Source organism: Bradyrhizobium sp. USDA 4011 (assembly GCF_054063415.1).
In genome coordinates this window covers 6,799,139-6,855,679 of sequence record NZ_JBSSGG010000001.1, presented here as the reverse complement: position 1 = coordinate 6,855,679, position 56,541 = coordinate 6,799,139, and the positions used below count along the sequence as shown (strand labels likewise).

Here is a 56,541-nt window from a genome sequence, read left to right as displayed (position 1 = left end):
GGTCGAGTTCGCATCGGCCACGATCACGGTCGCTTCACGGTCGGCCCTGGAGCGGATCTCCTGCGCCTTCTGGTCGCCCTGGGCACGGAACTCGGCGGCTTCGCGCTGACGCTCGGACTTCATCCGGTCGTACACCGCCTGGCTGTTCTGCTCCGGCAGGTCGGCGCGGCGGATGCGGACGTCGACGACCTCGATGCCGTAGCCGTCGGCCTCCTTGTCGAGCTGCTCCCGAATCCGGGCCATCAGCTTCTCGCGCTCGTCACGCACCACCGTGATGAAGGTGACCTCGCCGAGCACGCGGCGCAGCGCCGCATTCAAGAGCGTGGTCAGCTGCAGGTTGGCGGCCTGGATCGAGCCGACGCTGGTGTAGTAGCGCAGCGCATTCTTGATGCGGTAGCGCGCGAAGGCGTCGACCACCAGCCGCTTCTGGTCGGCGGCGATCACCTCCTGCGACGGGTTTTCGAGATCGAGGATGCGCTTGTCGACGTTGATCACCGAATTCCACGGCGCCTTGAAGTGCAGGCCGGGATCGGTGACGACCTCGACCGGCTCGCCGAACCGCAGGACGATGGTCTGCTCGGTCTGCTGCACGGTGAACACCGAGCTGTAGCCGACGGCGAGCACGATGAAGAGGACGATCAGGGACACAATGCCGGTGACAGGGGACCTCATCGGGTGGCTCCCTGCGGCTGGCCGGTCGTGGCCGGTGCTGCCGGCGGACGCCGCGGCGTCAGTTCGCCGAGCGGAAGGTAGGGCACGATGTTCTGGCCCTGGCCGCCGTCATAGACCAGCTTCTCGGAGCTACCGAGCACGCGTTCCATGGTCTCCAGATAGATGCGCTCGCGCGTCACTTCGGGTGCCTTCTTGTACTCTTCATAGACTTTCAGGAAGCGTGCGCTCTGGCCCTTGGCCTCGGCGACCGCCTGCTCCTTGTAGCCTTCCGCGGCTTGCAGGATCTGCGCGGAACGACCACGCGCTTCCGGCACGATCCGGTTGGCGTAGGTCTGCGCCTCGTTCTGCTTGCGCTCGAGGTCGGAGCGCGCCGCCTGCACGTCGCGGAATGCGTCGATCACCTGCGCCGGCGGATCGACCTTCTGCATCTGCACCTGCGCGATCTGGATGCCCGCGCTGTAGGAATCGAGCGTCTTCTGCATCAGCTCCTGGACGCTCTGCTCGGTGACGTTGCGCGCCCCGGTCAGGATCGGCTGGATCTGCGAGCGGCCGATCACCTCACGCATCGCGCTTTCGGCGACCGCCTTCACGGTGCCTTCGGGATTCTGGATGTTGAACAAATAGGCGCCGGCCCCGCCCGGCTTGATACGCCAGAGCACGGTGAAGTCGACGTCGACGATGTTCTCGTCGCCGGTCAGCATCAGGCTCTCTTCCGGCACGTCGCGCATGGTGCGGCCGCGCCGTGCGGGATCGTCGATCAGGGTCATGCCGATCGAGATCGTGTTGACGCGCAGCGCCTTCGGCAGCAGCACCGTCTCGATCGGATACGGCAGGTGATAGCGCAGGCCCGGCTGCGCATCGCGGACGTATTTGCCGAAGCGCAGCACGACGCCGAGCTCTTCGGACTGGACGCGGAAGATCCCGGTGGCGAACCAGATCGCCAGCGCGGCGACCAGCACCAGTGCGATGCCCATGCCGCTGAAATGACCGCCGGGCAGCCACTGCTGCAGCCGGTCCTGGCCGCGCCGCAGCAGATCCTCAAGATCCGGCGGCCTTGGCCCGGCCGACTGCGGACCCGAGCCCCATGGCCCTTTCGGACCCGAGCCCCATGGCCCCCCGCCTTGATTTTTCCACGGCATCAAACATCTCCTCGACAAGTCCGGACGGGACGCCCGGCCTCGAATGTCCGGCCCGGTTATAGGGGACCGCTCAGGCCCTTACAACGCAAGCTTCCTGGCCGGACGAGCTATGCGCCGGGCCACAATTGTCAATGCAAACATTGGTTAACCCCGGCCGCGCCGACGATATGTCACATAGGAGAAGTCGGCGCTGTCGTCCGGACCTGCCGGATTTCGCACGCGCGCGACCTCGTCCCACTCCTTTGCGTCGATTTTGTCGAACCGTGTGTCGCCGTCCGGCCGGGCGTGAACCTCGGTGATCTCGAGCCGATCGGCCGTGCCCATCCACTGCGCATAGATCTCCGCGCCACCGATGACGGCAATTTCAGTGGCGAAACGCCGCAGCGCGTCACCAAGCGCAATTGCGCGGGCATTTTCGAACGACGACGTGACGATGGCGCCGCGCGCGCGGTAGTTCGGATCGCGCGTCACCACGATGTTGGTGCGACCCGGCAGCGGCCTGCGCAGGGATTCGAAGGTCTTGCGTCCCATCACGACGGGCCGGTTGATGGTGATGGCCTTGAAGCGCTGCTGATCGGTCTTCAGCCGCCACGGAATTGCGTTGGCATTTCCGATCACGCCGTTCTCGGCAACCGCGACGACGAGCACGATCTCCATCAGCGGGCTCCTTCCGCGAGCGCCGACAGCGCCTCGCCGGAGACGCGGCAAATCGTCCATTCGTCCATCAGCTCGGCGCCGAGCGACTTGTAGAATGCGATCGACGGCGCGTTCCAGTCGAGCACCGCCCATTGCAAGCGCGACCAGCCATTGGCGAGGCATTGCTTCGCCAGATGCACCAAGAGCGCCTTGCCGATGCCCTTGCCGCGCAGCGCCGGACGCACGAAGAGATCCTCGAGATAGATGCCGTGGCGGCCGGCGAAGGTCGAGAAATTGACGAACCAGACCGCGAAGCCGGCCGGCTCGCCGTGCCATTCCGCGATGTCGCAAGTCAGCCGCGGGTTGGCGCCGAACAGCGCCTCGGCGATATCGGCCTCGCTGGCGTGGACCTCGTGCAAGAGCTTCTCGTAGTCGGCGAGCTCGCGGACCAGCGAGAACACCAGTCCGGCCTCATCGGGCCGCGCGCGGCGTATGGTCAGCGACATCTAATCCCTCAGACCGCGACTTCAGCCTTGATGTGCGGATGCGGGTCGTAACCCTCGAGTTTGAAGTCCTCGTAGCGGAACGCGAAGATATCCTTCACGTCGGGATTGATCGCCATCGTCGGCAACGGCCGCGTCGGCCGCGTCAATTGCAGCCGCGCCTGCTCGATATGGTTCGAGTAGAGATGTGCGTCGCCGAGCGAGTGCACGAAATCGCCGGGCTTGAGGCCGGTGACCTGCGCGACCATCATGGTCAGCAGCGCGTAGGAGGCGATGTTGAAGGGCACGCCGAGGAAGACGTCGGCCGAGCGCTGATAGAGCTGGCAGGACAATTTGCCGTTCGCGACATAGAACTGGAACAGGCAGTGGCACGGCGGCAGCGCCATCTTGTCGACCTCGGCCGGATTCCAGGCGCTGACGATCAGCCGCCGCGAGTCCGGATTGCGCTTGATCATCTCGATCACGTTCGTGATCTGGTCGATGCTGCGGCCATCGGGCGCCGGCCACGAGCGCCATTGCGAGCCGTAGACCGGGCCGAGATCGCCGTTGGCATCGGCCCATTCGTCCCAGATCGTGACGCCGTTGTCGTTGAGATATTTGATGTTGGTGTCGCCGGCGAGGAACCAGAGCAGCTCGTGCACGATCGCCTTCAGCGGCAACCGCTTGGTGGTCAGCATCGGAAAGCCGGCCGAGAGGTTGAAGCGCATCTGGTGGCCGAAGATCGACAGCGTGCCGGTGCCGGTGCGGTCGTGCTTCTCGGCGCCGTCGGCGAGGATGCGTTCGAGCAGGTCGTGATACTGGTTCATGGCGTTGGTTTCGGACCCTTCGGGGGAAGCGGCGAACTTAACGGCCGAGGCTGCCAACCGACATGCCGATTCGGCGGATTGCACCGATTATACCCTGAAAAGTGAGCACCCTTGCGCCAAACGACAAGGGGCGGAACCCGTGTTCCGCCCCTCATCTATCTGCTTGATCGCCTTGGCTTAACTGGCCGGCTTGAGCACCGGGGTCCATTTCGCGATCTCGCTTTTGACGAGGGTCGCGAGCGCCTCCGGCGTGCGGTTGGCGGGCGCCGGGATCACGCTGCCGAGCTCGAGCAGGCGCTTGCGCACGTTCTCATCGTCGAGCGCCTTGATGGCCGCGGCATTCAGCGTGACGATGATCGCGGGCGAAGTTCCCTTCGGCGCGAAGATCGCGTTCCAGGCCTGGGCCTGAAACGCCGGCAGGCCGGCCTCCGCCGTGGTCGGAACATTGGGCAGCGACGGATTGCGCTCGGGGGTCGCGACCGCATAGGCCTTGATGGTGCCGGCGTTGATCTGCGGCACCGCGTTGACGATCTGGTCGCACATGTAATCGACCTGGCCGGCGACCAGCGCGTTCATCGCAGGGCCGGTGCCGTTGAAGGGCACGCCGACCGGCTTGACGTCGAGGATCGAGTTCAACAGCTCGCAGGAGGCATGCGAGACCGAACCGATGCCGGCATGCGCGGCGTTGACCTTCTCGGCATTGGCCTTCACGTAGGCGACGAATTCCTTCAGATCCTTCGGCGGGAAATCCTTGCGGGCAAGGATCAGGATCGGCGTGCCGGCGAGCAGCGCGACCGGCTCGAAATCCTTCTCCGGGTGATAGGCGAGTTTCGGATAGAGCGGCACGGAAGCCGCGTGCGCGCCCATATGTCCGGTGACCAGCGTGTAGCCGTCATTGGCGGCGCGGGCGGCACGCGTCGTCGCCGTGGTGCCGCCGGCACCGACCACGTTCTCGATGACGATGCTCTGTCCGAGCGTCTGCGCCATGTGCGCGGTGACGATGCGCGAGATGACGTCGGTCGGACCGCCGGCTGCGAACGGCACGATCATGGTGATGGTGCGCGTCGGATAGTTTTGCGCGGAGGCCGGCACGGCGAATGCGCCCAGCGCCGCAAATGCCGAAAGGCATGCGCCCGCAAGCGAGCGAATGGACATCATCTCAATTCCTCCCGGGAACGTTCTGACCAAATAAAAATGCCGGCCAAATCGGCCGGCATTTTCATTTCATGAGACGACATCGAGTGTCGATTCGACTTCCGCCTGCGGCGCGCCGACGCAGGGCCGGCGCTCCTTGTTTGAGCATGATCTATCCGGAAAACCGCTTCACACTTTCCGGATCGTGCTTTAGCCCTCGGACTCCACGAACACTTCGTCGCGCTTCGCACGCAGGGTCGGCAGCACGGCGAGCACCAGGAGACCCGCCGCGATCGCCAGCAGCACCGCCGACAGCGGCCGCGACAGGAACACGCTCCAGTCGCCGCGCGAGATCAGGAGTGCACGACGCAGGTTCTCTTCCATCAGCGGGCCGAGCACCATGCCGAGCAGCAGCGGTGCCGGCTCGAAGTCGTGCTTGATCAGCCAGTAGCCGACCAGACCGAAGGCGCCTGCGAGCACGACGTCGACCGGCGCGTTGTTCACCGAGTAGATGCCGATCGCGCAGAACACCACGATCGAGGGGAACATCAGCCGGTACGGCACGCGCAGCAGACGAACCCAGATGCCGACCAGCGGCAGGTTGATGATGATCAGCATCAGATTGCCGATCCACATCGAGGCGATCATGCCCCAGACCAGGTCGGGCTGCTTCACCATCACCTGCGGACCCGGCACGATGCCATGAATGGTCATCGCCCCGACCATCAGCGCCATCACCGCATTCGGCGGGATGCCGAGCGTGAGCAGCGGGATGAACGAGGTCTGCGCCGCCGCGTTGTTGGCGCTCTCCGGCGCCGCCACGCCCTCGATCGCACCGCGGCCGAACCGCGACGGATCCTTCGCCAGCTTCTTCTCCAGCGTATAGGCCGCGAACGACGCAATCACGGCGCCGCCGCCCGGCAGGATGCCGAGGATCGAACCGAGCACGGTGCCGCGGACGATCGCCGGCGTGGAATCCACCAGGTCCTTCCTGGTTGGCATCAGACCGGTGATCTTCTGCTGGACCAGATCGCGGCTCACCTCGGCACCCGCGTCGAGGTTGCGGATGATCTCGGCAAAGCCGAACACGCCCATCGCCACCGTCGCAAAGCCGAGCCCGTCGGCAAGCTCGGGGATGTTGAAGGCCATGCGCGAGGCGCCGGTCTCGATATCGGAGCCGACCATCGACAGCAACAGGCCGAACACGATCATCGCGATCGCCTTCAGCACCGAGCCCTTGGCGAGCACTACCGCGAAGATCAGGCCGAGCACCATCAGCGAGAAATATTCGGCCGGGCCGAACGCCAGCGCGAGCTTGGTGAGCGGCGCGCCGAGCACGGCGATCAGCACGGTTGCGACGCAACCGGCGAAGAACGAACCGATCGCGGCGATCGCGAGCGCCGGGCCGGCGCGGCCCTGTCGTGCCATCTGGTGGCCGTCGAGCGCGGTGACCACGGAGGTCGCTTCACCGGGAATGTTGACCAGGATCGAGGTGGTCGAGCCGCCATACTGCGCGCCGTAATAGATGCCGGCGAGCATGATCAGCGCGCCGACCGGCGGCAGGCCGAAGGTGATCGGCAGCAGCATCGCGACGGTGGCGATGGTGCCGATGCCCGGCAGCACGCCGACCAGCGTGCCGACCAGCGCACCGATCAGGCACATCAGAAGGTTGATCGGCGAGAACGCGACCGCGAAGCCGTGGGCGAGATTGGCAAACAGTTCCATCACGCCCTCACTGGATCAGGAAACGCGGGAACATCGGCATCGGAAGTCCCAGCACGTAGGGGAAAAGCAGCGCGCAACCGATCGTCAGGCAGCCGCCGACGATGATGGCCTCGATCCATTTCGTCTCATGCGAGCCCATCGCCGCGATCAGGAAGGCGGCAAAGGCGGAGACCACGAGTCCGAGCGGACGGATCGCCACCGCGAAGAACACGATTGCCGCCGACACGAACAGCGGCCCGCGCCAGGAATAGGCCGCGATATGCGGACCATCCCGCATAACTCCCACCAGCGCCACAGCACCGCCGAGCAACAGCAGCAGCACAGCGAACATGCGCGGCGCGGTTCCGGCGCCGAACGAGAATCCGTGCATGCCCTGCAGATCGCTGGAGGCCCACAAGGCAAACAGCGCAACCGCCATCATGGCGAGCCCGCCGACAAAGTCCTGCGGGCCGCGCACCCATGTCGGCAAGATCGATTTGACCGGCGCCTCGCTCGGCGTATCGCTCATGACTTCGCTTCCCCCCGTCAGGGCTGTCCCGCCCGTTGTGATTGAATGGCTTGGCTTGTGGTGAGTTGACCGAAAGCCTTGCTAGCGATTTTCGTCAGACAACGCCAGCAAAACCCAAGAGACCTCCGGCAAGCAACATCCATAAGGGATTGATCCGTGTCGCAAAGGCAAGCGCGGCTGCGACAATGGTGATCAGGACCGCGATCCAACTTTGGTCTGATGTCTGCGCCACGATCAGGCCGGAGGCGGCCATCAACCCGATCGACAGCGGAACCAATGCCGCCTGAATGATCGCCGGCCAGCGCGCGTCGCGCGAGCGATCGAGGAAACGGCTCACATAATAGGCGAGCAGCGCGGTCGGTCCGCACATCGCCACCGTCGCGGCCAATGCCCCGCCGACGCCTGCGACAGAATAGCCTATCAGCGTCACGATCAGCACGTTCGGTCCCGGCGAGAGCTGCGAGATCGCGAACACGTCGGCGAACTGCTTGTCGGTCAGCCAGTGATGCACGTCGACCGCGGCGCGGTGCATTTCGGGGATCGCCGAATTGGCCCCGCCGACCGCAAACAGCGACATCAGGCCGAAGGTCCAGACCAGCGCTGCGATCGGGCTGGACTCCGAGCTCATGCCTTCACCATGCGGCGCGCCAGGACCGTGGTTGCAATGCTGAGCGGGATCGCCACCAGCAGCACGATCTGAAGCGGCCATCGGATCAGACCGATCGTGACGAAAACCGCGGACAGAATAACGAGGCCTGTGACATCGCGCCGCTTCAACAGCGGCATCATCATCTTGAGGACGACGGCGAATAGCAGCCCGACCGCGGCACAGGCCACGCCGGCGAGTGTCCGGCGCAGGATGTCGATATCGCCGTAGCGGGCATAGAGTGCGGCAAGGACGGTCGCGATCACCATCGGCGGCCCGACCAGCCCGGCGAAGGCCGCAAGCCCGCCGGCGATGCCGCGAAAGCACGAGCCGAATACGACCGACAGGTTGACGATGTTCGGACCTGGCAGGAAATGGCACAGCGCGAAGGTCTCGTTGAACTGCTCCGCCGTCATCCAGCGGTGCTGCTCGACGATCGACCGCCGGGCCCAGACCAGGACCCCGCCAAAGCCGGCCAGCGACATCTTGGCAAAGGCCAGGAACAGCTCGAGCAGGCCGGGCTGGAGCGGCGAAGACGGTACGGAGGCATCCGGCGCCGGGGCGGCAGCCGGCGGGGATTCCGGGAGCATGGGCAAATCTAGAACGGCGCCAGGACAGTGCCAAGGCACAGCGCAAAGACGCCGGCCAACCCAAATCGGCGGGTTTTCACACCTGAACAAGCCTGAATCGGCTCTGTTTTTCTCCGTCCGTGCCGCCTATATTGGGGGTGCCGGTTCGCCGGCTATGGAAATAAATGACCGTCGCAATAAACCATTCGGACCCGGGGGCGGTACCCGGCGCCTCCACCAAAACCCATCCCGAGCCGCTTGCTTCGGTGGCTTTTGGCGGGGGCGAAATAGGATCGACGAGGGCGTAAAGGGCGTGTTTTTTCTCGGTATGGTTCCGCCGTTATCGGGCTAATGCAATAGTTGCCAACGACAACTTTGCTCCGGTTGCTCAGGCTGCGTAACGCAGTTTGAAAGACCATCTTAAAGTCCTAACGGGTTAAGCTCCGTTAGGCGGGGTTCGGAGGCACCTGGCAACAGAAGCCTCCACTTTATTTTCCGATCGGGGCATCCGCCCGCATTTTCCGCTGCCAGCCCTGCTGATTTCCACGTCCCGGCGGAGTAGCATGGGAAAAATGGGCGAGTCGGACGGGTCCGGCGGTGCCTTGCCGGCATTTTCGAAGCGACAGGAATACGATGGCGACCGATCACATCCGATATGACGTGCTGGCGCGCGACGCGCTGCGCGGGGTGCTGCGCCGGGTCTTGTCCGACGCCGCCGAACATGGCCTGCCGGGTGAGCACCATTTCTACATCACCTTCCTCTCGCATGGCGACGGCGTGAAGCTGTCGCCGCGGCTGCTCGCGCAGTATCCGGAGGAGATGACCATCATCCTGCAGCACCAGTTCTGGGATCTGGTGGTGACCGAGGACAGGTTCGAGGTCGGCCTGTCGTTCGGCGGCATTCCCGAGCGGCTGAGCGTGCCGTTCGCCGCGGTGACCCGGTTCCTCGATCCGTCCGCACCGTTCGATCTGCGGTTCGACGTCTCGGAGGCATTGTCCGAGGAGGCCCCGCCCGCGACGGCACCGGCCTCTCCCCTTCCCGCACCGGCCGCCCGGGCGGCAGTCGAGACCGAGACGGCCGAGACCGAGCAGGAGCCCGCGAAGCCCAGCGAAGGCGCCGAGGTCGTGCGGCTGGACCGCTTCCGCAAGAAATAATCTAAACACCGATCGATCCTCGAGCTTGTAGGATGCTTTCGAGGACCGGGATGACAGATCGTCATCCCGGACTATCTTCTGCATGAACGTGCTTCCGCGCGGACGCTGTCGCATTGCCGCGGCGAAAAGCTGGCGCACCGCCGGATCACGTCCTGATGACGCAACGGAGAGCATCCATGGCTCAATCGACGACACCATCCAACGCCGCCACCCGTAGCGAGACCGACAGCTTCGGTCCGATCGACGTCGCCGCCGATCGCTACTGGGGCGCGCAGACCGAGCGCTCGCGGCAGAATTTCAAGATCGGCCACGACCGGATGCCGATCGCGATCATTCACGCACTCGCCATCGTCAAGCTCGCCGCAGCCGAAACCAATCGCGAACTCGGCCAGCTCGATGCACGCCGCGCCGACGCCATCGTCAGCGCCGCCAGGGAAGTGATCGAGGGCAAGCTCGACGATCATTTTCCGCTGGTCGTCTGGCAGACCGGCTCGGGCACGCAAACCAACATGAACGTGAACGAGGTGATCGCAAACCGCGCCAACCAGATGCTCGGCGGCGAGCTCGGCGCCAAGCAGCCGATCCATCCGAACGATCACGTCAACATGAGCCAGTCGTCGAACGACTCGTTTCCGACTGCGATGCATATCGCAGCGGCGGACCGCATCATCGCTGACCTGATCCCCGCCCTTACCGAGCTGCATCGGGCATTGCACCAGAAGCAGGAAGCGTTTGCCAAGATCGTGAAGATCGGACGCACGCATACCCAGGACGCGACACCGCTGACGCTCGGCCAGGAGTTCTCCGGCTACGCCGCGCAGGTCGAGAGCGGCATCGCGCGGCTGCAGTCGGCGGTGAAGGAGTTGTTCCCGCTGGCGCAGGGCGGCACTGCCGTTGGCACCGGCCTCAACTCGAAGCCGGAATTCGCGAGCACCTTCGCCAGGCATGTCGCCGAGATTACCAAACTGCCGTTCACCAGCGCGGCCAACAAGTTCGAGGCGCTGGCTTCCAACGATGCCTATGTGCTGGTGCATGGTGCGATCAATTCGGTGGCGACCGGCCTGTTCAAGATCGCCAACGATATCCGCTTCCTCGGCTCGGGCCCGCGCTCGGGCCTCGGCGAGCTGGTGCTGCCCGAGAACGAGCCGGGCTCGTCGATCATGCCGGGCAAGGTCAATCCGACCCAGTGCGAGGCCATGACCATGGTCTGCTGCCAGGTGTTCGGCAATCAGACCACGATCACCGTCGCGGGCAGCCAGGGCCATTTCGAGCTCAACGTGTACAAGCCCGTGTTGGCATATTGTATGATAAATTCCATTCAGTTGCTATCTGACGTTGTCCGCTCATTTACTGAGCATTGCGTTGTCGGAATACGCGCCGACGAAAAGCGCATCAACGAGCTGATGCAGCGCTCGCTAATGCTGGTGACGGCGCTCGCGCCGAAGATCGGTTACGACAACGCAGCCAAGGTTGCGAAGTCGGCGCACGCACGCGGAACGACGTTGAAGGAAGAGGCTTTGCGGCTCGGATTTGTAACTGCCGACGAATTTGATCGCCTCGTGCAGCCGGACAAAATGACACACCCCGGCTGAAGCGAAACGCGCAATGTCCGGATAATTACGGTCAGCGCGCGTGATATAATTATGGATCATAACGCCTAAAGGCTAAGGCTGTTTGCCTATCAGCTCTGCGCTGACGCATGGTACAGACGTGTAGTTTTCGCAGAGCGAAACGGATTCTTTGATGCTATCAGAAGCATCAAATGGGGATTCGGGATGGATATCGAGCCGGGCGCTTTGCGCGATCGCTCTTGCTTTCATCACGATGCATCACCAATTCCGCTCTGGGGACGATAAGGACGACGAGCATGGGCGACGTGGTCAACCTGAAACGATTCAAGAAGCGCGGTGAGCGCGAACAAGCAGCAAAGCAGGCCGAAGCCAATCGTGCGCTGTTCGGTCGCACCAAATCCGAACGAGCGCGTGACGAATTTCTCGGCGAGCGCAGTACGCGCGTGCTCGATCAGCACCGCATCGAAAGTGGTGACGCATCATGAAGTCTCCCGTCGTCAAGCGGTCGATCGTCGTCGCTGGTCACAAGACCAGTGTCAGCCTCGAAGAAGCCTTCTGGAACGGCATGAAGGAGATTTCCGGTCTGCGGAACATGACGCTGTCGGAGTTGGTCGGCGAGATCGACAACAACCGTCAGCAGGGCAATCTGTCCTCCGCGATCCGGCTTTTCGTGCTCGACTACTTCCGTTCGCGCGCCACCCCGGCCGTGCCGACGGATGTCAGGCCGCAACAGGTCGACACGCGCCAGCAGGCCTGATGGCCTTGCCGACCGTCGATTCAGCAGACGGTCGTTCCGCTGCGTGGACTTCAGCATGAAGGTCAATCGCATCGTCGCGAACGTTGCCGCATCAGATGTCGCGGCAGCGAAGTCGTTCTATCGCGATATCCTCGGCCTCGAGCCGCTGATGGATTTCGGTTGGGTTGCGACTTACGGTTCATCCGAAACGATGCAGGTTCAAATCAGCTTCGCCTCCGAAGGCGGCTCCGGCACGCCGGTGCCCGATCTCTCGATCGAGGTCGACGATCTCGACGAAGCGCTGCACCGGATGCAGGGCGCCGGCATCGCGATCGAGTACGGACCGGCGGACGAGCCATGGGGCGTGCGGCGCTTCTTCGTCCGCGATCCGTTCGGCCGGCTGATCAATATTCTCCAGCACCGATCGTAGGCTCTGGATTCCTGTTCCGACGGGTTTTCGTCACGCGAACCGGCCCCCACTTCGCTTGAAGCGCTTTCTAGTTCTGCATCGCCGGCCGCGGCGGCGGATTGGCGACCTGCGGCGTCAGCGACAGCGGCGGCCGCAGCGGCCTCGACCTGGCAGCGCCGGGCACTGGCTTGACCTCGATCGGCGGCGGCAGCGGTGCCAGCTGCGGCTGGCTCGCAACCGGCGCAGGCGGCGCGAGCGGCACAGCGGCAGGTGCTGTGGCAGCCGGCGGGACGATCGGCGGCCGCGGCGCAACGATCTTCGGCTTCGCCGGCACGCGGCGCGGATCAGGGCCGGGCACCGGCAAGTTGGCAGAAGGCACTCCCGCCGAATTCGGATTGGACGCGTCCGGCGCCGGCGCGGCGGGCGGCGGAAGGGCCGCCGGGGTCGGAGGCGGCACCGGTTCGCCCCGCTCGATCGCGTCGAGCCGCTTGGTCTCCCGGTCGATCGCGCGCACCGCCAGCCACGACGACAACGGCGCAATGTCGACGCTGCGCGACAATCCGTCGGGTGTGCCCACCGCAAGCAGCTGGATTTCCGGGCGGCTGGTGGCCGTGCCGATCTGCGTCGATGTCAGCGCGGTGCGGATGTCGGCCTGGTCGGCCGGAATGTCGTAGCCGCCGGACACGATGACGTTGGCACCGTTCGCCGCAAGCGTGGTGGTGCCGATCCGGATCCGGCCGTCGCGGATGTTGAAGGGAATTTGCGCCGAAGCGACCGACAGCCCGCCGGCTGCCAGTGCCGGTTCGACGATCTGCCTCAGCCGCGCATCGTCGGTCGCCTGCCCGGAATCGCTGGCGCGGATCGCAACGTCGAACGCGCGCGGATCGAGACCCGGAAGGTTCAGCCCCTCCAGCGTCACGGCGCCGCTGCCGGACAGCGCACCGACCAGCGCCGCGGCGCTGCGGCCCTGCGTCAACAACGTCATCTGCATCGAAGTGCGTGCCTTGGGCATCGCGAGACTGCGGTAGCGCAAGGCCGAGCCGTCGACGCCCGAAAGCTGCACATTTGCATTCAAGGCGAGTCCATTGACGCCCTGCCGCGCATCGATGGAGGCGGTCGCCTCGCCGCCGCCGATCTTGCCCTTGACGCCGTCGAAGGTCAGCGACTGCCCATCCGACCTGATGGTGCCGCTGACCGGCTGCAGCTCGGCGCCGCCCGGCAGCAGACCGTGCAGCGCTTCGAACGTGACCTTGCCGCGCCAGGCGCTTGTCAGTCCCTGGCCGAGCGGCTCGGTCGCATCGTGACCGGCCGCGCCGATCGCCGCCGCGAAGATCGGCGCCAGCGTGATCTGATCGAGGCCGACTTCGCCATCGATGCTCTTCTGGTCGGCGAGCGTCAGCGCCAGCCGGCCGCGCAGCCGCGAACCAGCGACAATGCTGTCGAGATCGTCGAAGGTCAGCCTGTCACCCGCAAGCGTGAGCCGCGACGACAGGCGGATGTTGGCCGCCGGATCGGATGATTTCAGATTGAGCAGCGGACTGATGTCGGCGCTGCGGACGCGGAGGCTGACGTTCGATTTGCTCTCCCCGGCCCCATCCTTCGGCCACGGCTCCGCGGTCCCCTCCGCATCCGCGTCGAGCCCGGCGCCCCAGAGCCTCGCCTTCAGCCGCAACGGCGCGTGCCACGCGCCGCTCGCGGTGCCCTCGAACCGCGTCACCCCCGCACCGGCTGCGACCGCGCGGTCAAGCCCCAGCAGCGCCAGCAGCGCATTGCCCTCGCCGGCGGAGAATTTCGCTTCGGCCGTGACGTCGCTGTTGCGAAGTGCGTCGAAATCCAGCGCGCGGATCGCAGCCACCGACGGCGTCGCCGAGATCACCGTATTGCCCTTGAGTTGCGGCGTGTCGAGATCGACCGTCGCGCGCGCGCTGACGCGATCGGCGGCGTTGCCCTTGCCGAGGTCGAGCGCGAGCCTGGCACGGACCGGGCCGGCATCCGCGCGCAGCACGCCGAGCCGCGCGGCAAGCGCCGGCGCGAACGGCTGAACCATAGCCGTCAGCCGGCCAAGCGACGCGGCGGTCGCATCGACGGCGAGCTTGCCGGTCGAATTGGCGCGATCGAAATTGCCGCTGCCATCCAGCGTGACATTGTCGGGCTGACCGATCTTCACGCGCTCGAGCACGATGTTGTTCGGGCTGTAGGCGATCTTCGCGAGCAGCGGCCGCAATTCCTGCCCCGAGGAGATCGCGCGCCCGACATCGAGCGACAGCCGCGCCTCGTCCGGCCATTCGGCTTGCGGGCCGGCCAGCGAGCGGATGAATGTTGCGGTCGCATCGAGATCGAGCCGCTCCGCCTTCAACTGTGCCTCGACCTTCGAGCCGCTCGTCGCCTCGCGATGCGCGACCGCGACACGGCCCTCGACCGCGCCGCCCTCGATTTCCGCCTTCATCGCGTCGATCGAAAAACCGGCCGGCGACACCGTGACGTCGCCGCGCAACCGCAGCGGCTTCTGGCTGCGATAGGCGATGTCGCCGCGCCCCTGCAGCCAGCTCATCAGCGTATCGGGGTCGGACGATTCGATGTTGAGCGCGGTCTTGAAGCTGCTCGAGGCTCCCCCTTGCGCGCTGGCGCCGCTCATCGAGACCCGTGTCGATCCCGGCGCGCGAAACTCCAGCCGGCGCACGGTCCATGATTTCGCATCCGATTGCAGCTCTGCCGAGACGTCCTGCAACGGACGGCCGCCGAGCATGATCTGCTCGGAGGTGAGCTCCACCTGCGCCGGGATCGGGCTTTTGCGGAAGACCCGACAACACCGCGCGCATCGCCGGCAGCACGCGGACCGGCTCGACATTGCCGTTATTGCCGTCCTTGGCGTCATCCTTGGCGGCGAACTTGTCGCCATCGAGCTGCCGTGCCGAAAGCGCGGCGCGCAGCAGCGGCGACGCACCGAACCGGAGATCGCCATTTCCTGCGAGCTTCAGCGCGCGGTCCTCGCCGCCGTAACTGACCTCGACCTGGTCGAGACGTGCCGCCGAATAATCCGATTTCACCTTGGCCGCGATCCGCCAGGGCGGCATGTCGCTGCCGCCGCGCTGGCCAGGTGTTCCCGCCAGCGTCACGGTGCCCTCGAACCGCGGCGCGCGGGCCTCGAAGGTCAGGATGCCGTCGAGATCGGCCAATACCGGACGCTGGCCGGGATCGATGTTGAAGTGCAGACGGGTGCCGCTGCCGTCGGCGCTTTGCCCCGAGGAGATCCGGAACGGGTAGCGGTTGCCGTCGAACATGAAATTGCCGTCGCCGCGGACCGCGCCGGCAAGCGAGCGGACATCGCCGCTGAAGGCAATGTCGTTCAGCTCGAGCGTGCTGCGGCTTGCGGCATCGTGCAGTGCGATGCGTCCGGTCAGATTGAGGCGATCGATCGCCAGCGAAGCCAGGTTGAAGCTCCCGCTCGACGGCGACCAGTCGATCCGCCCCTTTGGATCGAGCCCGAGATCGAGCGACATGCCGTTGATGGTGAGCTCGTTGGCGCGCCACTCGCCGCGCATCAGCGAGCTGAGGCTGAACTCGACATCGAGATTGGCGGCCCGGACCTTGCCGAGGTCGTTGGCGCCGCCGATGGTGACGGTTTTCAACCGCAGCGAGGGCGCGGGCAGCAGGCGCGCGTCGAGATTGCCGGCGACACGAACCGGCGTGCCGATGATCTTGGACGCCTCCGCCTCGAACTGCGGCCTGAACCGGTTCCAGTCAACGAAATACGGACCGACCAGCGCGGCGACCAGTGCAAGAATGAAGGCGATTGCCAGGCCGAGCAGCGTCGTCTGCACGGTGTCTCCCTTTGAGCCCGCTCCGCGGTGCTGAACCCTCGGCCGGAGCAACCCAAATATAGAGACAAGTATGGCGAAGTCACAGCGGCATTACCGCTGCGACGTCAGGCGGATGACGGTTTTCCGCTCAAGCGTGCCTGCACACCGGCCGTCGCGGCGGGGTTACGGCCCTGCCGCGCATCGGGGATGTCACCAGCTGGCCGGGAGCCGCTTCAGCCCGCGCAGCACGAAGGTCGGGCGCCACTCCGGATTTTCCGCGTCATCGAGCCGCAGGTCGGGGATCCGGCGCAGCAGCGTCGAGATCGCGATCTCGGCCTCGATCCGCGCCAGCTGGGCGCCGAGGCAGAAATGGATGCCGCCGCCGAACGACAGCGGCTTCACGTTCGGCCGCTGGATGTCGAGCTTCTCGGGATGGTCGGGATACACAGCCTCGTCGTGATTGGCCGAGCCCAGCAGGCACAGCACGCTCTCCCCCTTCGGGATGCGCTTGCCGCCGAGATCCTCGATGTCTTCCAGCGCGACGCGGCCGGTCAGCTGCACCGAGGAATCGTAGCGCAGGAACTCCTCTATCGCATTGGTGATCAGGCCGGGATTGGCCTTGAGCAGCGCGAGCTGGTCCGGGTTGCGGAACAGCGCGAGCAGGCCGTTGCCGATCAGGTTCACGGTCGTCTCGTGGCCGGCGCCGAACAGCAGGATGATGTTGGCGGTCAGCTCCTCGTTGGTCAGCTTCTGGCCGTTCTCCTCGGCCTGCACCAGTTGCGTGGTGAGGTCGTCGCCGGGCTGCTTGCGCCGCAGCTCGAACAGCTGGTGGAAATACATCGCGGCCATCGCGTTGCCGGCGTTGCCCTGCTTGATCTCCTCCGCCGACAGCGGCACCGGCTCGAGCAGGCGTCCGCCGTCGCGGGAGCCATTGTAGAAGGCATCGCGATGCTCCTCGGGGATGCCGAGCATGTCGCAGATGATCGTCACCGGCAGGCGGAACGCGAAATCCTCGATCAGGTCCATCCGTCCCTGCGGAATGATGCGGTCGAGCGTTTCGTCGACGACGTGCTGAATCCGCGGGCGCATGTCCTCGACCCGGCGCGCAGTGAACGCCTTGACGACGAGGCCGCGCAGGCGGGTGTGGTCGGGCGGATCCTGCTGCAGCATCCAATGGCTCATACTGCGGATGACCGGCTCCTCCATGATCTTGGGGCCGTAGCGGCGGATCGAGCGCTCGACATAGTCTTTGCCGAAGCGCTTGTCGCGCAGCACGAGGCTCGCCTCGGCGTGACGGCTGGCCACGAAGGCGCCGTGCGCGTTGACATGCATCGGATCGAGGCGGCGCAGCCGCTCATAATACGGATAGGGATTGCGAATGAATTCGGGCGCCAGTGGATTGAAAAGCGGCTCGCCGCTGTCCGGCTGAACTTGCTCGTTCATGGTGACCTCGTTCGTGCGCTACGCCGGTGCCTGCACTCTGGCGCGCCTTGGTGTCATCCTCAAGACCGCACCAACACGGGTGCGGCCATTCTGGTTTTTGGCAACTCTGGTTTTGGCAAATGCAACTCGATACACTCTTGTATCGAGTTGCATTGTGCCCTAAACTGCAACGATGTCAAGGGTCCGAACCAGACCGACACGGGACGACACCTGCGAGAAGCTGTTCGAGGCGGCGGCGCGGGTGTTCGAGGAACAGGGAATCGGCGGCGCCAGCATCGAGGCGATTGCGGCCGCGGCGGGTTTCACCCGCGGCGCGTTCTACTCGAACTTCAAGAGCAAGGACGAGCTGATCTTCGCGATGCTCGAGGATCACGTCGAGCAATCGATCCGGCGCAATCTCGATTTGCTCGCCAAGCACCGGGACCTCGCCGACTTCCTGCAGGCATTGCGCACCATGGACCGCAGCCGACAGGATCCGCTCGGCCGCTCGCCTCTCCTGCATATGGAGATGATCCTGTTCGTGGCGCGCGCCGAGAAGCGCAGGCCCGAGCTCGCCAAGCGCCTGCGCGCGCGGCGCAAGCTGATCGCCGACATCGTCGAGACCGCGCAGAAGAATAGCGGCAGGAACGCCAGCCTCAATCCGGACTGGACCGGCGCGATCGTGCTGGCGCTGGAAGATGGTTTCCGCCTGCACCGCCTGATCGATCCGGAGACCACACCCGCCGACAGTTGCCTGCGCGCGATCACCGATCTGCAGCGGGCGATCGGCGTTTCATCCGCCTGATGCGTCAGGCCGCGCTGGCGGCCTTGTGCATCTGGCCGGCGACGGCCCGGACCTTGCGCGGCGAAGCCTGCCAGATCGCGAATGCCGACAGCAGGCTGACGGCGATGCCGAGCAGGAACGCGCTGGTATAGCTGCCCGAGAGATCGTAGAGCTGGCCCGTGATCCAGGGGCCCGCGGCGCCGCCCGCGAGCGCGGCCAGCATTACGGTGCCGAAGATGCTGCCGTATTGCTTGCCCTGGAAGATCTCGAGCACCACCGGTCCCATCACCGATGTCAGGCCATAGCCGAGCGCGCCCTGGGTGAAGACCATGAGATAGATCAGCGCCATGCTCGGCCAGTATTTCAAGGCGGCGAGCGCGGCAAAGCAGATCATGAAGCCCAAGCACGAGATCGCCCACACCCATTCCCGGCCGATGCGATCGGAGAGATGCCCGAGCCAGATCTGGCCGGGAATGCCGAGCAGGCTGACGACGCCAAGCGCCCAGACGCCGACGTTGGAGCTGAAGCCGATGTCGAGCAGGAATTTGGTCTGGTGCACCTGCACCGCATACCAGATGTACAAGCCGCAGAAATAGCCGGTCGCGATCCACCAGAACCGCGCGGTGCGTAGCGCACGCGACAGCGTCCAGTCGGTGCCGGCCCAAACCGGATCGACGATGTTCGATACCGGCTTCGCCGACGTCGCCGTCGGCGCCGCATCGCCGTCCGGCTGCAGGCCGATGTCCTCCGGCCGCTTGTGCAGCAGCAGGTTGATCGGTGCGAGCACGACCAGCACCACGATTCCCATCGCGGTGCAGGCGGTGCGCCAGCCGGTGTGCTCGATCATGTGCTGCACCCATGGCAACAAGGTCACGGAGCCGATGCCGACGCCGGCGAAGGCAAGCCCGATCGCGAGGCCACGGCGGCGGATGAACCAGTTCGGTACGAACAGCGATTGGCCGGAATAGCCGAGGCAGACGCTGCCGGAACCAACCAGCACGCCGATGGTGAGATAGAGATGCCAGGGCTGCGTGGTCAGCGGCGCGAGAAGCAGGCCGGAGCCCATCAAGAGCACACCGAGTTCCATCACCGCGCGCGGACCGCTGCGGTCCATCAGCCGGCCGATCAGCGGGCTCGCGATCGCGGAAGCGACAAACCCGAACGAGAATGCACCTGCGGTAACGCCGCGCTCCCAGCCGAATTCTGAGATGATCGGCGGATAGAACAGCGAGAACGCCGTCCGTGCGTTGACGCCGATCGCCATGGTGACGAAGGTCACCGCGACGATGATCCAGCCGTAGAAGAAGGGAAATCGCATGGGGTCTGAGGTGCCGGGGTTGGAGGACGAATATCTGTTTCAGCCCGCGCCTCGCTGACGGTCAAGTCCCTTCGACCGATAAGGTGGCTTCAGGCGAGCGTATTCCATCAGGCCGCGTCAATTCGTTCAAATCAACCGCCCAACTGTGTGAAGCAATTCATAGACAGTCAGGCCCAGCGCGGCAGACTTGCGCGCGATGTCGATATCTCGGCCATGTCAGCTGACCTTCGGTTGCCTGCCGGAATTCCGAGCACGCTCCATCGGACGACCGGCAGCACTGGATACGACGATGGCGGTCGCGCCAGCGGTAGCGCCGCGCTCCCGGCTGCACTCGCCCATGATCGGCGGGAAGAAGGGAGAAACACCATTCCCGCATTGACGCAATCAATGGCGACGAGTTGCTCCGCGACGATGATCCAACCATGAAGTCAAGAGACGCACGTGCTGGGCATGCTCAAGGCGCGAATGGCTGCTGGCTCGCATCGCCCCCATCCGGCGGGGATATCGCGATTGCGCATCCCCGAACGCCCCTCGAAGGTTGCAAACACTATACTGTACCAGCCCAGTCGGTTCGCCGGATGAAGCCTTCCTTTATGATCTTGATGAAGATATTCTTTTTGCGTTGGTGTGCCGGTACTTTGTGCCAGATTTTAGTCGCATATCCGTAAATTTTGCAGAAGTATCAATAATATGATGACCCCAACGGTCCCGGAAGTTCGCCGGCGTCTTGCGGCAATCCTTGCGGCGGACGTGGTCGGATATACGCGCCTGATGGAGGCGCACGAGGAAAGCACCCATACCCGGCTGATGCGATTGCGCTCGGAAGTCCTCGACCCGGGCGTTACGGCGCAAAACGGCAGGATCATCAAGAATACCGGCGACGGCTTCCTTGCAACTTTCGATACCGCGCGCGACGCGACGCGGTGTGCCCTCTCGCTGCAAGAAGCTCTTGCCGTGAATACAGCCGGGATGCCCGCCGACGAGCGCATCAGCTTTCGCATCGGGCTGAATGCCGCGGATATCATCGTTGAAAAGGATGACGTCTATGGCGAGGGCGTGAACATCGCGGCGCGCCTTCAGAGCTATGCGCAAGCGGGCGGCGTCGTGGTTTCGGGCGCCGTTGCGGAGCAGATCGGCCAGGACCTGGACGTCAGCGTGATTGATCTTGGCGACCTGCATCTTCGCAACATGGGTCGGCCTGTCCGCGTGTATGCGCTCCACCGACCCATGCAGCCCGCGAAGCTTGTTGGCGAAGCCCCGGTGGGCTCGGAACCTCGCCCCTCGATTGCCGTTCTGCCGTTCCGAATGAACCTGACCACCCCGGAAGAGGGGTATTTCGCTGACGGTGTCGTTGACGACATCATTCGCGGCCTTGCCGGGCTCAAGGAGCTTTTCGTCGTATCACGCGGGTCCAGCCTTGGCTTTAGCGGCCGCAATATTGACGTGCGCGAGATCGGGCGCCGGCTCGGGGTTCGCTATGTCCTCTATGGAGGGATTCAGAGAACGCTGACCTCGGTCCGTATCGTGACCGAGCTCAGCGACGCCGAGTCGGGTGAAGTCATTCGTTCGGATTTGCACGAAGGCGACCTTCGCGAACTCTTTGAGCTTCAGGATCGAATCGCCATCAATGTCGTCAGACAAATCGCGCCGCAGGTTCGCGAGCGTGAGCTGATGCGATCGATGCGCAAACATCCGCAGAACCTGACCGCCTACGATCTCGTGTTGCAGGCGCTCGATTTGCTGTACCGGATGGACTACGATTCTTTTTCCAAGGCGCGGGGCCTGCTCGAGCAAGCCATTTCATACGACCCTAATTTTGCGTTGGCCTATTCCTACGTCGCGCTGTGGTATGTATTCCGCATCGGGGAAATGGGATCGCCGGATCCCGAGGGCGATATCGTCGCCGGTGCGCGATATGCCAAGGAGGCCATCGAACGAGGCGGTGACGATGCATTCGCGTTGGCGGTGTATGGTCACGTCCAGTCATTTTTGCTGCATGACTTTCAAAGCGCACGGATTGCGCTCGACCGCGCAATTGCCGCCGGCCCGAGTTCAGCCATGGCCTGGACCATGGCGAGCGCGACATCCGGCTTTCTTGGTGATGGCCCTGCCGCCGTCCGCCAGGGTGAGCAGGGCGTCCGGCTCTCGCCGCTCGACGCGCGTTCGTTCTGGCACGAGGGATTGTTCGCCCAGGCTCACTACGTGAACGGCGACTATGAGCAGGCCTTGGAGTGGGTGCGTGGCGCACTGAACCGTAACGGACTTATTCGCTTCAATCATCGCCTGCTCATCGTCACGCTCGGTGCCTTGGGCCGTCGTGAAGAAGCAGCGGAGGCGGCACGCCGCTACCTGGAAATTCAACCCGGATTCCGGATTTCGTCCTACGCACCACGCTGCCCGTTTCGTGGCGAGGCGTTGGAGACCTGGCTCGGCCACCTGCGATCGGCGGGGCTTCCTGATTGACTGGTATTGCTGACGACAACTGCCGAACAAGGGAGAGACGTCAATGACAGGCAACACGGGTAACACGGGCAATACCGGAAATACCGGAAACACCGGCAACACCGGAAACACCGGCAACGTCGGAGGGGGTGGCTGGTTTATTTCGGACCGCGTCGACTTGCCGTTCGTCACGCGGCTCGATCCCTCCGGCACAAATGAGCTTGGCAGCCTGCGGCGGACGCCGCCGGCGAATTTCGGTAGCCGACAATGGTCGGCTGACTGGTATGCATGGCGTGTCTTGCATCAGTTCATTGCCAATGTCCCCGGCTGGGCGGCAACCATCGATGCTGACGCCACCCTCACGCAGATTCGGACCGACCTGGTCGCCAACTATTCCGCGCAGATAGACAATCTTGTGCTCGCCGCGCGCGACGAACGGCCGGATGCGATGGGCCTGATCCTCTCGCAGGACGTTGAATTTTTCACGGATTTCCTGGCGGTGCTGACCGCGAGGCCCGGCTCGCATCCGCAAACCTGGCGTCTGTTGAATATCGCGAGTTTGCTTGGGTCCTTTGCGGCATTGTATTTCAAGGACAGATACGATTTGCCTCGGCCGTCGCAGATTTGCCCCGCATTGCTGCCGCCGATCCAGGTCCCCGGTCACTCATCCTGGCCAAGCGGACATTCTACCCAGGCGCATTTCATGAAGAACTGCATGCTCAGGGTGTTCGCCGCGACGCCGATGTCCGCGGCTGACCAGGCCGTATGGAAATCCGACCTGTCGATCCTGGCGGATTCGATCGCCCGAAACCGCGAGATTGCCGGCGTGCATTATCCGAAAGATTCGGAAGGCGGCGCCAGAATCGCCGATCTGCTGGACACCGTCATTCTGACGCCAACCATCGTGCCGATGTTTGACAGCGCCATCACGGCTGCCGCAGGCGAATGGCAATGAGCATCCGGGACGGGCGGAGCCCCACATACGACATCGAAGGCCTGAAGAAGGTCATCAAGAATTCGACGACCAGCGTTCTTCCTCCCACCGGATTTCGCACCTTGGTCGCGTCGCAGGACGAGTTGAAGGCGCTCGGTTTTCCAAGACGCCCGGACCCGGCGCTTCAGCCGGCCGAGTATGGATTCTGGCAGAAGATGTTTAGTCCGACGGTGGCCTTCGAGGCCTTCGATTTTCAAGTGCTCTCCCCTGTCACCGCGGGCCTCCGCCGATCTTTCGACCAATCGCCGCGGCGGGAAAGCAGCCTCAACTGGTCCGGTGCCTACATCACGCCGAGGGATGGAACCGTATTCTCGTCGGTCTGGGGGAAGTTTCAGGTGCCGACGCCAACCCAGCCGGCGAGTGGTGGGGCCAGCGAGACATATCACAGTTCGACGTGGATCGGCTTCGATGGACAACGTCGGTACTACCGATCGACGCTGCCGCAAATCGGCACCGCGCAAAACATCGACCCTGCCACGGGTGCGGGCAGCCCGACGACGTCGTTCTTCGCGTGGTGGCAGTGGTGGGTAAGGGGCGACCCGGCCCAAGCGCATCCCATCACGCTCGCGTCGCCGAAGATTCATGCCGGCGATCTGATCATGTGCCTCATGCAGGTAGCGCCGGATCGCACCGGGGTGTCGTTCGTGATCACGAACCTCACGACCAGTCGCTCCGTGCAGTTCTTTCAAACCGCGCCTCTGACGCAGCTGGGGCAACCCTTCAAGATTCCCGGCGCAACGGCGGAATGGGTGATGGAGAGGTCGGCCCTCCCGGGAAATCCCACCCCGCTGCAGCTCCCGGACTACGGCACGGTGGTTTTCCACGACTGCGGCGCGTCCGCAATCAACATGAATAGCGGAGCGACGGTGGAGCGCAATCTCTCCGGCGCGAAGCTCATCGACATGTACGTCGTGAAGGAGAACCCGGAAAGGACCGAGAAGCCCTCCATTGCGAAGCCAATCGATTCGACGGAGTTCCTTACCTATTTCCGCTAGCTAGGGCGTCAGGACCACACGACTTCACCGTCCGCTTCGCGTGCTCTCGTCAGCACCACGCTCGGCGTCCACCGCATCTCGACCCACGTTCGTGACGACCCGCGAAGCGCCCCTCGATCGGGTGAGACGGGCCGCGACGCCGCTATTTCGACCGCGCCACCGTGGTGCCGTCCCAATCCTCATCGGTGGGATTGGCGAGCTGATGCCTGCATCGCGCGATCATCTGCGCTGACGCCGCATCCGTGCCGCGGAGTTGCAAGGACCTCTCGAACGCCGCGATCGCCGCGGTGAAATCGCCGGCGCACCAGGCCGCAAGCCCGGCCTCGTAGGGCGCGATCCAGTCGCGCGCGATCGCGCCCTCGTCGGCCATGGCGATCAATTCGTAAATTTCGAGCCCGCCGGCGCGGCCGTAGACGGCGAGCCGGTCGAGCTCGCGGACGACGATGCGGTCACCGGCGAGACGCCGCGTCTCCGGACCGATGATGATGGTCGATCCATAGACCTTGTTGGTGCCCTCGAGACGGCTCGCGATGTTCACGGCATCGCCGATCACGGTGTAGTTGAGCCGCACTTCGGAGCCAATATTGCCGACCAGCATATCGCCGGAATTGATGCCGATCCGGATCCTGACCGCCTCTCCCTTGTCGTCGGCGAGGCCGGCCTGCGCGACCGCGCGCTGGCAGGCGAGCGCCGCCCGGCAGCAATCCGCGGCATGATCCGGATTGGCCGCCGGCGCGCCCCAGAACGCCATCACGGCGTCCCCGATGAACTTGTCGATGGTGCCGTTCTCCTGCTGGATCGCTGCGGAGACGATGTCGAAGTAATGCGACAGCAGCGGAATGATGCGGTCACCCAGCCGTTCCGACATGCCGGTGAATCCGGCGAGGTCGACGAACATCACGCTCATCGGCCGCACCGCGCCGCCGAGCCGCGCACCATTGCCGTCGCTGACCAGCCGCCGCACCAGATCGGCGGGAATGTATTTGCGGAACGCGGCGAGCCCCTGCGCCATGTCGCCGATCGCACCCGACAGGTTTTCGATCTCGGCAAGGCGCGACGGATGCCGCTCGACCTTGTCGAGGTCGAAGCGTTCGACATGCCTGATCTCGCCGACCACCTTGATCAGGGGCGCCGCGATCAGGCGCTGCGCCAGCCACGCCGACAACAGCCCGGCGGCCGCGATCAGCGCCGCAAGCCCGATCAGCAAATTACGGATCGTCATCCGCACCGGGCCGAGGAATTCGGATTCCGGCACCACCGTCACCAGCGACCAGCCCGGGAACGAGATCGGCGTCAGCACCGCCTGATAGGCCTGCCCGTCCCGCGTGACCTGGGAGCGGTACGCCTCGCCCTCGCCGGGATCGTAGGCCTTGCCGGCCTGCCTGACCGCGGCGACCGCAACCGGCAGCAGCGGGTGGTCGGTCTTCTGCGCATTCAGCTCGTCGGCGTCAGCATCGGGAGACGCGATCACGCCGCCGTCGCGGTCGAGCAGGAAGGCGCCCGCGGACTTGCCGACCGTGAGCTGCGAAAGGAAGTTCGACACCCGGGTCAATTCGATGATGATGGCGAGCACGCCGGTGCGCTGGCCGTCGACGTCGATCGGCACCGCCAGCATCGCGGCCAGCCGTTCGCCGCGGGGCAGCGTCGTCAGCGTCGACCATTGCTGGTCGCGGGCCGCGATCGCATCGCGAAACCAGGGCTGCTCCGTGACCAGATATTTGCCGTCCTCGACAGTGCTGCCCCTCGGCTTGATGTCGATGCCGGCATAGTCGTATTGATCGGCCCGCAGCTTGCGGTCGGGCGAGATGGTCAGCATCTCGACGCCGGCGTCGCCGAGCTTGTGGGCGCCAAAAAACGAACCGTCCGGCCAGCCGAACGCAACCCACGAGATGGTCGGTTGCGACTGCAACTGCGACAGGAACACGAACTGCCGCTTGCGCGCGTCGCGGGCGTCCAGCACCTTCTCGGTCAACAGCGTCCGCACCGCCGTCATCGACGAGCGCGCTTCGGTCGTGATCGACTGCAATTCGTCGCCGACCGCGGACACGATCTGGTCGTTGATGGTGTCGGCCAGCGTCCGGCTCACCCGTTGTGCGGTGCGCCACCACAACAGATGCACGCCGACGGCGCTGACCACGATCGAGGTCAGGACGAGGGCGGAGATGGCACTGCGGATGCCGATGCGCATCGATGAGGTCCCGATCAGCGGTTGCTTTACCGCATTACGGAACATATTCGCGATTGTTTCGCCAGCCCGGGACGCAACGCAGCACCCGGACACGGGCCTGTGACCATAGTTGAAGGCGCCGACGACGAAACTTCTGGATTGTTGGCTGCGTACACGCCAAGAGAGGACAGCTACCCTCGAAGGTTCCTTGATGCACGACGTCACGATCCCGGCCGCCTTGATCGCCGGCCTAGTCAGCTTCCTGTCGCCCTGCGTGCTGCCGCTGGTGCCGCCCTATCTGATCTACCTGACCGGTGCGACCATCGAGCAGGTCAACCAGGACGGCGCCACCGCAGCCTCCAAGCGCGCGGTGATGATCTCGGCGGTCATGTTCGTGCTCGGCTTCTCGACCGTGTTCGTGGCGCTCGGCGCCAGCGCATCGATCGTCGGCGGGCTGGTCCGCGCCTGGTCGGCCGAGCTCTCGATCCTGGCCGGCATCGTCATCATCATCATGGGCCTGCACTTCCTCGGCATCACCCGGATCGGCCTGTTGATGCGCGAGGGGCGGCTGACCGCGCCCAAGCCGGTCGGGCTGTGGGGTGCCTATGTCATGGGCCTGGCGTTCGCCTTCGGCTGGACGCCCTGCATCGGGCCGATCCTGGCCGCGATCCTCTCGATTGCGGCCGCGGAGGCCACGGTGACCAAGGGCGCCGGCCTGCTCGCGGTGTATTCCGCCGGGCTCGGCATCCCCTTCCTGGTCGCCGCCTTTCTGGTCGAGCAGTTCTCCTCACTGTTCGCGCGGATGAAGGGCCACCTCGACACCGTCGAGCGCGTGATGGGCGTGCTGATGGTGATCACCGGCATCGGCTTCCTGACCGGCGCGGTGTCCGGCGTCAGCGTCTGGCTACTGGAAACCTTCCCGGCGCTGCAAAATATCGGCTAGGGGCGTAACAAGCCCGCCATGTCAGGCGAAACTCCCACCATGACGCAGCCGTAGCTTTGGCTCGTGCGGGTTGACGCGCGTTCGCACCGAACGCCGGCGCAGGCTGCGTGGCGGAATATTGGGAGGGTTTCGCATGAATTTCATCGTCAACCTGCTGGTTCTGCTGCCGGCGCGGATCGCCTCGCATTTTTCCTGGGCCGGGCCGCTGATCATGCGGATCATCGTCGGCTATACCTTCATGCTGGCCGGCTGGGGCAAGCTCACCAACCTCGCCCAGGTCACCGAGAACTTCGTCGGCTGGGGCATTCCGTTCCCGACCATCCTCACCCCCTTCGTGTCCGGCGTCGAATGCTTCGGCGGCGCGATGCTGATCCTCGGCCTGTTCACCCGCATCCCCGCCGCGATGCTCGCGGTGGTGATGATCGTCGCGATCAAGTCGGCGAAATGGGGCGACGTCGACTCGCTGGAGACGCTGCTCGGGTTCGAGGAGGCGACCTACTTCGCCGCCTTCATGTGGCTTGCGATCGCAGGTCCCGGCGCCGCCTCGCTGGACCGCCTGCTGGTCAACACGGCCGAGGGCCGGAAGGCGCCGACCTGAGCGTAACCCGGGAAGCCGGCTCACAATCCCGTGAGCGTGCGAGCCCCGATCCCGGCGGCCCCGTAGCTCAAACGACCCTCGCCCCCGGGAGCGCGCCATGAGACTTGTCCGCAGCATCGCAGTTCTCATGGCGTTGAGCGCGCAGCCCTCGCTTGCGGCGGACGCCCCGGCATGGACCGGCTGGAGCCACGATTTGTTCGCGCTCCACGACCGTGCAGCGGTTCGTCATCCTCGATCTCGAAGCGGTGTGGTGCCACTGGTGCCACGTGATGGAGAAGACGACCTACGCCGACCCCAAGGTGCAGGAACTGCTCGCGGCGAAATATCTTCCCGGTGCGCGTCGACCAGGACGCCAATCCGGATCTCTCGAGCCGCTACGGCGACTGGGGCTGGCCTGCGACCATCGTGTTCGCGCCCGACGGCAGCGAGATCGCCAAGATCAGGGGTTACATCGAGCCGGAGCGGATGCAGGCGCTGCTCAAGGCCATCATCGACGATCCCTCGCCCGGCCCGTCCGTCGGTGAGGCGTTCGAGGTCAAGCCCGCCACATCGGCCTTTCTCAGCAAGGCGCAACGCACCGAGCTGACCAGGACATTCGACGAATCCTACGACGACAAGCTCGGCGGCTGGGGCGAGAACCAGAAATATATCGATGCCGACAGCCTCGACCTTGCGATCAGCCGGGCCGAAGCCGGCGACACGACGGCCACAAGGCGCGCGAGGCAGACGCTCGATGCCGCGACCGCGCTGATCGATCCGGTGTGGGGCGGCGTGTTCCAATATTCCGAGGCCGGCTCCTGGAGCCATCCGCATTTCGAGAAGATCATCTCGTTCCAGTCGCAATATCTGCGGCAATACAGCCAGGCCTACGCGCAGTGGAAGGAGGCGAAATATCTCGCGGCCGCGCGCAACGTCGAGCGTTACCTGACGGATTTCCTGCTGGGTCCCGACGGCGCCTTCTATGTCAGCCAGGACGCTGATCTCGATCATGACGTCGACGGCCACGCCTATTACGCGCTTGATGATGCCGCGCGCCGCAAGCTGGGCCTGGCTCGCATCGACAAGAACCTCTATGCCCGCGAGAATGGCTGGGCGATCTCGGGCCTCGTGGCCTATTATGACGCGAGCGCCGATCCCAAGGCGCTCGAGATCGCCGAGCGCGCCGCGAAATGGGTGCTCGCCAATCGCGCGCTGCCGGACGGCGGTTTCCGCCATGGCGACAGGGATCGCGGCGGCCCCTTCCTCGGCGACACCGTCGCAATGGGGCAGGCTCTGCTCGATCTCTACGCCGCGACCGGCAATCGCGACTGGCTGACATCGGCGGTGAGAGCCGGCGACTTCGCCGCGACGTTCCGCCATGAGGCCGGCGGCTTCCTCACCTCGAAAACGCCGGAAGGAGAAGCCGGCGTGTTCGCCAGGCCGGCCAAGCTGATCGACGACCAGATCCAGGTCGCACGCTTCATGAACATGCTCAATCGCTATACCGGCACCGACGGCACCCGCGAACAGGCCGCGCACGCGATGCGCTATCTCGGTGCTGCATCGGCGGAGATGCCGCGGCCGATGCCCGGCGTGCTGCTCGCCGATGAGGAACTCGCCACCGAGCCGACGCATGTCACCATCGTCGGACACAAGGACGACACGCGCGCGCAACGCCTGCATGCGATCGCCCGCGCCCTGCCCGCCCGCTACAAGCGGCTCGAATGGCTCGACCTCCGCGAGGGCAGATCGCCCAACCCGGACGTCGACTATCCCGACCTCGGCGAGCCCGCGGCCTTTGCCTGCAGCAACCGCATCTGTTCGTTCCCGGCGTTCAGCGCCGCGGAATTGCAGGCCAACGTGGCCCAGATGGCGAAGCTGAAGCCGGCGCGCGCCGCGCAGAACTGATTAAAATGCACACAGTGCAGTGCAGCAAACCGATCGACCTGGCGCAATGAAATACTCTTTGGCCCACGGTGTTTGACATGGACCGGGCGTCAGACCCGGACCAAACAAAATTTTCTTTTGAAACGCTGTAACCAAATCGCTTGATACCCCGTAGCTGATCTTGGACGAGCACTCAAATCGCGGGAAGCACCGCGCCGCGGACGCCCCTGCGATCTGATTGTTCTCCGAATGTCCATCTGTTGTGCGGTCCGGGATCGAACGATCGCCGGATGCTCACGGCGCCATGTTTTTTTGTTTCAAGCAATCACCGAGGAGATCGTCATGAAGATGAGTTCGAAGTCCGGCGCAACGCTCGCCGTCGCTGCGGCGACCCTGTTCCTCGCCGGCTCCGTGGTTTCGACCACCTCGACGCCTGCGAATGCCGCCATGGGCAAGTGCATGGCCGGCAATGCCTGCAAGGGCCAGAGCGCATGCAAGGGCGGCGCCAATTCCTGCAAGGGCCTGAATGCCTGCAAGGGCACCGGCTTCTCGCTGAGCTCCGAAAAGCAGTGCAACGCGATGGGCGGCAAGTTCGTCAAGAGCTGATCGCAATCGTCCCACGAGGGCTCGGCGATGGCGCCGGGCCTTTTCGCGCCACGGCGCGGATAAATCATCCCAGCATGGGTAACTAAAGCGGTGCATATCCGTAGCTATCCCTGGGTGCAGCCTTCGGCCAATTCACACGGTTTGCAGGCGCACCTTCAACCATCTTGCACAAGGAGACGCTCATGAAGCTTACAACCAAGTCCGGTGCCACACTCGCCGCCGCTGCAGCCACGCTTTTCCTGGCCGGAGCCGTGGTGTCGACGCAGTCCTACGCTGCGAGCGAAGGCAAATGCGTTGGCGCCAATGCCTGCAAGGGCCAGAGCGCCTGCAAGGGCGGCAATCACGCCTGCAAAGGTCAGAATGCCTGCAAGGGCCAGGGCTTTGCGGAGATGACGAAGGCCGACTGCACCGCGGCGAAGGGCAAGTTCAAGGCCGGGTGAACGGATCGGACCAAGCGGGGCCCGGTGTAGGCCGGGCCTCGTTTCCATGATAGTTTTGAAGTTGGGCGCCGCGATCCTGGCGCCAGAAGCGCGGAGCCGCCATGAACGTTGCGAGCCGATCACCGGACAAGTCGGTGCTCGCAGAGCGCCCGCTGCAATCAGCCAAGCCGCCGTTCCTCGGCTTCGGCCTCGGCCTGCGCGCCCAGCACTACGACGAGATCCTGAACGGAAGTCCGCCGATCGACTGGTTCGAGGTGATCAGCGAGAACTACATGCTGCCGGGCGGCCAGCCGCTGCGCATCCTCGACCGGATCTGCGCGCGCTATCCCGTGGTGATGCACGGCGTCTCGCTGTCGATCGCCTCCACCGCGCCGCCGAACTTCGACTATCTGCAGGGCCTGAAGGACCTCGCAACGCGCGTGCAGCCGAAATGGGTGTCGGACCATCTGTGCTGGACTGGCGTGCACGGCAAGAACCTGCACGATCTGCTGCCGATCCCCTACACGCAGGAGGCGCTCGATCACGTCGTGAGCCGCGTGCAACTGGTGCAGGATTTCCTCGGCCGCGCCATCGTGCTCGAGAATGTCTCGACCTATGTGCAGTTCAGCAATTCCGAGATGACGGAGTGGGAATTCCTCTCCGAGCTGTCGCGCCGCTCCGGCTGCTGGCTGCTGTTCGACATCAACAATGTCTATGTCAGCGCCTTCAACCACGGCTACGATCCGATGGCCTTCCTCAACGGCATTCCCGCCGATCGCGTGGTGCAATTCCACATGGCGGGCCACAGCCATATGGGCACGCACATCATCGATACGCACGACCATCCGGTGTGCGAGGATGTCTGGGACCTCTATGTTGCGGCCTTGAAGCGGTTCGGACGCATCTCGACCATGATCGAGCGCGACGACAACATCCCGCCGCTCGACGAATTGCTGCGCGAGGTCGACCGCACCCGCGAGATCGCCGAGCAGGTGCTGCCCGTGGGCGCGCCGGCGGCATGAGCGACTTCGCGCGCCAGCAGAGCGAGTTTCAGCACGCCATCCTCAGCGGCGATGACGGCATCCTGACTGAAATCCTCGACAGCCCCAAGGAGACGCGCGAGACGCTGTTCGGCGTCTACCGCTATGCTTACGGATCGCGTCTGGTCGAGGCGATGCGCAACGACCACGAACTGCTGCACCGTTATCTCGGCGACGAGATGTTCGACGAGATGGGCCATGCCTACGTCAGGGCACGGCCGTCCGAGCATCCGAACCTGCGCTGGTTCTCGCAGGGATTGCCGGATTTCCTGAAGGCCACCGCGCCCTACAGCAACCATCCCGTGCTCGCCGACCTCGCCGCACTGGAGAAGGCATTGAACGACGCCTTCGACGCGAGTGAAGGCGCCGTGCTGGTGCTGGAGGCGATGGCCGGTTTCGCGCCCGAGGTCTGGAACGATCTGGTGTTCCAGCCGCATCCGAGCGCTGCGAGGGTCGACCTGTCGACCAATGCCGCAGCGGTCTGGATGGCACTGAAGAACGACGAGACGCCGCCCGAGGCAGAGACGCTCGCCGAACCCGCCCACCTGCTGATCTGGCGTCAGGACACAACCCCGATGTTCCGCGAGCTACCGACGGAGGAAGCGATGATGTGGGACGAAGCTTCCGATGGCGTTCCGTTCGGCGTGCTCTGCGAGATGCTCGCAACCTATGACGATCCCGACAACGCCGCAGCGCGCGGCGCGGGCTATCTGCATGGCTGGATCACGGCCGGACTTCTGATGGCGGCTTCCATCCGCAAATAGAGGGCCCGCGGCATGGGCGCCGACATCGTCAGCCATTTCATCGAACGCCTCACCTGGGACGAGGTCGCGCGGCGAATTGCGGCTGAGCGGCCGGCGATCCTGCCGATCGGCGCCGCCGCCAAGCAACACGGCTTCCATTTGCCGCTCAACACCGACCGCCTGCAGGCCGAATGGTTTGCAGCGCATCTCGCCGAACGCTTCGACGCGCTGATCTGGCCGACCGTCACCTACGGTCACTACCCCGCTTTCGTCGCATATGCCGGCAGCGCCAGCCTGTCGGCAGCAACGTTCGAAGCCATGGTGCATGAGATCGCCGCCGGCATCCTCGACGGCGGCATCGGCATATTGTTCGTGCTCAACACGGGAATCAGCACACTGGCTCCGGTCGAGCGCGCGCTGGCGGGCTTCGAGCCGGCCCGGGTGAGGCATCTGCGACTCTACCAGGGCCCGCGCTTCCGCCGCACCGCCGAGCAGATCTCCGAGCAACGCCATGGCAGCCATGCCGACGAGCTCGAGACATCCCTGATGCTGGCGCTGGCTCCGGACGTGGTCGACCCGGAACGCGCCGAAGCGAGCCCCATCCTGCGGCACGAGGTGCCCGGCTGCTTGACGCCGTCGGACAGCACTTCGCCGAACTACAGCCGCTCCGGCAGTTACGGCGATCCGACGCTCGCGACATCAGCCAAGGGCGAGGCGCTGCTCGCGGCGATTCTCGACGATCTCGGCGATCAGGTGACTGCGGCCCTTGGCGAGAACGCCATGCCACAGCGGCGCGGCACACCGCGATGAAGAGCATCCCGACATATCGCGTGATCGCGGGCGCGATGCTGGTCGCGGCAATCCTCATCGGCATCGCATCGTGCCACGTCCGGGCGCAGTCCGAGTTCATGCGTGGCGAGGGCATGCCTTACGACGCCTTCGACCGGCTGCCCAAGACCGATCTCGACGTCGCCGGCGCCACCATCCATGTCGGGTTCGCACCCGGCGAGATGGCGCTGCCGAAGGACAAGATATTCGACTGGATCAAGGCGTCCGCCCGCGCGGTCTCGATCTATTACGGCCGGTTTCCGGTCAGCTCGTTGCGGCTCTTGATCGTGCCGGTCGGTGGTTCGCGCGTGCGCGGCGGCACCACCTGGGGCTATCGCGGCGCCGCGATCCGCCTGCCGATCGGCCGCGACGCGGGCGTCGACGATCTCAAGCGCGACTGGGTGATCGTACACGAGATGGTGCACACCGCCCTGCCCGACCTCGACGACCGCTACGCCTGGCTGTCGGAGGGGCTCGCGGTTTATGTCGAGCCGATCGCGCGGGTGCAGGCCGGCGATCTCACGGCGCGGGAGATCTGGCTGGCGATGCTGCGCGACATGCCCAAGGGCCTGCCGCAGGCCGGCGATGAGGGCCTCGACAATACCGACACCTGGGGCCGGAAATACTGGGGCGGCGCGATGTTCTGCCTGTTCGCCGATGTCGAGATCCGCAAGCGCACCGGCAACAAATTCGGCTTGCAGAATGCCATGCGCGGCGTGCTCGCCGCCGGCGGCAACCACGAAAAGGACTGGCCGATCGCACGCGTGCTCTCGACCGCCGACAAGGCCGTCGGCGTCGACGTCCTGACGCGGCTGCACAGCGAATGGGGATCGAAGCCCGTGACGCCCGATCTCGCCGCGCTGTGGCGCGATCTCGGCGTCAGGCTGCAGGGTGAGAGCGTCGAATTCGACGATAGCGCGCCGCTGGCCGATATCCGCAAGGCAATCACCGAGGCGCGCGCGAGATAGCGACCCGCTGCGCGGCTGCGCACAGCCCTACGCCGCTGGATTTTGCCGGCGCGATGTCGGACTATCGGCGAATCGCCGCAATTCCCATGGGAGACCGATGGCCGACGTTCATCAGACAGGCGCCAGCTGGCCGATCTTCCGTTCGCTCAGCGCGTTCCGGCCAGGCGACTTGCCGGGCGATCTGATCGCCGGGCTGACGCTCGCCGCGATCGCGATCCCGGAGCAGATGGCGACCGCGCGGCTCGGCGGCTTCTCGCCGCAGATCGGTTTCTTTGCCTTCATGGCCGGCTCGCTCGGCTTTGCGATGTTCGGCGCCAACCGCTTCCTGTCGTGCGGCGCCGATTCCACGATCACGCCGATCTTCGCGGCCGGCCTGGCGCTGATGGCGACCGCTGGGACACCCGACTATCAGTCGCTGGCGATGGCACTGGCGCTGATGGTCGGCGCGATCATGATCGCCGGCGGACTGTTCAAGCTCGGCTGGATCGCCAATCTGCTGTCGACGCCGGTGACGGTCGGCTTCCTCGCCGGCATTTCCGTCCACATCCTGGTCTCGCAACTGCCCGGCGTGCTCGGCCTGACCACGCCGGACGGGCCGACGCTCTACAAGCTCGGGGTCCTCGGCGAAAAGATCGGCCAGACCAATGCCTACACGCTGGCGATCGGTCTCGGCGTGCTGGCGCTGGTCGCCGGATCGGAGATGATCAGCGCGCGAATTCCCGGCGCACTGATCGGCCTTGTCGTGGCCACCGTCGCGGTGATCGCCGGCCATCTCGAAAGCGAGGGCGTCAAGGTGGTCGGCACCGTGTCCGGGTCGCTGCCAACGGCGACGTTTCCGGACATCGCGCCGGAGCGATGGGCGAAGCTGGCATCACTGGCGATCCTGATCGCCATCGTCGTCATGGTGCAGACCGCGGCGACGACACGCTCGTTTCTATCGGATCCGGACAAGCCGGCCGACGTCGATCGCGACTTCGTCGGCGCCGGCGCCGGCAGCCTGCTCGCCGGCCTGTTCGGCGCCTTCCCCGTCAACGCCAGCCCGCCGCGGACCGGCATCGTGTCGGAGACCGGCGGCCGTACGCAGCTCGCCGGGCTGTTTGCCGCCGCCATCGTGCTCGCGCTGCTGGCGTTCGGTGCGACGCTGCTGCAGCACGTGCCCGATGCCGCGCTCGGCGGCGTCCTGCTGTTCGTGGCGCTGCGCATCATCCGCGTGAAGCAGATCGTCGTGATCTTCCGCCAGTCGTTCTACGAATTCCTGCTGGTGGTGGCGACGGCGGCCGCGATCATCGTGCTGCCGATCGAGCAAGGCGTCGCCGTCGGCATCGGGCTGTCGCTGCTGCACGGCATCTGGACCACGACCCGCGGCCAGCTGGTCGAATTCGTCCATGTGCCCGGCACCACGATCTGGTGGCCGACGGGGCCGCACGTCACCGGCGAGCGCATGCCCGGCATTGCCGTGGTCGGCCTGCAGGCGCCGTTGTCGTTCCTTAACGCGGAAGGATTCCAAAGCGGCGTGCTCAAGGCCATCGGCAGAGCGGCACCCAAGCCGAAACTGCTGGTGATCGAGGCCAGCGGCATGGTCGAGATCGACTTCACGGCGGCACAGACGCTGCGCGACCTGTTTCGCGAGTGCCGCGATGACGGCGTGACCGTGGCGGTGGCGCGGCTCGAATCCACCCGCGCGCAGGCGGCGTTCGAGCGCTTCGATCTCTACGGCGTGCTGCAGAGGGACCACGTCTTCCACAGCGTCGATGAAGCGGTCCGTAAGCTGGGCGGACAGAGCTAGGGATTGGCTTGATTGCCGCCGCCGCGAAAGCGCTGTGCTCCCTCTCCCGCTTGCGGGGGGCCGGGGTGGGGTGTCTCCGCACGACCGCCTCGGCGCAGCCGGCGGCATCGCGGCAGATCGCACGGATCCTCTGCGCAGCCTCGATGTCGCCGAGCGGCTGCGCCACGGGATTGTCCCGGATATCCTTCCGCTTGGCCTTGCTGAACCACGACATCGCGACGTCCTGCGGCCGGAATATCCGATCGGTTAAACCGCAGGAACGATCTTGCCGGGATTGAAGATATTCTGCGGATCGAGCGCCTGCTTCAGCGCCCGCATCGCGTCGAGCGCCTCCACCCCGAGCTCGGCCTGCAGATATTTCTGCTTGCCCTGGCCAATGCCGTGCTCGCCGGTGCAGGTGCCGCCCATGGCCTGCGCCCGTTCGACGAGCCGATGCATGAACTCCTCGCCGCGCGCCATCTCGTCCTTGTCGTTGACGTCGCAGACCAGCGAGCAGTGGAAATTGCCGTCGCCGACATGGCCGACGATCGGCGACAGCAGATTGAGCCGCTTCAGATCGTCCTCGGTCTCGGTGACGCAGTCGGCAAGCCGCGAGATCGGCACGCAGACGTCGGTTGCGACGACGCCGATGCTGTCGCCGGGGCGCAGCGCCTTGACGGACCAGTAGGCGTCATGCCGGGCCTGCCACAGTTTGGTGCGGTCCTCCGGCTTGGTGGTCCAGCTGAAGTCACCGCCCCCGCACTCGGCGGCGATGTCGCGGAAATTCTTCGACTGCTCGGCGACCTCGACCTCGCTGCCGTGGAATTCCAGTAGCAGCAGCGGCGTCTCCGGCAGCGACAGTTTTGAATAATTGTTGCAGGCCTTCACCTGCGCGGCATTGAGCAGCTCGATCCGCGCGACCGGAATGCCGGTCTGGATCGCGAGGATCGTGGCCTGGCAGGCGCCCCGCACCGTCTCGAACGAACAGGCGGCGGCCGCGATCGTGTCGGGAATGCCGCGCAGGCGGATGGTGAGCTCGGAGATGATGCCGAGCGTACCCTCGGCGCCGATGAACAGATGGGTCAGGTCGTAACCGGCCGACGACTTCTTGGCCCGCGTGCCGGTGGTGATGATCTCGCCGTCGCCGCGCACCACCTTCAGCGCCAGCACGTTCTCGCGCATGGTGCCGTAGCGCACCGCGTTGGTGCCGGAGGCGCGGGTCGAGGTCATGCCGCCGAGCGAGGCATCGGCGCCGGGATCGATCGGGAAGAACAGGCCCTGGTCGCGCAGATGCTCGTTCAGCGCCTTGCGGGTCACACCGGGCTGGATCACGCAGTCGAGGTCCTCGGCATGCACCTCGAGCACCTTGTTCATGTCGCGCAGGTCGATGCAGACACCGCCCGCCGGCGCGTTGACCTGCCCCTCCAGCGAGGTTCCGGTGCCGAAGGCGATAACGGGCACGCGATTGGCGGCGCAAATCCGCACCACGTCCTGGATGTCGGCGGTTTCCTGCGCCATCACCACAGCATCGGGCGGCTGGTTCGGCAGCCAGGTGGTGGTATGGGCGTGCTGTTCGCGCACGGCCTGCGACGTGACGAGCCGGTTGCCGAACCGCGCCGCCAGCGCGTCGATCGTGCGCTTCAGGGCTTGCGGCTCAGGTCGCGTCAGATTGCTCGAAATCGTTGTCGCCACGTCAAATTTCCTCCCGGCTTTAGCCGACCGTGGCAAAGCTTGTATAAGGGGTCAAGAGAGCCTGACTTGAAAAAGTGGACGCCGGAGTCACAGAAAAGCTCATGCTCGCACGCCAACGAAACCGGGATCGATCATGACTTTGCCGACTGCCGCCAACGAGATGCCGCTTCCGCCCTCCCCGTTCAAATCCTCGGTGATGCAGATCGAGCCGCAATGGATCGACTATAACGGCCATCTCAACATGGCCTATTACAATGTGATGTTCGACCGCGCCATCGACGAGATGTGGCTGCAGCTCGGCATCGGGCCGGCCTATATGAAGGAGCGGCACTGCTCGACCTTCACGGCCGAGTGCCATGTCCGGTACTTGCAGGAAATCCATCTCGGCGATCCCGTGCAGGTTTCGGTCTTCCTGCTCGGCGCCGACGAAAAGCGGCTGCATACGTTCGAGGAGCTGCGCCACGCCACCGAGGGTTGGCTGTCCGCGACGTCGGAAAACCTCACGCTGCACATCGACATGGAAGCGCGCAAGGTGGCGCCGTTTCCACCTGACATCCGCACCCGCATTCAGAAGATCGTGGATAGCTATGCGGGCGTGCCGCGTCCCGTGGGCATCGGCCGGAACGTGGCGATGCCCACGAAGAAATAGCGAGCCCTTCGCTAGACCCAGCCTTTCGCTACACTCTCGTGCGGCCGCGCGCCAATCCGACCACCGCCGACACGAGGAACAGGATGATGGCGATGAAGAAGACCGCCTTGGCGATTTCGATCGAGGCGCCGGCGATGCCGCCAAAGCCCAAAACGCCCGCGATCAGGGCGATGACCAAGAATGTGACGACCCAGCTTAACATGATCAAACCTCTCGCTTCGTGTCCTTGTTCGATTCCTTGTTCGATTCCTGGCGCGGGCGTTGCCCAGCGCCGCATCTGTTGAAACAATCCTGCGGGGAAACGCTGGTTCCAGACCGCGAAACCGCGAAATTTTCGTCGATTTCAGGAACCAGACCGATCGTGCGCTGCTGCCAAAACCGTTCCAGTCGGCCGCGATAAAACCTGTCAAAACGGCCGATCAGGCCCTATATGGCCTTCAATCCCTGTTAAGAAGGCTCCCCTTCACCGTCCCACGGTGCCATCGTGGGACTGAGACGATTCGCCAATGACCGAGCCGAGCAAATTGCCCCATCACGGCGTTCCCGAGCACCAGCCGGTGGCTGGCGGCATCGCCGCGCGTGCGCGGGCAGCGGCGGGCGTTCCGCAATATCTCAACGGCCTCAATCCGGAGCAGCGCGAGGCGGTCGAGACGCTCGACGGCCCCGTGCTGGTGCTTGCCGGCGCTGGCACCGGCAAGACGCGCGTGCTGACCACGCGCATCGCGCATATCCTGAGCCAGGGCCGCGCGCGTCCACAAGAGATCCTGTCGGTGACCTTCACCAACAAGGCAGCGCGCGAGATGAAGCTGCGGCTCGGCCAGATGCTCGGCCAGGCGGTCGAGGGCATGCCGTGGCTCGGCACCTTCCACTCGATCGGCGGCCGCATCCTGCGCATCCATGCCGAGCTGGTGCAGCTCAAATCCAACTTCACGGTGCTCGACGTCGACGACCAGGTGCGGCTGCTGAAGCAGTTGCTGCAGGCCGAGAACATCGACGACAAGCGCTGGCCGGCGCGGATGCTGGCCGGCCTGATCGACAGCTGGAAGAATCGCGGGCTGTCGCCGTCGCAGGTGCCGGCGGGCGAGGCCGCCTCGTTCGGCAACGGCAAGGGCGGCAAGATCTACGCGACCTATCAGGAGCGGCTGAAGATCCTCAACGCGGCTGATTTCGGCGACCTCCTGCTCGAGAACATCAGGCTGTTCCGCGAAAATCCGGACGTGCTGCGGCAGTACCAGAACCGCTTCAAGTTCATCCTGGTGGACGAATATCAGGACACCAACGTCGCGCAGTATCTGTGGCTGCGGCTGCTGTCGCAGGCGACGTCGCGGCCGGGCGCACCGCTCTCGGCGGTGATTCCGGGCGATCTTACCTCGCCCCGCTTGCGGGGAGAGGTCGACGCACTCGGCAGCGCAATTGCGCGCCAGAGTGCGTCGGGTGAGGGGGAGTCTCCGCAGACGGTGCTCGCGGAAACAGCCCCTCACCCCGACCCTCTCCCCGTGAAGGACGGGGAGAGGGAGAAGACTGCTCCTGCGCCACTGAAAAACATCTGCTGCGTTGGCGACGACGACCAGTCGATCTATGGCTGGCGCGGCGCCGAGGTCGACAACATCCTGCGCTTCGAGCACGACTTCCCCGGCGCCAAGGTGATCCGCCTCGAGCGCAACTACCGCTCCACCGGCCACATCCTGGCCGCGGCCTCGCATCTGATCGCGCACAATGAAGGCCGGCTCGGCAAGACGCTGCGCACCGAGGATGTCGACGGCGAGAAGGTCACCGTCACCGGTTCGTGGGATTCGGAGGAGGAAGCGCGCGCGATCGGCGAGGAGCTTGAGGAGTTGCAGCGCGCGGGCGAAAACCTCAACGACGTCGCCATCCTGGTCCGCGCCTCGTTCCAGATGCGCGAGTTCGAAGACCGCTTCGTCACGCTCGGCCTGCCCTACCGCGTGATCGGCGGCCCCAGATTCTATGAGCGCGCCGAAATCCGCGATGCGCTGGCGTACTTGCGCACCATCAACTCACCGGCCGACGATCTCGCCTTCGAGCGCATCGTCAACGTGCCGAAACGAGGGCTCGGCGATGCCACCGTGCAGCTGCTGCACGACCATGCCCGCAAGCGCCGCATTCCGCTGTTCGAGGCGGCGCGCGCCGTGGTCGAGACCGACGAGCTGAAGCCGAAGGCACGCGGGTCGCTGCGCGATCTCGTGATGCAGTTCGACCGCTGGCGCGCCCAGCGCGAGGTCACCTCGCATACCGAGCTCGCCGAGATCGTGCTCGACGAGAGCGGCTATACCGAGATGTGGCAGAAGGACCGCTCGGCCGACGCCGCCGGCCGGCTCGACAACCTCAAGGAGCTGGTGCGTTCGATGGAGGAATTCGAGAACCTGCAAGGGTTTCTCGAACATATCTCGCTGGTGATGGACCGCGACGGCGAGGCCGGCGACGAAGCCGTGTCGCTGATGACGCTGCATTCGGCCAAGGGCCTGGAGTTCGACAACGTGTTCCTGCCGGGCTGGGAGGAAGGCCTGTTCCCGAGCCAGCGCACGCTCGACGAACAGGGCCGCGCGGGGCTCGAGGAGGAGCGCCGCCTCGCGCATGTCGGGCTGACCCGCGCCCGCCGCCGCGCCAAGATCTATTTCGCGACCAACCGCCGCATCCATGGCACCTGGTCGACCACGATCCCGTCGCGCTTCCTCGACGAGCTGCCGGCGCACAATGTCGAGATCACCGAATCCAAGGGCGGATCGGGCTGGGGCGGCAGCGGCGGCTATGGCGCCTCGCGCTTCGACAACCTCGAATCATTCGGCTCGAGCTATTCGACCCCGGGCTGGCAGCGCGCCCAGGCCAACCGCAATCGCGGCGGCGGGGGACGCGGCAGCGGCGGCTTCGAGGAGCGGCAATCCTCGTTTTCATCCGATAACTTCAATCGCACCAAGCGCGGCCCCATGGTGATCGAGGGCGAGCTGGTGGCGAAATCCACCGGCACGGTGTCGGAATTTTCGCTGGATGACCGGGTGTTTCACCAGAAATTCGGTTACGGCCATGTGGTGAAAGTCGACGGCAACAAGCTGACCATCGCCTTCGAAAAGGCCGGCGAGAAGAAGGTAGTCGACAGCTTTGTGGAGCGGGCGTGAGATAGCGGCCTTCCTCCGGCCGCTTTCCCTGTTCGTAGCCCTTGACCATCGCTGATTTCACGGGTTGAGATGGCCCCATGGTCCGGGGTGGGTTTTTCCTTTTTGTCATTGCGCTCACCGCGCCGTCGCTGGCGGTCGCGGAGACGATCAGCTTTGGCGATTCCGCAGCGCAGCTCGCCAGGGCCTGCGGCGCCGACATCACCGCCAATTGCCGCGGCGTCAATCTCGACTCCAACCGCCTCAAGGAGTGCCTGTCGCGCAATCGCGATGTGATCTCGCCGCAGTGCAAGGAGAGCTATTTCTCCACTCTCGACGCGATCCAGAAGCGGATCGCGGCGCGCGTGACGGTTGCCAACGCATGCACCCGCGAGATCGTCAAGGTCTGCGGCGGCTCGACCAAGGAGACCAGCAAATCGGTGCCCTGCCTCGTCGGCGCCAAGGGCCTCAGCCGCAATTGCGCCCAGGCGATCAATGACGCGGGGTATCAATGATGCGCCTGAAGACGCGAGGCTTGCGCGAACTTGACCTCTTGGCCGTGGTCGGCACGCTGGTCTTGCTGGCGATGCCGCTCGCCCCTGCACAGGCGCAGACCGCCGCCATCACGCGCGACGACGTCATCGCCAAGCTGAATCATTACGAGACGGACGCAACGATCGACGTCCCCGCATTGCGCCAGCAGGTGCTCGAACGATCGCGGTCACGATCGAAGAACGAGCCGCCGCCGCAAAAGCGCCCGCCGATCGCTCCCGACCTGACCAACCTGCCGACATTCAACGCCGACATCCAGTTCGACGTCGACACGCCGATCGTGCTGCCGGACTCCTACCAGTCCGTCGGGCGGATCGCCGATGCGCTGACGCACTCTTCGCTGCTGCCGTACACGTTCCTGATCGTCGGTCACATCGAATCGACCGGACGGCGCGAGAACAACGCGCTGCTGAGCCAGCGGCGCGCCGACGCGATCCGCGACATCCTGGTCAACACCTTCAAGATCACGGCGAAGCGCCTGCAGTCGGTCGGGCTCGGCGAAGAGCAATTGCTCGACCCCTCCCGCCCCAATGCGCCGGTCAACAACCAGGTGCAGATCATGCTGGTCGCCAAGGTCGCAGATATCGCGCCGCCCGCGCACCTCGCCCCGGCGGCGGCCGCCAAGAAGCCGGCGAAACCGGCGAAGCGGCACTGATTGGATTGAATAGCGGGGCGTCGGAACTGCGTCCCCTCCCGCCCGTATGCGATGGCCCCGGAGCGAGGGGCGCCTCCACGATTTCGGAATACTAGAAGATTACCGCTGATTTGCCCGAAGCGTCAAATTGCAAATGTCCGCCGGCAGCCGCCGGCTCCTTTGCATGGGGTTGTTTTCGATATTTTGGCGGTGCACGCCTAAGGCGGCAGGCTATCGGCCTCGTTCGATAGGCCGGCCACGGTGGACACGTCAGTTGCAGAAGCCGCAAGCGCCTTATGCGATGGTCCTGCCCGCAGGCGGGAACGGTGCACGCCGCAGAATAAATTTCTCCCTCGCCGACCGATTGCAGAACGGACCGTGCGTCCCTATCTGGGCTGAACCCGCATCACGCCCCGCTCTCGGGCCCCCATCCGCGCGCGCCCTTCCCTCACGCATCCGATCCTGCATGTCGCCGATCATTTCCGTATCCAATCTGTCAAAGACCTATGGCTCCGGCTTCAAGGCGCTGAAGGGCATCAATCTCGACATCGTCAAAGGCGAGATCTTCGCGCTGCTCGGGCCGAACGGCGCCGGCAAGACCACGCTGATCAGCATCATCTGCGGCATTGCCAATCCGAGCGAGGGCCGCATTTCGATCGGCGGACACGACATCATCGCCGATTATCGCGCGGCGCGGTCGATGATCGGGCTGGTTCCGCAGGAACTGCACACCGACGCCTTCGAGTCGGTCTGGGCTACCGTCAGCTTCAGTCGCGGCCTGTTCGGCAAGCCGAAGAACCCCGCCCATATCGAAAAGGTGCTCAAAGACCTGTCGCTGTGGGACAAGAAGGACAGCAAGATCATCGAGCTGTCTGGCGGCATGAAGCGCCGTGTGATGATCGCCAAGGCGCTGTCGCATGAGCCGCAGATCCTGTTCCTCGACGAGCCCACCGCCGGCGTCGACGTCGAATTGCGCAAGGGGATGTGGGAAGTGGTCCGCACGCTGCAGGCGGCCGGCGTCACCATCATCCTGACCACGCATTACATCGAAGAAGCCGAGGAGATGGCCGACCGCATCGGCGTCATCAACAAGGGCGAGATCATCCTGATCGAGGACAAGGCGACCTTGATGCAGAAGCTCGGCAAGAAGCAGCTGACGCTGCACCTGCAGGGCAAGCTCGACGCCGTTCCGCCGGCGCTCGCCAGCTACAATCTCGAACTCTCCGACGACGGCCACGCGGTGACCTACGACTACGACACCAAGGGCGATCGCACCGGCATCACCAGCCTGCTCAACGATCTGCGCAATGCCGGCGTCCGGATCTCCGATCTCGACACCAAGCAGTCCTCGCTGGAGGACATCTTCGTCAGCCTGGTGAGGGCGCCATGAACTACCGCGCGATCCGGGCGATCTACCTGTTCGAAATGGCGCGCACCTGGCGCACGCTGCTGCAGAGCATCGTCTCCCCGGTGGTCTCGACCTCGCTGTATTTCGTGGTGTTCGGCGCCGCGATCGGCTCGCGCATCACCGAGGTCGAGGGCGTCAGCTACGGCACCTTCATCGTGCCGGGGCTCGTGATGCTGTCGGTATTGACGCAGAGCATCTCCAACGCCTCGTTCGGCATCTACTTCCCGAAATTCGTCGGCACGATCTACGAGATCCTGTCGGCGCCGATTTCCTATTTCGAGATCGTCATCGGCTATGTCGGCGCGGCCGCCACCAAGTCGATCATCCTCGGCCTGATCATCCTGGCCACCGCCGGACTTTTCGTACCTCTGCATATCCAGCATCCGATTTGGATGCTGACCTTCCTGGTGCTGACGGCAGTCACCTTCAGCCTGTTCGGCTTCATCATCGGCATCTGGGCCGACGGCTTCGAGAAGCTGCAGATGATCCCGATGCTGGTGGTGACGCCGCTGACCTTCCTCGGCGGCAGCTTCTATTCCGTGAACATGCTGCCGTCGGGCTGGCGCACCATCACGCTGCTCAATCCCGTGGTCTATCTGATCTCGGGCTTCCGCTGGAGCTTCTACGAGATCGCCGATGTCAGCGTCGGACTGAGCCTCGGCATGACCGCGGGCTTCCTGATCGCCTGCATGGTGATCGTGGCCTGGATCTTCCGGACCGGCTACCGGCTGAAGAACTGACTCGCGAAGGCAACCGTTCCGGGGCGCTCGCGCGCCTCCGGAATGACAGCCACCGCCTCAGTAGCAGTGGAAGTGGCCGTGGCGGTAATAGCCGCGACAACGGTGGCCACGGCGGTAGCCGCGATCCGGGATACCGAACACGCCCTTGACCGCGCCCATGGCGCCACCGACGCCGGCGCCGACGGCCCCGCCAACCACGCCACCTACTGGGCCGGCGACCCGATTGCCTTCATAAGCGCCTTCATGCGCCCCGCGGACGATGCCCTGGGCATGGCCGGCATGGGGGACTGCCACCAGCGCCCAAGCGAGGGCTGCGGCCGCAAGCAGGAGCCGCGCGGAGAGGCCGGCTGAGACGACGGCCGCGGTCTTAACCTTGGTGTTGTTCATCTGGATTCCTTGATGCGCGACGCGAACGCGCCGCTGGGCGGGATTGTGAAACGCCTATGCGGCCAAATGGTTGCGTGTCGGCGACGCTTTGGGGTCGCGGTCGCGGCCTGCTCGCGAAAATGTCAGCCCGCGGTGACAGCCCAGCTCGGCTTCGGCCTTGTTTGCGCCGCGTGCGGGATTAACGATGCACCAGGTCCGCCACTGGAACCAAATTCGGATTCCGTGCATATTGGTTGCCGGGGACGGACAGCCGCGGCTTTGCGATCAGGCCTGGAGACCAAAGGTAAAATGCGTTCGTTCCTCATTGCGTTCACTTCCGTGATGCTGTTCACGGCTGGCGCCGCGCAGGCCAAGGTCGATATCACCATCGACAAGGACAACCAGCAGATGACCGTCGCGGTCGACGGCGTCGCGCGCTATCACTGGCCGGTCTCGACCGGCATCCCCTCGCGCGAAACGCCGAACGGCAGCTTCCGCGCCTTCCGCATGGAAGAGGATCATTACTCCAAGGAATTCGACGATGCGCCGATGCCGCATTCGATCTTCTTCACCAAGATCGGGCACGCGATCCACGGCACCGACTCGGTCGGCCGCCTCGGCACGCCGGCCTCGCATGGCTGCGTCCGGCTGTCGCGCGACAACGCAACGACGCTCTACGCGCTGGTCCAGAAGGAAGGCGTGCTCAACACCACGGTGACGCTGACCGGTTCGGCGCAGGTCGCGCTGGCGCGCAATCCGCGTGGGCGCAACGGCACCGCCGTCGCCCGCCGGGCGCCGCAGCAAGACGAGGAGTACGGCACCGCCGCCGCCGGGGACCCTGTCGTCCTGACGCCGCAGCGGCGCGAATATCCGGCGGCGCAGACCCGCCCCGATGACGGCTACATCTATCCGGCCGACGGCAGTTCGACCGACCAGCGTTACCCGGCGCCGCCGTCAAGCCGCCGCGTCTACGGCGCGCAGGCCTACGGCCAGCCAATACTACGGCAACCAGGGCTACGCGGCGGCGCCGCAAGGCTACTATCAGCCGCGGCCGTACTACCAGCAGCAGCACGGCTTCTACGGCAACAACTATCAGGACTGAACAGCTCCCCGGATCCACTGGCGGCGCCGCAGGCAGCGCGGCGTCAGTTCACGCTCCCCTCACCCGCTTGTGACCGTCGCAAAAGGCCCGCGTCGTCGTGCGCCGTGGCCCGTCGTCGCGCCGTCATCTGATTGTAAAACTAGCCCGATATTCGGCGGCAAGAGCGCCCTCCCGGCCCATCGAGGCCGATTGACGCGGAATGCCCGTGAAACCAGGGCGAGAAGCGCGGGTCGCGTAGGCAATATCAGAGGTCGACATGAAACGGGGCATCATTGTCCTTTGCCTGTGCATCGTCGCGATGGCCGGCTATTTCACGACGGACAAATGGGCCATCCGTCGCACGACGCTGACGTTCCACGACGTTCTGCGCGACGATCGCAACGTCACGGTCGAGGTCGCGGTCCGGCGCGACCGGCAAATGCAGGCGATGGCTGAGATGATCGAGCTGCCGGTCGCGATCCTGAGCCACGGCAACACCGTCAGGAACACCGAGTACTCGTTCCTCACCAACGTGTTCGCGTCACGCGGCTACCTCGTGGTCAGCATTCAGCATGATCTCGACACCGATGCGCCGATGGTGACCAAAGTCGGCGAGGAATATGTCGGCCGCCGCATGCAATATAATCGCGGCGTCTTCAACATCATGTATGCGATCGACGAGTTGAAGAAGCTCTATCCGAACGCGAACTATCGCGCGCTGACCTTGATCGGCCACTCCAATGGCGGCGACATCTCGATGTTCTTCGCCAGGCAGCATCCGGACCTGGTCAAGAAGGTCGTGACGCTGGACAATCTGCGCGTCCCCTTCATCACCGACAGCAAGATCAAGATCCTGTCGTTCCGCTCCAGGGATCCGGTGTTCAAGGCAGACCCGGGCGTCGTGCCTGACGACGAGACCTGCGCCAGACTCGGCATCAAGGTGGTCAGAACCGAATTCCAGCACAACGACCTCAGCGACCGCGGCCCTGGCAGCGCGAAGTCGTCGATCCAGGCCGGCGTGGAGCAATTCCTCGATGAGGACGAAGCGCCGCCGACGCTGCCGCTGCTGGCGGCTTCGGCGTCGAGCCAGGACAAGGACAAGCCGGCCGCCCCCGACAACAAGTAGCGAACGACCGCCTACTGCTCGCCGTCACGCAAGCGCCGGTAGACAGCGCCCAGCACGTTCGAATAATCGTCGGTCCAGACCCGCTGCTTCTCGTTGGCGTCGGTTTCGATCCAGACATCGGACGACGCAAGCTTGCCGACATCGGCGTCCTCGCGCGCGGAGACCACGACCGAGGTCGAGAAGATGTACTCGTTGTCGCGCCCGGAATCCTCGCTGTAGACCCAGCTTTTCATGTCGTTGGCATCGGCGATGCCGACCACGACGCTGGCAAGTTCGAGATGCCGGTTGGAGACATGCATCACGACCGCGCCCTGCGGCGCCAGCTTCTCCTTGTAGATCGCCATCGCCTCCTCGGTCGCGAGATGGATCGGGATCGCGTCCGACGAATAGGCGTCGACGATGATGAGATCGTAGACGCCGTCCGGCTCCTTGGCGAAGGTCAGCCGCGCGTCGCCGATCACGGGCTTCAGGTTCGGCTCGCAGCTCTGGATGTAGGTGAAGTATTTCGGGTCGCGCGCGGTATCGACCATCGATTGGTCGATCTCGAAGAATCGCCAGTCCTCGCCGGGGACCGATGCGCAGGTCAACGTCCCCGAGCCGAGACCGATGACAGCCACCTTCAGCGGCGCGCCCTTGCGCTCGCGCATTGCGGTGATGGCCTGCCCGATGCCGCCGTCCTTGTGATAGTAGCTGATCGGCTCCGGCTTTCCGGTGACCGGCGTGCCGTCGTTGTTCTTGAACTTCTCGGCGCCGTGGATCGTGGTGCCGTGCATCAGCACGTGATACTGCCCGTTCGACGTCACGACGATCTTGTGCACGCCGAAGAAGCTGCGCACGGTTTCGACGCGGCCATCGTCGGATGGATAGGCGCGCAGCACCACCAGCGCGACCACGACGGTGGCGAAGATCTTCCAGCGATTGGCGTTCAGTGCGAGCGCGAGCAGCGCCGAGAGCACGCCGACTGCGCCGATCACCCACACCCGGTGGTCGTCGAACCAGTTGAAGATGTCGCCGGCCGAATAGCTCGGCGCGATCAGCGCCACCGCCAGCACCGCAAGGAACGGCCAATACCAGGCGCTCCAGCGCGGCAGCCGCTCCGCGCCGCCCGGCGGACGGCACAGCGCCGCGAGCGCCAGCAGGATCGGATACTCGGCGATCCATGAGAAGGTGAACGGCGCGATCAGCCCCGCGAACAGGCCGCCGATCATGCCGCCGAACGACAGCGCGACATAGAAGCCGGTGAGATATTTCGCCGCGGGGCGGGTGCGCGCGAGCTCGCCATGGCAGGCCATCGCGATGACGAAGAAGCAGAGCTGATGGCCGCCGAGCGTAAGCAGCAGGTTCTGCTCGCCGCCGACTGCTAACAGGATCACCACGCCGGCAATCGCCAGCGGCTGCGCCAGCAGCATCCATTTGTGCGGCAGCAGCGGCCGCGACTGGAACACCAGCACCCAGGTCAACAGATACAGCGACAGCGGCAGCACCCAGAGCAAGGGGGCCGCCGCGACGTCGGTCGAGATATGCGCGGTCACCGCGATCAGCAGGCCGGACGGGACGGCAGCCAGGAAGATCCAGCGCGCCCGCCGCGACCAGGACGGCGCCGGCGCATTGGCATCATCGGCTTGCATATCGAGCGCGGCGGCATAGGCCGCCGACCGCGACAGCAGCACGCCACAGCTTGCGATCAGGACGATCAGCAGCCCATAGCCGCCGGTCCAGATCAGGTTCTGGGTGCGCAAGGTGAACATCGGCTCGAGCAGCACCGGATAGGACAGCAGCGCCAGGAAGCTGCCGATGTTCGAGGACGCATAGAGGAAATACGGATCGGGGCCGTTGGGGTGGCCGGTGCGCACGAACCAGGCCTGCAGCAGCGGATTGTTGGCGGCGAGCGCGAAGAACGGCAGGCCGATCGAGACCACGAACAGGCCGAGCAGCCAGACCGCATAGCCCGAGGTCGGCGGCTCGCCCCATCCACTCCGGATCGACAACGGCAATGTAGCGAGCGCGACGATGAGCAGCACCAGGTGCACCGCGATCGGAACGATGCGGCTGTTCAGCTTCATCAGCAGATGTGCGTAGGCGTAGCCGCCAAGCAGCAGCGACTGGAAAAACACCATTGCTACCGACCACACCGCCGGCGAGCCGCCGAGCCGCGGTAGCACCATCTTGGTGAACAGCGGCTGCACCGAGAACAGCAACAGGGCACTGACGAAGATCGCCGCGGTGTAGACAACCAGCACCAGCCGGTTTCGCGAGGCGGACGGCTCAGATGTCATGAAAGCTCCGGCATGGACCGGGCGGGCGCCGGAGGCGGACGGTCCGGCGCACCGCACCGGGGATTGGGATTGAGCATACGGCAGTATCACGGACAAGAAACCGCGGTCACGCGGACTTGACGACGCGGCGCTGCGGCGCCACAGCACGTGCTCTAATCACTGCTTCTTGAAGCGGACATGAACGAAACAGACGTCGTCATCATCGGTGCGGGGCACAACGGCATCACCTGCGCGGCCTATCTCGCGATGGCGGGGCTGCGGGTGAAGGTCGTGGAACGCCGCAAGGTGGTCGGCGGCGCCGCCGTCACCGAAGAGTTTTGTCCGGGCTTCCGCAATTCGGTCGCCGCCTACACGGTGAGCCTGCTCAATCCGCAGATCATCTCCGACCTGAAACTTGCCGAGCACGGCCTCAAGATCGTGGAGCGGCGCGCCCAGAACTTCCTCCCCGCGCCCGACGGCAGCTACCTGCTGACCGGCGAAGGCCGTACCCAGCAGTCGGTCGAGAGACTGAGCCAGCGGGATGCGGCCACGATCGGCGTGTTCTCGGGGGAACTCGAAGCCATCGCCGACGTGCTGCGCCAGTTCGTGCTGCGCGCACCGCCGAACCTGGTCGAGGGTTTTGGCCTCGGCGCCATGAGTGAAGCCTTCAACGCGCTTGGCACCGCCAACATCCTGCGCCGGCTGTCGCTCGAACAACAGCGCGACCTGCTCGACCTGTTTACACGCTCGGCCGGCGAGATGCTCGACGAGCGTTTCGAGAACGACCTCGTCAAGGCGCTGTTCGGCTTCGACGCCATCGTCGGCAATTATGCCAGCCCCTACGCGGCCGGCTCGGCCTATGTGATGCTGCACCATGCGTTCGGCGAGGTGAACGGCAAGAAGGGCGTCTGGGGCCACGCGATCGGCGGCATGGGCGCGATTACCCAGGCGATGGCGCATGCCGCGCGCAGCCATGGCGTCGAGATCGAAACCGATGCCGGCGTCCGCGAGGTGATCGTCGAGAAGGATCGCGCCACCGGCGTCATCCTCGACAATGGCGAGACGATACGCGCCAAATATGTCGTCTCCAACGTCAACCCGAAGCTGCTCTACACGCAGCTGGTGCCGGAGGGCGCGCTGGCAACCGAATTCCGCACGCGCATCGGGCGATGGCAGAACGGCTCCGGCACGTTCAGGATGAATGTGGCGCTTGATACCCTGCCCTCGTTCACCGCGCTGCCCGGCCCGGGCGATCACCTCACTGCGGGCATCATCATCGCGCCTGGTCTCGGCTACATGGATCGCGCCTGGCGCGATGCGCGCGAATTCGGCTGGAGCCGCGCGCCCGTCGTCGAGGTGCTGATCCCGTCGACGCTCGACGACAGTTTGAGCCCGCCGGGCCAGCATGTCGCGAGCCTGTTCTGCCAGCACGTCGCGCCGCAATTGCCCGACGGCAAATCATGGGACGACCATCGCGAAGAGGTCGCTGACCTGATGATCGCAACCGTTGATAACTACGCCCCCGGCTTCGCAGGCAGTGTGATCGGCCGCCAGATCCTGTCGCCGCTCGACCTCGAGCGGCAGTTCGGCTTGCTCGGCGGCGACATCTTTCACGGCTCGCTGACGCTGAACCAGCTGTTCTCGGCGCGTCCCATGCTCGGCCATGCCGACTACCGCGGACCGCTGCGCGGTCTCTACCATTGCGGTTCCGGGGCCCATCCCGGCGGCGGGGTCACCGGCGCGCCCGGCCACAACGCCGCGCGGGCCGTCCTCGCCGACCATCGCGCGCTGTTCGCATAGGGCGGAGGGCGCATCGGGCGGCGCAGTCAGGGCCGGGCCAAGCTGTGGACAGGCCTGTTGAGAAGCTGTGGGTCGACCGCAGTCAGGCCCGGTGTCCCTCGGCGGGACAATCGGTGCGTATCCCGGTGGACTGCCTGTGGAACAGCGGCCGACAACCCCGGGACGACGCGCTTGACGCCCTGTGGACAGGCTGCGTGAGGCTCTGTGGGCAACCTGTCAAAAAGAAAACACCGGGCCTCGTTGCCCGGTGCTTGCTCGTGCGAAATTACTTGAGCGAGCTGGCGACCGTGCTGAACGTCCCGCTCAAGCTCGAGCCGACGCCATTCACTGCGGCGATGATGGCGATGGCGATGCCGGTCGCAATCAGGCCGTATTCGATGGCGGTCGCGCCGGATTCATTCTTCAAGAACCTAACGAAAAGAGTCTTCATTGGAGCCCTGCCCTGGGTTGTGATGCCTTTGGAACAGGGGAGTTCCCGCGTTCCGCCACCGTACTAATACGGCGGTATCTAAGGTTGTGTGAATCGGGAACCTATCAATTTTCGCGATATTCGATTGAATCCGGGTTGAAACTTTAACAAAAACCGCGCTACCGGCCTCCGATGACCCCATCCACACACCGCGCCAGCATCACCCTTCCAGACGAACCGACCGCAAAGCGCGTGGTCGACGCGCTTTCCGAAATGTTTTTCGAGGATCAGGCGGCTTTTGCGGCCTTCGAACGGCCCGACGGCCGCTGGGACGTCACGGTCCACTTTGCCGAGGCGCCGGACCAGGCCCCACTGCGCGAGCTGGTCGGCCAAGCAGTGATGCGACAGGATGTCGCATCAACTTTGGTATTTGACACCGTCGAGGCGAAGGACTGGGTCAAGGCCAGCCTGGAAGATCTGGTCCCGGTCGCGGCCGGCCGGTTCATCGTCCACGGCCAGCATGACCGGCACAAGATACCGCCAAACAAGCTCGGGATCGAGATCGAGGCGGCGCTCGCCTTCGGCACCGGCCATCACGGCACCACGCGCGGCTGCCTGCTGCTGCTTGACCACGTGCTGAAGGCCTATCAGCCCCGCCGGGTGCTCGATCTCGGCACCGGGACCGGCGTGCTGGGGATCGCCGCCGCCAAGGCCCAGCATCGCAAGGTGCTGGCGAGCGACATCGACCCGCCGTCGGTACGGGTCGCCGAGGAGAATGCCCGGCTGAACGGGGCAGGACATCTGGTCGATGTGATCCGTGCCACCGGCTTTGCGTCGCCGCGGTTTGCCGAGGACGGGCCGTTCGATCTGGTGCTCGCCAACATCCTCGCCAATCCGCTGCGCCAGCTGGCAGGGCCGATGGCCCAGCACCTCGCATCGTCGGCGCAGGTCATCCTCTCGGGCTTGCTGACGCATCAGGCACCGGCGGTCATCGCCGCCTATCGCGCCCGCGGGCTGGTGCCGCTGCGGCATCTGAAGATCGAGGGCTGGAGCAGCCTGCTGCTGCGCTCGGTCAGGTGAAATGACCGCGGCCGGCAGGCAGTGCGGCGACTGCACGCTCTGCTGCAAGGTGATGGCGATCGAGCAGCTGGCAAAGCCGGCCAACGCATGGTGTGCGCATTGCAAGCCGGGGCGCGGCTGCCGGATCTATCGAAGCCGGCCGGCGGAGTGCCGCGCGTTCAGCTGCGTCTGGCTGGTCAACGAACTGCTGGAGGAGCACTGGAAGCCCTCTAGGTCGAAGCTCGTCCTGACCACGTCCGACGATGGCCTCGAGGTCAGATGCGATCCGGGCTTCCCGAATGCCTGGCGCAGGGAGCCGTTTCGCAACGAGCTCAGGGAATGGGCGATAGCCGGCGAGCCGCTCGACATGACCGTCGTCGTGATCGTCGGTCAGCGCATGACGCTGCTGACGCCGGAACGCGAATTCGATCTGGGTGTCGTCGGCCCCGATGAACGGATCGTGCGTGAACTCGAGGGCACCAGGGTCGTCAATGTAACCGTGGCGAAGGCGTCCGACCTCGCACCGTAAACGCGATCTGCGGATTGGTTATTCGGGTGCTGCGGAATCGCGGCCGGCCGTGTCGGCCTTGCCTTGAGCGGCCGCGCGTCTGGCCCGCGCCTCGACCAAACGGTCGAGCATCTGGACGATGACGCCACGTTGCTTCTGCTCGACCGGTGCGATCGGCCCGCGGCGAACCGGCGGCGAGATCTTCTCAAACGTGAATGCAGGCATCGTGCATCTCCTCACCGTTGAGTTGAGACACTCCTGGACACCCCCCGTACACTTGACCGGCGATGGTGGACATCGTCCAGTCACTTCAACTATGCCATGATTCAAGCATAAGTAATGCCAAAAATGTGGTCATGCCTCAGCGCGTTGGCGCGAAGATCATGCTGCATCCGAAGAGAGTGCAAAGGCGATGTTCGAAGCCCATTTCCAGACGTTCGAAGAGCCCGAAGGCGGCGTGGCGCTGACCGCGCGCTTAAGTGCACTGCGCGAGGAATTGGCGCGGCGCAAGCTGACCGGGTTTGTGGTTCCGCGCGCCGATCAGCAGCAGAATGAATATGTTGCGGCGTCCGAGGAGCGGCTAGCCTGGCTGACCGGCTTCACCGGATCGGCCGGGCTCGCGATCGTGCTGAGCAAGGAAGCCGCCCTGTTCGTCGACGGGCGCTACACGCTGCAGGCCGGCAAGCAGGTCGATCGCAAGGCCTGGCAGGTCGAACCGCTGGTCGATCCGCCGCCGGAGCACTGGCTGACCCGGCATCTGGCAGCCGGCGACCGCCTAGGATTTGACCCGTGGCTGCACACTTCTGCGGCAGCCGAACGGCTGGCGGCGGCCTGCGCCAAGGCCGGCGCCGAACTGGTCGCCGTTGACGGCAACCCGGTCGATACGATCTGGCACGAACGGCCGGCACCGCCGCTCGGCCCGGTCGCGATCCACGGCGCGCAGTTTTCCGGCGAGATCGAGGCCGAGAAGCTGAAGCGCATCCGGCTCGAGATCAACAAGCTCGGCGTCGATGCGCTGGTGCTCTCCGACAGCCACGCGGTGGCCTGGACCTTCAACATCCGCGGCGCCGACGTCTCGCATACGCCGCTGCCGCTGTCCTACGCGCTGGTGCCCAAGGAAGGCCGGCCGCTGGTGTTTATCGATCACCGCAAGCTGTCCAACGCGACCCGCGACCATCTCGAGCAGTCCGCCGATGTCGAGGAGCCGGCGGCGCTGACACTAAAACTGACCGAGCTCGCCAAACGCGGCGCATCGATCGCACTCGACAGCGCGACCGCGGCAGACGCGTTGAGCCGCCTGATCGCCGGCGCCGGCGGCAAGCCGGTGCGCGGCAGCGATCCGGTCAGCCTGCTGAAGGCGGTCAAGAACCTCACCGAGATCGACGGCACGCGCACCGCGCACCAGCGCGACGCGGTGGCGCTCGTCCGCTTCCTCGCCTGGGTCGACCGCGAGGCGCCCTCGGGCCACCTCACCGAGATCGACACCGTCGAGGCGCTGGAAACCTTCCGCCGCCAGACCGGCGCGCTGAAGGACGTCTCGTTCCCGACCATCGCCGGCACCGGTCCGAACGGCGCCATCGTGCATTATCGCGTGACGCGCAAGAGCAACCGCCGCATCGCGCCCGGCGATCTCCTGCTGATCGATTCCGGCGCGCAATATGAGGACGGCACCACCGACGTCACGCGCACCATCGCGATCGGCAAGCCGACCGACGAGATGCGCGACCGCTTCACCCGCGTGCTGCGCGGCCATATCGCGATCGCCCGCGCGATCTTCCCCGACGGCACCACCGGCGCGCAGCTCGACAGCTTCGCGCGGCAATATCTCTGGCAGGCCGGGATCGATTTCGAGCACGGCACCGGCCACGGCGTCGGCAGCTATCTCAGCGTCCATGAAGGGCCGGCGCGGATCTCGAAGCTCGGCACCACGCCGCTGAAGCGCGGCATGATCCTATCCAACGAGCCCGGCTACTACAAGACCGACGCCTACGGCATCAGGATCGAGAACCTCGAGCTGGTGATCGGCACCGACATTGCCGACGCCGAGAAGCCGGTCAACGCGTTCGAGACGCTGACCCTGGCGCCGATCGATCGCCGCCTGATCGAGGTGAGCATGCTGAGCGAAGGCGAATTGGCCTGGCTCAACGACTACCACGCCCGCGTCGCGCGCGTGGTGCGCCCGCATCTCGACGACAACGCCACCAAGCTGTGGCTCGACGAGGCGACGGCGGCGTTGAAGTAGCGGCGTCGAGATTAGCACTCCCAGCTCCTCGCCCTCGGTGACATCCCCCGCGAAAGCGGGGGATCCAGTACGCCGCGGCCTCTTCTTCTCATACTGACGCCTCTGGAATACTGGGTCCCCCGCTTTCGCGGAGGACGACAGCGGTGATTGTTGTTGCGTGAGGCGAAACGTCGCCCGAATTCGCATGGGCGTATGCCGAAACACACGTATTCCGCGCGAACGGGCACGCTACAGTCTTTCCACAATGCGGAAACGGACCTGAATGCACGGCGTGATGGGCAGGCCGCCCGGCGCGGCCCAAGACAATATCAAAGACAACGACATCGCGACATCGAAGGTCATGCTGCTGATGCTCGTCGTGATGACGGGCGTCGCGCCGATCTCGCTCTACATGCTGGTTCCGGCGCTGCCGGTGCTGGCGACCACGTTCGGCCGCGACATCGGAATCGCGCAGATGACCGTGTCGCTCTACATGGTCGGCATCGCGCTGTCGCAGCTGATCATGGGGCCGCTGTCCGACAAGTTCGGCCGCCGCCCGGTGCTGCTCGCGGGCCTCGGGCTGATGGTGGTGGCCGGCATCGGCTCTGACCTCGCCGAGACCCTGCCGCAGCTGATCGCGGCGCGCTTCTTCCAGGCGCTCGGCGGCGCCAGTGGCATGGTGATCAGCCGCGCCATCATCCGCGATCTCTATCCGCGCGAGCGGGTCGGCGCCATGATCAGCCTCGTCGTCGCCGCGCTGATGATCGCGCAGATGGTGAGCCCGCTCACCGGCGGTCTGCTGGAAACCGCATTCGGCTGGCGCGCGATCCTCTATCTCATCACTGCGGCGTCGCTGATCACCACGATCTTCATCGCACTGGCACTGCCCGAAACCCGCCGCGACCGCACCGACAGCTCCAGCTTCCGCGGCGATCTCGGCAGGCTGATGCGCAGCCGCGCCTTCGTCGGCTATCTGCTGTGCCAGGTGCTGGCGTCACAGATCATCTTCGCCTTCGCCGGCGGCGGT

51 protein-coding genes, 1 other RNA gene and 3 pseudogenes (2 of these 55 only partly in view) are annotated in these 56,541 nt (G+C 65.0%); 34 read left to right on the top strand and 21 right to left on the bottom strand.

Annotated elements, in window-relative coordinates:
* The 10 genes from hflC to ACVW1C_RS32235 all read right to left on the bottom strand — a co-directional run.
* On the bottom strand, positions 1 to 672 hold the 5' portion of the coding sequence (gene hflC / locus ACVW1C_RS32280) for a protease modulator HflC (RefSeq protein ID WP_456761717.1). It extends 228 nt beyond the left edge of the window; only the first 672 of its 900 coding nucleotides appear in the window; the start codon lies at positions 670 to 672; its stop codon lies beyond the left edge, outside the window.
* Positions 669 to 1,811 (bottom strand): FtsH protease activity modulator HflK, encoded by a 1,143-nt coding sequence (gene hflK, locus ACVW1C_RS32275; RefSeq protein ID WP_456761716.1) that lies wholly within the window; start codon positions 1,809 to 1,811, stop codon positions 669 to 671. The genes hflC and hflK overlap by 4 nt, the downstream gene beginning before the upstream one ends.
* 144 nt (positions 1,812 to 1,955) lie before the next feature.
* Positions 1,956 to 2,468, bottom strand: a complete 513-nt coding sequence (locus ACVW1C_RS32270; RefSeq protein ID WP_456761715.1) for a dihydrofolate reductase — start codon at positions 2,466 to 2,468, stop codon at positions 1,956 to 1,958.
* The gene (locus ACVW1C_RS32265) at positions 2,468 to 2,953 is read right to left on the bottom strand and encodes an N-acetyltransferase family protein (RefSeq protein ID WP_456761714.1); all 486 of its coding nucleotides are present in this window, start codon (positions 2,951 to 2,953) and stop codon (positions 2,468 to 2,470) included. The genes ACVW1C_RS32270 and ACVW1C_RS32265 overlap by 1 nt, the downstream gene beginning before the upstream one ends.
* 8 nt (positions 2,954 to 2,961) lie before the next feature.
* Complete coding sequence (locus ACVW1C_RS32260; RefSeq protein WP_456761713.1) at positions 2,962 to 3,756, bottom strand: thymidylate synthase; 795 nt, start codon at positions 3,754 to 3,756, stop codon at positions 2,962 to 2,964.
* Between the two features lie 177 nt (positions 3,757 to 3,933).
* Positions 3,934 to 4,914 carry a tripartite tricarboxylate transporter substrate-binding protein gene (locus tag ACVW1C_RS32255; RefSeq protein ID WP_456761712.1) on the bottom strand — a complete coding sequence of 327 codons (981 nt, stop codon included), beginning with the start codon at positions 4,912 to 4,914 and terminating at the stop codon, positions 3,934 to 3,936.
* 186 nt (positions 4,915 to 5,100) lie between these two features.
* Entirely contained in the window at positions 5,101 to 6,615 is a 1,515-nt protein-coding gene (locus tag ACVW1C_RS32250; protein ID WP_456761711.1) for a tripartite tricarboxylate transporter permease, read from the bottom strand.
* A gap of 7 nt (positions 6,616 to 6,622) precedes the next feature.
* Positions 6,623 to 7,123, bottom strand: a complete 501-nt coding sequence (locus ACVW1C_RS32245) for a tripartite tricarboxylate transporter TctB family protein (protein ID WP_173637955.1) — start codon at positions 7,121 to 7,123, stop codon at positions 6,623 to 6,625.
* A 94-nt stretch (positions 7,124 to 7,217) separates the two neighbouring features.
* Positions 7,218 to 7,751, bottom strand: a complete 534-nt coding sequence (locus tag ACVW1C_RS32240) for a chromate transporter (RefSeq protein ID WP_456761710.1) — start codon at positions 7,749 to 7,751, stop codon at positions 7,218 to 7,220.
* Positions 7,748 to 8,359, bottom strand: coding sequence for a chromate transporter (locus tag ACVW1C_RS32235; RefSeq protein ID WP_456761709.1), 612 nt, complete (start codon positions 8,357 to 8,359; stop codon positions 7,748 to 7,750). The genes ACVW1C_RS32240 and ACVW1C_RS32235 overlap by 4 nt, the downstream gene beginning before the upstream one ends.
* A 100-nt stretch (positions 8,360 to 8,459) precedes the next feature.
* On the opposite strand from ACVW1C_RS32235, the gene ssrA reads away from it, so the two are divergent.
* From ssrA to ACVW1C_RS32205, 6 genes are all read left to right on the top strand, one after another.
* Positions 8,460 to 8,826, top strand: a transfer-messenger RNA (tmRNA) gene (gene ssrA / locus ACVW1C_RS32230).
* Between the two features lie 145 nt (positions 8,827 to 8,971).
* On the top strand, positions 8,972 to 9,493 hold the full coding sequence (locus ACVW1C_RS32225) for an SspB family protein (RefSeq protein ID WP_456761708.1): 522 nt from the start codon (positions 8,972 to 8,974) through the stop codon (positions 9,491 to 9,493).
* 176 nt (positions 9,494 to 9,669) lie between these two features.
* Positions 9,670 to 11,085: a class II fumarate hydratase gene (fumC, locus tag ACVW1C_RS32220; protein WP_456761707.1), complete on the top strand. Its 1,416-nt coding sequence runs from the start codon at positions 9,670 to 9,672 to the stop codon at positions 11,083 to 11,085.
* A gap of 275 nt (positions 11,086 to 11,360) precedes the next feature.
* Positions 11,361 to 11,549: a DUF4169 family protein gene (locus tag ACVW1C_RS32215; protein ID WP_173637960.1), complete on the top strand. Its 189-nt coding sequence runs from the start codon at positions 11,361 to 11,363 to the stop codon at positions 11,547 to 11,549.
* Positions 11,546 to 11,821: a ribbon-helix-helix domain-containing protein gene (locus tag ACVW1C_RS32210; RefSeq protein WP_024580116.1), complete on the top strand. Its 276-nt coding sequence runs from the start codon at positions 11,546 to 11,548 to the stop codon at positions 11,819 to 11,821. Before ACVW1C_RS32215 ends, ACVW1C_RS32210 begins: the two co-directional genes overlap by 4 nt.
* 55 nt (positions 11,822 to 11,876) lie before the next feature.
* A complete protein-coding gene (locus ACVW1C_RS32205) occupies positions 11,877 to 12,230 on the top strand; it encodes a VOC family protein (protein ID WP_456656769.1) in 354 nt (117 codons plus the stop codon).
* 67 nt (positions 12,231 to 12,297) lie between these two features.
* Here the strand turns inward: ACVW1C_RS32205 and ACVW1C_RS32200 are convergent, their stop codons facing one another.
* The 3 genes and pseudogenes from ACVW1C_RS32200 to ACVW1C_RS32190 all read right to left on the bottom strand — a co-directional run bounded on the left by ACVW1C_RS32200 (position 12,298) and on the right by ACVW1C_RS32190 (position 17,452).
* Positions 12,298 to 14,979, bottom strand: coding sequence for a hypothetical protein (locus tag ACVW1C_RS32200; RefSeq protein ID WP_456761706.1), 2,682 nt, complete (start codon positions 14,977 to 14,979; stop codon positions 12,298 to 12,300).
* 739 nt (positions 14,980 to 15,718) lie between these two features.
* Positions 15,719 to 16,030, bottom strand: a pseudogene (locus tag ACVW1C_RS32195) (AsmA family protein); the annotation flags it as partial.
* A gap of 189 nt (positions 16,031 to 16,219) precedes the next feature.
* Positions 16,220 to 17,452 (bottom strand): cytochrome P450, encoded by a 1,233-nt coding sequence (locus ACVW1C_RS32190; RefSeq protein ID WP_456761705.1) that lies wholly within the window; start codon positions 17,450 to 17,452, stop codon positions 16,220 to 16,222.
* A 172-nt stretch (positions 17,453 to 17,624) separates the two neighbouring features.
* On the opposite strand from ACVW1C_RS32190, the gene ACVW1C_RS32185 reads away from it, so the two are divergent.
* Positions 17,625 to 18,236 (top strand): TetR/AcrR family transcriptional regulator, encoded by a 612-nt coding sequence (locus tag ACVW1C_RS32185; protein WP_456761704.1) that lies wholly within the window; start codon positions 17,625 to 17,627, stop codon positions 18,234 to 18,236.
* Between the two features lie 4 nt (positions 18,237 to 18,240).
* Here the strand turns inward: ACVW1C_RS32185 and ACVW1C_RS32180 are convergent, their stop codons facing one another.
* Entirely contained in the window at positions 18,241 to 19,533 is a 1,293-nt protein-coding gene (locus ACVW1C_RS32180; RefSeq protein ID WP_456761703.1) for an MFS transporter, read from the bottom strand.
* A 690-nt stretch (positions 19,534 to 20,223) separates the two neighbouring features.
* Between ACVW1C_RS32180 and ACVW1C_RS32175 the strand changes: the two genes are divergently transcribed.
* The 3 genes from ACVW1C_RS32175 to ACVW1C_RS32165 are packed head-to-tail and all read left to right on the top strand — an operon-like array spanning position 20,224 to position 23,964.
* Entirely contained in the window at positions 20,224 to 21,996 is a 1,773-nt protein-coding gene (locus tag ACVW1C_RS32175; protein WP_456761702.1) for an adenylate/guanylate cyclase domain-containing protein, read from the top strand.
* 43 nt (positions 21,997 to 22,039) lie between these two features.
* Complete coding sequence (locus tag ACVW1C_RS32170; protein WP_456761701.1) at positions 22,040 to 22,930, top strand: phosphatase PAP2 family protein; 891 nt, start codon at positions 22,040 to 22,042, stop codon at positions 22,928 to 22,930.
* The gene (locus ACVW1C_RS32165) at positions 22,927 to 23,964 is read left to right on the top strand and encodes a G1 family glutamic endopeptidase (protein WP_456761700.1); all 1,038 of its coding nucleotides are present in this window, start codon (positions 22,927 to 22,929) and stop codon (positions 23,962 to 23,964) included. Before ACVW1C_RS32170 ends, ACVW1C_RS32165 begins: the two co-directional genes overlap by 4 nt.
* Before the next feature lie 142 nt (positions 23,965 to 24,106).
* Here the strand turns inward: ACVW1C_RS32165 and ACVW1C_RS32160 are convergent, their stop codons facing one another.
* Positions 24,107 to 26,152 (bottom strand): adenylate/guanylate cyclase domain-containing protein, encoded by a 2,046-nt coding sequence (locus tag ACVW1C_RS32160; RefSeq protein ID WP_456761699.1) that lies wholly within the window; start codon positions 26,150 to 26,152, stop codon positions 24,107 to 24,109.
* Positions 26,153 to 26,342: 190 nt separating this feature from the next.
* Here ACVW1C_RS32160 and ACVW1C_RS32155 point away from each other — a divergent pair, with 190 nt between their 5' ends.
* From ACVW1C_RS32155 to ACVW1C_RS32105, 11 genes and pseudogenes are all read left to right on the top strand, one after another.
* Positions 26,343 to 27,074: a cytochrome c biogenesis CcdA family protein gene (locus tag ACVW1C_RS32155; protein WP_456761698.1), complete on the top strand. Its 732-nt coding sequence runs from the start codon at positions 26,343 to 26,345 to the stop codon at positions 27,072 to 27,074.
* A gap of 133 nt (positions 27,075 to 27,207) precedes the next feature.
* On the top strand, positions 27,208 to 27,672 hold the full coding sequence (locus ACVW1C_RS32150; protein WP_456761697.1) for a DoxX family protein: 465 nt from the start codon (positions 27,208 to 27,210) through the stop codon (positions 27,670 to 27,672).
* A gap of 212 nt (positions 27,673 to 27,884) precedes the next feature.
* Positions 27,885 to 27,989, top strand: a pseudogene (locus ACVW1C_RS32145) (DUF255 domain-containing protein); the annotation flags it as partial.
* Between the two features lie 16 nt (positions 27,990 to 28,005).
* On the top strand, positions 28,006 to 29,559 hold the full coding sequence (locus ACVW1C_RS32140; protein ID WP_456761696.1) for a beta-L-arabinofuranosidase domain-containing protein: 1,554 nt from the start codon (positions 28,006 to 28,008) through the stop codon (positions 29,557 to 29,559).
* A 321-nt stretch (positions 29,560 to 29,880) separates the two neighbouring features.
* A complete protein-coding gene (bufA2, locus tag ACVW1C_RS32135; protein WP_456761695.1) occupies positions 29,881 to 30,144 on the top strand; it encodes a BufA2 family periplasmic bufferin-type metallophore in 264 nt (87 codons plus the stop codon).
* Positions 30,145 to 30,326: 182 nt separating this feature from the next.
* Positions 30,327 to 30,584, top strand: coding sequence for a BufA2 family periplasmic bufferin-type metallophore (bufA2, locus tag ACVW1C_RS32130; protein WP_021077200.1), 258 nt, complete (start codon positions 30,327 to 30,329; stop codon positions 30,582 to 30,584).
* Between the two features lie 101 nt (positions 30,585 to 30,685).
* Complete coding sequence (gene bufB / locus ACVW1C_RS32125; RefSeq protein WP_456761694.1) at positions 30,686 to 31,585, top strand: MNIO family bufferin maturase; 900 nt, start codon at positions 30,686 to 30,688, stop codon at positions 31,583 to 31,585.
* Positions 31,582 to 32,367, top strand: coding sequence for an HvfC/BufC family peptide modification chaperone (locus tag ACVW1C_RS32120; RefSeq protein ID WP_456761693.1), 786 nt, complete (start codon positions 31,582 to 31,584; stop codon positions 32,365 to 32,367). The genes bufB and ACVW1C_RS32120 overlap by 4 nt, the downstream gene beginning before the upstream one ends.
* Before the next feature lie 12 nt (positions 32,368 to 32,379).
* Entirely contained in the window at positions 32,380 to 33,156 is a 777-nt protein-coding gene (locus tag ACVW1C_RS32115) for a creatininase family protein (protein WP_456761692.1), read from the top strand.
* The gene (locus ACVW1C_RS32110; RefSeq protein WP_456761691.1) at positions 33,153 to 34,142 is read left to right on the top strand and encodes a hypothetical protein; all 990 of its coding nucleotides are present in this window, start codon (positions 33,153 to 33,155) and stop codon (positions 34,140 to 34,142) included. Before ACVW1C_RS32115 ends, ACVW1C_RS32110 begins: the two co-directional genes overlap by 4 nt.
* Before the next feature lie 97 nt (positions 34,143 to 34,239).
* The gene (locus tag ACVW1C_RS32105; RefSeq protein ID WP_456761690.1) at positions 34,240 to 35,928 is read left to right on the top strand and encodes a SulP family inorganic anion transporter; all 1,689 of its coding nucleotides are present in this window, start codon (positions 34,240 to 34,242) and stop codon (positions 35,926 to 35,928) included.
* A 246-nt stretch (positions 35,929 to 36,174) separates the two neighbouring features.
* On the opposite strand, the gene ACVW1C_RS32100 is transcribed toward ACVW1C_RS32105, so the two are convergent.
* A complete protein-coding gene (locus tag ACVW1C_RS32100) occupies positions 36,175 to 37,599 on the bottom strand; it encodes an FAD-binding oxidoreductase (protein WP_456761689.1) in 1,425 nt (474 codons plus the stop codon).
* A gap of 160 nt (positions 37,600 to 37,759) precedes the next feature.
* Between ACVW1C_RS32100 and ACVW1C_RS32095 the strand changes: the two genes are divergently transcribed.
* Positions 37,760 to 38,248, top strand: coding sequence for a thioesterase family protein (locus ACVW1C_RS32095; RefSeq protein ID WP_456763231.1), 489 nt, complete (start codon positions 37,760 to 37,762; stop codon positions 38,246 to 38,248).
* Positions 38,249 to 38,276: 28 nt separating this feature from the next.
* Here ACVW1C_RS32095 and ACVW1C_RS32090 read toward each other — a convergent pair whose 3' ends face one another.
* Complete coding sequence (locus ACVW1C_RS32090) at positions 38,277 to 38,450, bottom strand: DUF1328 domain-containing protein (RefSeq protein ID WP_456763230.1); 174 nt, start codon at positions 38,448 to 38,450, stop codon at positions 38,277 to 38,279.
* Positions 38,451 to 38,754: 304 nt separating this feature from the next.
* Between ACVW1C_RS32090 and ACVW1C_RS32085 the strand changes: the two genes are divergently transcribed.
* From ACVW1C_RS32085 to ACVW1C_RS32065, 5 genes are all read left to right on the top strand, one after another.
* On the top strand, positions 38,755 to 41,379 hold the full coding sequence (locus ACVW1C_RS32085) for an ATP-dependent helicase (protein ID WP_456761688.1): 2,625 nt from the start codon (positions 38,755 to 38,757) through the stop codon (positions 41,377 to 41,379).
* Positions 41,380 to 41,456: 77 nt separating this feature from the next.
* Complete coding sequence (locus ACVW1C_RS32080) at positions 41,457 to 41,870, top strand: hypothetical protein (RefSeq protein ID WP_456761687.1); 414 nt, start codon at positions 41,457 to 41,459, stop codon at positions 41,868 to 41,870.
* Positions 41,867 to 42,562, top strand: coding sequence for an OmpA family protein (locus ACVW1C_RS32075; RefSeq protein WP_456761686.1), 696 nt, complete (start codon positions 41,867 to 41,869; stop codon positions 42,560 to 42,562). The genes ACVW1C_RS32080 and ACVW1C_RS32075 overlap by 4 nt, the downstream gene beginning before the upstream one ends.
* Positions 42,563 to 43,007: 445 nt before the next feature.
* Positions 43,008 to 43,931 (top strand): ABC transporter ATP-binding protein, encoded by a 924-nt coding sequence (locus ACVW1C_RS32070; protein WP_456761685.1) that lies wholly within the window; start codon positions 43,008 to 43,010, stop codon positions 43,929 to 43,931.
* The gene (locus ACVW1C_RS32065) at positions 43,928 to 44,689 is read left to right on the top strand and encodes an ABC transporter permease (protein WP_456761684.1); all 762 of its coding nucleotides are present in this window, start codon (positions 43,928 to 43,930) and stop codon (positions 44,687 to 44,689) included. Before ACVW1C_RS32070 ends, ACVW1C_RS32065 begins: the two co-directional genes overlap by 4 nt.
* A 57-nt stretch (positions 44,690 to 44,746) precedes the next feature.
* On the opposite strand, the gene ACVW1C_RS32060 is transcribed toward ACVW1C_RS32065, so the two are convergent.
* Positions 44,747 to 45,076 (bottom strand): hypothetical protein, encoded by a 330-nt coding sequence (locus ACVW1C_RS32060; protein ID WP_456761683.1) that lies wholly within the window; start codon positions 45,074 to 45,076, stop codon positions 44,747 to 44,749.
* A 288-nt stretch (positions 45,077 to 45,364) separates the two neighbouring features.
* Here ACVW1C_RS32060 and ACVW1C_RS32055 point away from each other — a divergent pair.
* Positions 45,365 to 46,157: pseudogene (locus tag ACVW1C_RS32055) on the top strand (L,D-transpeptidase).
* Positions 46,158 to 46,413: 256 nt separating this feature from the next.
* Positions 46,414 to 47,262 (top strand): alpha/beta hydrolase, encoded by an 849-nt coding sequence (locus ACVW1C_RS32050; protein WP_456761682.1) that lies wholly within the window; start codon positions 46,414 to 46,416, stop codon positions 47,260 to 47,262.
* 11 nt (positions 47,263 to 47,273) lie between these two features.
* Here the strand turns inward: ACVW1C_RS32050 and ACVW1C_RS32045 are convergent, their stop codons facing one another.
* Entirely contained in the window at positions 47,274 to 49,538 is a 2,265-nt protein-coding gene (locus ACVW1C_RS32045) for a fused MFS/spermidine synthase (RefSeq protein WP_456761681.1), read from the bottom strand.
* 177 nt (positions 49,539 to 49,715) lie between these two features.
* On the opposite strand from ACVW1C_RS32045, the gene ACVW1C_RS32040 reads away from it, so the two are divergent.
* Positions 49,716 to 51,317 carry a phytoene desaturase family protein gene (locus ACVW1C_RS32040; protein ID WP_456761680.1) on the top strand — a complete coding sequence of 534 codons (1,602 nt, stop codon included), beginning with the start codon at positions 49,716 to 49,718 and terminating at the stop codon, positions 51,315 to 51,317.
* A gap of 265 nt (positions 51,318 to 51,582) precedes the next feature.
* Here ACVW1C_RS32040 and ACVW1C_RS32035 read toward each other — a convergent pair whose 3' ends face one another.
* On the bottom strand, positions 51,583 to 51,747 hold the full coding sequence (locus ACVW1C_RS32035; protein ID WP_456761679.1) for a Flp family type IVb pilin: 165 nt from the start codon (positions 51,745 to 51,747) through the stop codon (positions 51,583 to 51,585).
* A gap of 171 nt (positions 51,748 to 51,918) precedes the next feature.
* On the opposite strand from ACVW1C_RS32035, the gene ACVW1C_RS32030 reads away from it, so the two are divergent.
* Entirely contained in the window at positions 51,919 to 52,806 is an 888-nt protein-coding gene (locus ACVW1C_RS32030; RefSeq protein WP_456761678.1) for a 50S ribosomal protein L11 methyltransferase, read from the top strand.
* Position 52,807: 1 nt separating this feature from the next.
* Positions 52,808 to 53,314 (top strand): hypothetical protein, encoded by a 507-nt coding sequence (locus tag ACVW1C_RS32025; protein WP_456761677.1) that lies wholly within the window; start codon positions 52,808 to 52,810, stop codon positions 53,312 to 53,314.
* A gap of 18 nt (positions 53,315 to 53,332) precedes the next feature.
* Here the strand turns inward: ACVW1C_RS32025 and ACVW1C_RS32020 are convergent, their stop codons facing one another.
* Positions 53,333 to 53,518 carry a hypothetical protein gene (locus ACVW1C_RS32020; protein ID WP_173637989.1) on the bottom strand — a complete coding sequence of 62 codons (186 nt, stop codon included), beginning with the start codon at positions 53,516 to 53,518 and terminating at the stop codon, positions 53,333 to 53,335.
* 187 nt (positions 53,519 to 53,705) lie between these two features.
* On the opposite strand from ACVW1C_RS32020, the gene ACVW1C_RS32015 reads away from it, so the two are divergent.
* Together ACVW1C_RS32015 and ACVW1C_RS32010 are read left to right on the top strand one after the other, a co-directional pair.
* Positions 53,706 to 55,535 carry an aminopeptidase P family protein gene (locus ACVW1C_RS32015; protein ID WP_456761676.1) on the top strand — a complete coding sequence of 610 codons (1,830 nt, stop codon included), beginning with the start codon at positions 53,706 to 53,708 and terminating at the stop codon, positions 55,533 to 55,535.
* A 262-nt stretch (positions 55,536 to 55,797) separates the two neighbouring features.
* Positions 55,798 to 56,541, top strand: partial view of a multidrug effflux MFS transporter gene (locus ACVW1C_RS32010; RefSeq protein WP_456761675.1) — the 5' portion only. It continues 549 nt past the right edge of the window; the window shows 744 of its 1,293 coding nt (coding positions 1-744); it begins with the start codon at positions 55,798 to 55,800; the stop codon falls past the right edge of the window.

Bases quoted from the DNA above. Each gene is read 5' to 3' on its own strand.
- ACVW1C_RS32075 (WP_456761686.1), top strand. From the start codon at position 41,867: ATGATGCGCCTGAAGACGCGAGGCTTGCGCGAACTTGACCTCTTGGCC.
- ACVW1C_RS32025 (WP_456761677.1), top strand. From the start codon at position 52,808: ATGACCGCGGCCGGCAGGCAGTGCGGCGACTGCACGCTCTGCTGCAAG.
- ACVW1C_RS32265 (WP_456761714.1), bottom strand. From the start codon at position 2,953: ATGTCGCTGACCATACGCCGCGCGCGGCCCGATGAGGCCGGACTGGTG.
- ACVW1C_RS32210 (WP_024580116.1), top strand. From the start codon at position 11,546: ATGAAGTCTCCCGTCGTCAAGCGGTCGATCGTCGTCGCTGGTCACAAG.
- ACVW1C_RS32110 (WP_456761691.1), top strand. From the start codon at position 33,153: ATGAAGAGCATCCCGACATATCGCGTGATCGCGGGCGCGATGCTGGTC.
- ACVW1C_RS32060 (WP_456761683.1), bottom strand. From the start codon at position 45,076: ATGAACAACACCAAGGTTAAGACCGCGGCCGTCGTCTCAGCCGGCCTC.
- ACVW1C_RS32225 (WP_456761708.1), top strand. From the start codon at position 8,972: ATGGCGACCGATCACATCCGATATGACGTGCTGGCGCGCGACGCGCTG.
- ACVW1C_RS32040 (WP_456761680.1), top strand. From the start codon at position 49,716: ATGAACGAAACAGACGTCGTCATCATCGGTGCGGGGCACAACGGCATC.
- ACVW1C_RS32090 (WP_456763230.1), bottom strand. From the start codon at position 38,450: ATGTTAAGCTGGGTCGTCACATTCTTGGTCATCGCCCTGATCGCGGGC.
- ACVW1C_RS32160 (WP_456761699.1), bottom strand. From the start codon at position 26,152: ATGCGCATCGGCATCCGCAGTGCCATCTCCGCCCTCGTCCTGACCTCG.
- bufA2 (WP_456761695.1), top strand. From the start codon at position 29,881: ATGAAGATGAGTTCGAAGTCCGGCGCAACGCTCGCCGTCGCTGCGGCG.
- hflK (WP_456761716.1), bottom strand. From the start codon at position 1,811: ATGCCGTGGAAAAATCAAGGCGGGGGGCCATGGGGCTCGGGTCCGAAA.
- ACVW1C_RS32180 (WP_456761703.1), bottom strand. From the start codon at position 19,533: ATGCGATTTCCCTTCTTCTACGGCTGGATCATCGTCGCGGTGACCTTC.
- ACVW1C_RS32065 (WP_456761684.1), top strand. From the start codon at position 43,928: ATGAACTACCGCGCGATCCGGGCGATCTACCTGTTCGAAATGGCGCGC.
- ACVW1C_RS32165 (WP_456761700.1), top strand. From the start codon at position 22,927: ATGAGCATCCGGGACGGGCGGAGCCCCACATACGACATCGAAGGCCTG.
- bufB (WP_456761694.1), top strand. From the start codon at position 30,686: ATGAACGTTGCGAGCCGATCACCGGACAAGTCGGTGCTCGCAGAGCGC.
- ACVW1C_RS32030 (WP_456761678.1), top strand. From the start codon at position 51,919: ATGACCCCATCCACACACCGCGCCAGCATCACCCTTCCAGACGAACCG.
- ACVW1C_RS32250 (WP_456761711.1), bottom strand. From the start codon at position 6,615: ATGGAACTGTTTGCCAATCTCGCCCACGGCTTCGCGGTCGCGTTCTCG.
- ACVW1C_RS32070 (WP_456761685.1), top strand. From the start codon at position 43,008: ATGTCGCCGATCATTTCCGTATCCAATCTGTCAAAGACCTATGGCTCC.
- ACVW1C_RS32020 (WP_173637989.1), bottom strand. From the start codon at position 53,518: ATGCCTGCATTCACGTTTGAGAAGATCTCGCCGCCGGTTCGCCGCGGG.
- ACVW1C_RS32080 (WP_456761687.1), top strand. From the start codon at position 41,457: ATGGTCCGGGGTGGGTTTTTCCTTTTTGTCATTGCGCTCACCGCGCCG.
- ACVW1C_RS32085 (WP_456761688.1), top strand. From the start codon at position 38,755: ATGACCGAGCCGAGCAAATTGCCCCATCACGGCGTTCCCGAGCACCAG.
- ACVW1C_RS32045 (WP_456761681.1), bottom strand. From the start codon at position 49,538: ATGACATCTGAGCCGTCCGCCTCGCGAAACCGGCTGGTGCTGGTTGTC.
- ACVW1C_RS32235 (WP_456761709.1), bottom strand. From the start codon at position 8,359: ATGCTCCCGGAATCCCCGCCGGCTGCCGCCCCGGCGCCGGATGCCTCC.
- ACVW1C_RS32150 (WP_456761697.1), top strand. From the start codon at position 27,208: ATGAATTTCATCGTCAACCTGCTGGTTCTGCTGCCGGCGCGGATCGCC.
- ACVW1C_RS32255 (WP_456761712.1), bottom strand. From the start codon at position 4,914: ATGATGTCCATTCGCTCGCTTGCGGGCGCATGCCTTTCGGCATTTGCG.
- ACVW1C_RS32170 (WP_456761701.1), top strand. From the start codon at position 22,040: ATGACAGGCAACACGGGTAACACGGGCAATACCGGAAATACCGGAAAC.
- ACVW1C_RS32270 (WP_456761715.1), bottom strand. From the start codon at position 2,468: ATGGAGATCGTGCTCGTCGTCGCGGTTGCCGAGAACGGCGTGATCGGA.
- ACVW1C_RS32120 (WP_456761693.1), top strand. From the start codon at position 31,582: ATGAGCGACTTCGCGCGCCAGCAGAGCGAGTTTCAGCACGCCATCCTC.
- ACVW1C_RS32105 (WP_456761690.1), top strand. From the start codon at position 34,240: ATGGCCGACGTTCATCAGACAGGCGCCAGCTGGCCGATCTTCCGTTCG.
- ACVW1C_RS32175 (WP_456761702.1), top strand. From the start codon at position 20,224: ATGATGACCCCAACGGTCCCGGAAGTTCGCCGGCGTCTTGCGGCAATC.
- ACVW1C_RS32240 (WP_456761710.1), bottom strand. From the start codon at position 7,751: ATGAGCTCGGAGTCCAGCCCGATCGCAGCGCTGGTCTGGACCTTCGGC.
- ACVW1C_RS32260 (WP_456761713.1), bottom strand. From the start codon at position 3,756: ATGAACCAGTATCACGACCTGCTCGAACGCATCCTCGCCGACGGCGCC.
- ACVW1C_RS32035 (WP_456761679.1), bottom strand. From the start codon at position 51,747: ATGAAGACTCTTTTCGTTAGGTTCTTGAAGAATGAATCCGGCGCGACC.
- ACVW1C_RS32205 (WP_456656769.1), top strand. From the start codon at position 11,877: ATGAAGGTCAATCGCATCGTCGCGAACGTTGCCGCATCAGATGTCGCG.
- ACVW1C_RS32095 (WP_456763231.1), top strand. From the start codon at position 37,760: ATGCCGCTTCCGCCCTCCCCGTTCAAATCCTCGGTGATGCAGATCGAG.
- fumC (WP_456761707.1), top strand. From the start codon at position 9,670: ATGGCTCAATCGACGACACCATCCAACGCCGCCACCCGTAGCGAGACC.
- ACVW1C_RS32115 (WP_456761692.1), top strand. From the start codon at position 32,380: ATGGGCGCCGACATCGTCAGCCATTTCATCGAACGCCTCACCTGGGAC.
- ACVW1C_RS32245 (WP_173637955.1), bottom strand. From the start codon at position 7,123: ATGAGCGATACGCCGAGCGAGGCGCCGGTCAAATCGATCTTGCCGACA.
- ACVW1C_RS32050 (WP_456761682.1), top strand. From the start codon at position 46,414: ATGAAACGGGGCATCATTGTCCTTTGCCTGTGCATCGTCGCGATGGCC.
- ACVW1C_RS32185 (WP_456761704.1), top strand. From the start codon at position 17,625: ATGTCAAGGGTCCGAACCAGACCGACACGGGACGACACCTGCGAGAAG.
- ACVW1C_RS32155 (WP_456761698.1), top strand. From the start codon at position 26,343: ATGCACGACGTCACGATCCCGGCCGCCTTGATCGCCGGCCTAGTCAGC.
- ACVW1C_RS32215 (WP_173637960.1), top strand. From the start codon at position 11,361: ATGGGCGACGTGGTCAACCTGAAACGATTCAAGAAGCGCGGTGAGCGC.
- ACVW1C_RS32015 (WP_456761676.1), top strand. From the start codon at position 53,706: ATGTTCGAAGCCCATTTCCAGACGTTCGAAGAGCCCGAAGGCGGCGTG.
- bufA2 (WP_021077200.1), top strand. From the start codon at position 30,327: ATGAAGCTTACAACCAAGTCCGGTGCCACACTCGCCGCCGCTGCAGCC.
- ACVW1C_RS32190 (WP_456761705.1), bottom strand. From the start codon at position 17,452: ATGAACGAGCAAGTTCAGCCGGACAGCGGCGAGCCGCTTTTCAATCCA.